This window comes from Methanococcoides vulcani (assembly GCF_900111645.1).
In the GTDB taxonomy this organism is placed as follows: Archaea; Halobacteriota; Methanosarcinia; order Methanosarcinales; family Methanosarcinaceae; genus Methanococcoides; species Methanococcoides vulcani.
In genome coordinates this window covers 1-57671 of record NZ_FOHQ01000005.1, presented here as the reverse complement: position 1 = coordinate 57671, position 57671 = coordinate 1, and the positions used below count along the sequence as shown (strand labels likewise).

Genomic DNA, 57671 nt, shown 5'->3' with positions numbered 1-57671 from the left:
TAAGATGGCCGATGAGCTTGGGGTGATGCCTGATAAAGTGACCTTCCGGAAAATGAGGACTAAATGGGGAAGTTGCAGTTCCGCAGGTCGGCTGAACTTCAACAGGCATTTGATGCACCTGCCTGAAGACCTTGTCGAGTATGTAGTCTTCCACGAAATGGCACATCTTATAGAATTAAGGCACAGCCCTCGGTTCTGGCAGATGATCGATTCCAGGTTCGAGGACCGGAGCCACTAGGATCGTGAGCTTTCCGCTTACTGGTACCTGATACAGGATTCTGTGCAGAAATGAGCCTATTTGGTCATTCGGGTTTTTGAAGTACAGTGATTTTCCGTGTCAGGCTCTTGTGCACCCGTTGTAAATACTGAGCTTTAGTGATGAAGCCTGCATCCTTTACGAATTCAGCTATATCTATCTCTGAGACGATTATGGTCGTACCACCTGGTTTCAGCACTCTGTACATCTCGGCAAAAGATGCCTCGTAGAGGTGGTAAAGTGATTCTGCCTCGATCCTTGCCGAACGTCCGTAGGGCGGGTCTGCGATGACAGCATCAACCGATGCGTCCACAAAAGGTACTCTGCAGGCATCTCCAAGCATCATGGTGTGGTCGGCATTGAAGTGCTGCAGGTTCATATGTGCACCGACAGCGATCTTATAGCGAACCTCCAGTCCGATAACTCTCGCACCGACAAGACCTGCTTCCACAAGTATCCCTGCGGTACCACAGAACGGGTCGAACACAATGTCCTTTTCCTTGACCATGGCCATGTTCACAAGTGCACGCGCCACACGGGGTCGGAGCACACCGGGATAGAAGAATGGCTTTTTGTGGGGAGCACGTGCTTCATAGGCACTGCGGTCCACAGATGCAATGACGGAACCAAAAACGCATTTTTCGGAAAGGATCAGCCTGAACTCGACATCAGGTTCTTTCAGGTTCGCATTGAAACCTTTCCTGTAGATGGCACCGCCAACACGCCTTTCCATGTCTGCACAGACAATGGTGGAATTATGCTTGATGCGTTTTGCACGCACAACATATTTCTGGTCCTTGTTGATGTGCTCCGATACATCGGCTTTCTCAGCGATCTCAAGAATAGTGTCCACATCTGCAGGACAGATCTCAATGACCTTCAGTATGTGATGTGCCATTGCAACACGTTCAGCGACGTAATTGAGCTTACGTTCCACTTCCTGGGGGTCGCCTTCAATGTCCACAACAAGGCACTGGTCAAAGTAATCCCTCTCTTCATATTCAAGTTCAACAAGGTCAAGGCAGGCAAGAACCTCTGCTCGGGGCAGGTCTTCATGCTCGCCTGACAGTTCAAATGCGTATAACATGGTAGAAACGAGATGTTCTCAGAACATCATTTCAAGTGCTTCATGTCCCTTCATGCCGGCCTTGATGCCAAGGGCCTTTGCGTGGTTTGTAACATCCAGCACTTCGGCGTGCAGCACGTCCTCGAAATTGTTCACGCCTCTGACCTTTGCTGCAACATCGCCTAACTTATTTGCCATCTCAGTGTCCATGTATCCGCACATAACAAAACCCTTGTCTGCTCTTATGACAAGAAGAGGGGCGTTCTGCATCTCGAGCTTCAGTCCAATAGCAGTTCCATTTTCAAGTGGTATCTGTTCTATTATCATGAACAAAAGGAATCTTTCACTTTATATTAATGTTTTCAGGACTTTCTCACTCTGGTACTTCATCGGCTTCAGTTTCAACTTCGGTTTGAGCTTCGTCCCTGGTAAAATCGATGGTGATCTTTCCTTCCTCTTCAAAGAAACCATTGATGGCTGTTCGGTTGTCCTTTGTATCAATTGTTTTGATCTTGATACCATCGTATGACAGCAGTTTTGCACCTGAAGGCATGGTAATGTTGACCTCTGTATCTGCCTGTCCTTCAAAGGTCATGCTGTTACCCATGTCAAAGAAGTTCCTGTCAAAACTGTAGGTCACAAAATACATGTTGGTGATGTTGGCTGTCTTGGAAGTGCTTCCCAGGACGTCCAGTGAGATCTCAGCATCCACATCTGTAACATGTACGTCCTCTGAGCTGCTATCAAATGCGACGTCCAGTTCTTCCATAAGCGTTGTCTTGAGCCGGTTCCTTGTAAAGTAATCCACTTTCATGAGTTCCCAGGCACTGACATGGTCATCGTCATTCCCTACCTCGGAATCGATAAAACCTCTGTATGATATGGCCACCTCTCCGTTGTAGCCTTCGGTATAATCCCATGTCATCCCATCCTCTTCCAGGACAATATTATTGGTCCATGTAAATGCGGATGAGATAGTTGCAACGGACATGATGAATACAATGGCTAATGTCAATATCAGTGCAGATCTCATTGTAACAGTCTTCATTTAGTGGTTATCTCACAGCCGTCATCGGTAACAATAACGGTGTGTTCTGCCTGGGAGACCAGCCCTCCTTCAACTTCCTTGAGCACAGGGTATGATGTGATGATGCCTGCCTTCTCAAGCTGCATAAGTGAATAGTCAAGTTTGTCTGAGGTGAGCCACCTTCTTGCGAAAGGAAGTGTCCTGTAAGGGGCGACTTCTTTCAGCACTTTCCTCGCTGCAGGTAAGCGTATTGGCTTGTTCCCGACTACTGAGAATATCTCCGTCAGTGCCCCGTCAGCGATCCTGCCTGCCCCGTCTGTGGCGAAAGGCTCAATGGCAATGATGTCCCCGGTTTCAAGTGTTGCACCGTGGTCGATATGCCTGTTAGGAATACTGGGGGGTGCATGTGCGAGGTATTGTCCGACCCCATGACCGGTGAGATTGACGATCGGTTTGAACCCATGTTCATGGATCGTGTCTTCAATGACCGCCCCAAGTTCTGCTGTGTTCACACCACTTCTGACTGTATCGATGGCTGCATATAATGCGGCCTCTGATGCCTTTACAAGATCTGCATTCTCATTTGTAAGATCTACTGTAAGGGCAGAATCTGCAATATAACCGTCAATATGAACTCCAAGGTCAAGTTTTACGACATCTTCGCCGAAGACCGTTTCATCTCCTGCAAGGGGTGTTGCATGTGCTGCTTCGTCATTCCTCGAAATGTTGCACGGGAATGCAGGGAAGCCCCCAAGCTCGATGGTCCTCTGCTCGACATGGTCTGCAACTTCCAGAAGGCTTGCTCCGACCTTTATCTTATCCTTTGCCTCGTTTCTCACTGTTGAGAGGATCTCTCCAGCTTTCCTGTACTTACCGATTATCTCCTCTATTTCCTGAAGTTTATCTTCCATATGTCTGCACCAGCTTTTGATATATAATTGGTTTTAGTAGACTTAAACTACAAATTCCTTTTCCATTTTTGTTAAATTCTCAAATCCGTCCTCTGTGATCACGACCATGTCCTCAAGACGTATCCCGCCAAGTTCCGGATAGTAAAGGCCCGGTTCGATGGTGACCACATGCCCTACCTCAACTTCCCCGTCCTGCATGGACACAGCAGGCTGCTCATGGATGTCCAGCCCCACACCATGCCCGGTGGAGTGTATGAATCCCACTTCAGAGCTGTTCCTGATGGTTGCATAACCTCGCTTTTCGAACTCATCACAGACCGCATTATGTACCTCACTATAGAGCGCTCCGGGTTTCAGTACAGCAAAAGCCGCCTCCTGTGCAGCATGGACTGCCTCGTACATGTCCTTCAGTTCCTTCGAAGCCTCCCCTTTGAGCACTGTCCTTGTCATGTCTGCAAAGTACCTGCTCCTCTTACTGCGCGGGAATATGTCGATGACTATCGGCTGGTTGACGGTTATTTCTCCTTCCCCCTCCCAGTGAGGATTCGATGACTTCAATCCGCATGCCACGATCGTGCTTTCAGCCTCGCATCCATGGTCAAGAAGGGTGTGCTCTATTGCAGCACGGATGGCTTCCGATGTAAGTGCTTCCTCTCCGGAGTATAGGATCCCGTTCTTTACACTGGCATCAGCGATCAGCCCGATGGCAGTTTCCATTGCCTTCTCACAGGCATACTGGGAAGCCTTTATCTTCTCGATATCTTCCGAAGCCTTCTTTTTCCTCATTTCCTTGAAAGGGCTTTTCGCAGGGATCACAGAGAATCCCAATTCTTTCAACTTCTGGGCAGTGAAAAGTGGGAAATCATGTGGTACCATTATGTGCCTGACTCCCTTCTGCTGGAAAAGTGCAGCAAGGCAGTCACAGTACGCAAGCTCCCCGTCCTTCCTTTCTTTCAGTTTTTCAAGATAGCCGTATTCCTGCATGGTATGTACATCGGCTACCCGGGATTCCATCCTGGCACGGTTCAGCTCCATGGTGGAAACAATAAGGATTTCCTGTCCTTGCTCTGTCTGGATATATGAGAAAGGATCTCCTGCAAGAAAATATGTTGAATAGTATATGTCTGCATTATTCGAGTTCCCTATCATCAGGAATGCATCACAGTTGTTGTCGGCAAGGGATGGAGTAATGTCAAGTGTATTCTTTTTTTGTTCCATGTAATTGGATTTGTTATTCTACTACATAAGCTTACATGGTAATTCTTTTTCGAGTGATGTTCATGTATATCGCTGCCAGCAGACGATGTGAGTCGACGTGTGTACATGGGATAAATTTATGTGGACATTTCATACATAACAATGTACACAGATACTACTATCTATGCAGCCGGAGTTTTCCACACAGAACTGGTATTCTCTCAGGGAGTTCAATAGCTTCCTTTACGATATCAGGTACATTCTGCTATTCTACGTACTCGGTGATTTCATCACAACAGTTCAGGCACTGAGCATTGGTGTTGAAGAGAACGGGTTCCTGGCCCTGGTCATAGCAGAGTTCGGAGTGTGGGCATTCTTTGTCCTGAAGCTTGCTTTTGTCTTGGTAGTATACTGGTTCTACAAGGATCTCATGTCCTCTTCCGATTCAAAGGTATCTGAGATGTGGCCGATGGTCAAGGGCGTCATCACTTTTGTGGGCGTGTTCCTTGTTGTTAACAATCTGATGGTCATCTGGGGGAACTTCGGTATTCTGCAGTTGTTGGGGATTGGGTCGTTGTAACAACGTTTGTTGTGAAATCCAGTCTTACTTTTCGATTTCTGGGATTCCTATTAATTCAGTTGTCTAAACTGTTTTTTCTTATTTTGGCCTGAATTCTTTTGTTCTCAACTGAGCATTAGCACAAAAGAACTTAATATGTGTTATTCTATTAATTAACACTAATATTTAGATATTTATTGTTATTTTAATTCAATCTATTCAATTACATATGGTTCAATTACGGAGTTGAGAACATAAGATCCATCATCTTCGCAGGCGGCTCTAGAGCACACCTCTGGTGCTTAAGCCAAAAAAAGTTTGATCAAATTAAAACAATAATATTCATTCAAGAGTATGTACCATTCAACTGGACAAATACTCTCTGAATTTAATTAAAAATCTAAATATAGTGCCCCTTTCCCAGTCAAATATGACTTATTAACTAGTTTACTTGGAGAATACTGATGAAAGTAATTATTCCCGCTGCAGGCACCGGAACGCGCCTGTTCCCACACACCCACACCAAACCAAAAGCTATGGTCTATATTGCAGGCAAACCGATCATAGGTCATATCCTTGATAGGATGATAAATCTTGAGCCAGAGGAGATAATACTTATTGTAGGGTATCGCAAGGAGCAGTTGATTTCATACGTGAACGAAAATTATCAAGGAATATTTAACATCAAATATGTGGAGCAGGCAAATAGGCTTGGCTTGGGGCATTCCATATATATGACACGCGAATATGTGAAAGATTCGGATGTCATGATAGCTCTTGGAGATATGATATTTAAAGCGGGATATCTTGATTTCTATAAGAAGCATGCTGGGAATGAAAAATGTTCAGGTTCAATAGGGGTAAGGGAAGTTGAAGATCCCAGAAAATACGGAATTGTTGAGCTTGAGAAGGTCTCATCATGCATAAAAAAACTCGAAGAAAAGCCTGAATCCCCGGCATCCAACCTTGGAATAGCAGGAGTATATTTCATAAAGGATACACAAATGCTGTTTGAAGTCCTGGAACAGATGATAAAGAACGATACAAGGTCCCGTGGGGAATACCAGCTGACAGATGCACTTCAGAAAATGATACAACTGGGAAGCAGGCTAAAGACGTTTGAGGTCTCAAGCTGGTATGACTGTGGTCATGCAGAATCGCTCCTTGAAACAAATCAAGTGTTGTTGAACGAAAAAGAGAACATAAGCTGTGATTATGAAAGTGTGGATTCTGTGATAATACACCCAGTAGCGATCGGGAAAAATGTGAAGATTACAAATTCCGTCATTGGGCCCCATGCATCGATAGCAGAAGGTACTTTTGTGGAGAGCTCAATAATATCAGACAGCGTGATTGGCTCACGCACAAATATATCAAATGTGAACCTTCAATCATCCATTGTTGGAGATGATGCAAACGTTGTGGGCAAGCACAACTCTTTAAATATAGGTGACTCTTCTTCAATAGAGTTTTAAAAAGTGATAACATGAAGTCAATAGTAACCGGTGGCGCAGGTTTTTTGGGATCGCATCTGTGTGATCTTCTGCTTGAGAAAGGACATGAGATTATTTGCATAGATAATCTTGTGACAGGTAATGCAAAGAATATCGATCACATCAATTCAGAGAGATTCACATATTTGAAACATGATATAACAAAACCCATCTATTTCGGTGACAAGATCGATTACATATTCCATCTTGCAAGTCCCGCATCACCTGTTGATTATCTTGAGTTACCGATACAGACCCTGAAGGTTGGAGCCCTTGGTACATACAACATGCTTGGGCTTGCAAAAGAACATGGAGCTCGGTTATTGATTGCATCCACATCTGAAGTATATGGTGACCCACTGGTGAATCCGCAACCTGAAAGTTACTGGGGTAACGTAAACCCCATAGGGCCCAGGGGAGTATATGACGAGGCAAAGCGCTACGCTGAAGCCATTACTATGGCATACCACAGGTATCATGGAATCGATACTCGTATCGTGCGAATATTCAATACATACGGACCACGTATGCGTGTGCATGATGGAAGGGTTGTTCCAAACTTCATAAACCAAGCTCTAAAAGGTGAGGACATAACCGTATATGGTGATGGTTCCCAGACACGCTCTTTCTGCTATGTTTCCGACCTGGTAGACGGGATATACAGGTTGATGATGTCTGATTTCACAGAGCCCGTGAACATAGGCAATCCGGCAGAGATGTCCGTGCTGAAGTTTGCAGAAGAAGTTCTTGAGATAATAGAAAGCGATTCAAAGATCGTGTTCGAAGATCTGCCAGTTGATGATCCAAAGGTCAGAAGGCCAGATATCAGCAGGGCAAGAGATGTACTGGGATGGGAGCCAAAAGTCAGCTTGAAAGAAGGATTAGAAGGAACAGTTGCCTATTTCAAAGAGAAATTAATCAAATAAAAGATCATATTTTTATCACTTTACTAAAATTATGTTTCAATTTTAAATGTGTGAAAATGAATATTTAACTAAGTTACACCAAAAAACCTCATCCCAATTGAAACAATACCACGAATTTGATACTACAAATCAATATTGATCACACTAAATATGTTTTTAAATCGAATATTCTCACGCATAATGAGCATAGGAGAGGTGCAACGGCAGAGTATAGCGTCTTTCGTAGGTCAGATCTCATTTACTTTTATTGGCTTTCTGAGCACGATGTACTTTGCACATACCGTAGGTGCAAGTATTCTTGGTGCTTATTTCCTCTTTACTGCATATTATGGCATTATCAATATGATAACCGATGGAGGGTTTGGAGGCGCTGCAATCAAGCGTATCAGCGAGGGAGAAGAGCAGGATGCATATTTCAGTGCGTTTTTTGTTCTACGCTCTTTGTTTGTAGTTGTGGTTGTATCCACCTTAATTGGTTTCCGGAACTATTTTATTGAATTTGACGATGCAGGAATATTCAGCTGGCTTTTACTGGCTTTGATAGCATCGCTTTTTCATGGTTCGGTGACCAGTGGTGTTGCAGGCACCGGAAAAATGGGTGTACATGCTGCAGGACACCTTGTAAATAACATTTCACGAATTGTTATTCAGGTTGCTGCAGTATTTTTGGGATTTGGTGTTGCAGGCTTGGCTGGAGGCTTTGTCGCAGGTTTGTTTATTGCTGCCATAATAGAGTTGCGTTTTTTTGATTTACATTTTGTACGTTTTGAGTGGTGGCATGTAAAAAGTCTATCATCATTTTCATTCTGGCTTTTTTTGACATCAGCTGGAGTGATTCTTTATTCTTATGTAGATACTATCATGATAGATTATTATCTCAGTAACTCTGATGTGGGTATCTATAGGGTAGTATTTCAATTTGCTTCTTTGGCAACTCTTGCGACAGTTGCAATCCGTACGACATTATGGCCAAAGGTTAGTAGATGGGGTAAACTCGAAGAGATAGAATTTATAGAAGAGTCACTTTCTAGGGCATTCACTTACTCACTAACTTTGGCCATACCAGTATTTGTTGGGGGAATTTTATTTGGAGACAAACTATTGTACTTTTTTTATGGTGCAGATTTTGAAAGAGGGTATCTAACACTGGTTATATTACTCTTTGTCCAAATTGTAAACATATTCCATTATTTTTTCACAATGTATCTTGGTGCATTAAATCACCAAAAAGATTCATTTAAAGTAACAGCAGTGTCAACTGCAGCAAACATTGCGTTGAATTTAATATTAATACCAATAATTGGTATTGAAGGGGCTGCCTGTGCAACTTTAGTAACTATGGGATTAAGTGCTATTTTAGCAAGAAATATTCTGTCACAAATCATAAATATCAAAATAGACAATGGCAGCATATTCAATATATTAAAAGCAGTTTTTTTTATGTCAATAATTGTGGGATGCTATCGGCTATTAATTCCCTTATCAAATGTTTTGCTGACATTAATTCCTGTTTTATTAGGAGCATTGATATATGGAATTTTGATATTGAAATTTGATGTAAAAATGCATGATCAATTTAAAGAAATAGCAACGAAAATGAAAATACCATGGTCGAGTTTATTGTAATTTACAATAATCATCAATACTATTAAAAAGACGGCATAAAAAAATCATATATATAGTAAAACTAACAAATGTATGCACCGTCAACAGAAATATAAATAAAACAATCAAAAAATAAACATACGATGGAACTTATGAAAATGATCCAGAAATACGTTAAACCTCACATATTACAATATATCAAAATAATCCGCCATAGAATAAAAAATCCACTGGTATGGAAAATGCTTTCAGGCTTGGAACAAATAGTTATGGGGGGCAGATATAGAATAATAGTTATAAAGAGGATAACTCAGATTATTGGTTTCTATCGCCTATCTCCATACCGTCCCAAAGGAATAATATCTTCTTTTGAAAGCTGGTTAGAAGATTCCATACCACCTCAGATGGAAGGAAGTTGTATTAAGAAGATTATTCCAGAGCATTCATCTTATCTAAAAAAACCAAATCACATAAATAATGAAGTTCATCCCAATTTCATTGACTGTATGAAATCCTCCCTGCTTACAAAATCCTATCTCTGCTTATTGAAAAACGCAAGTATTGTGGACGAAAAAGGGATAATAATTTCTTATGATGAAAAAGTATATACTGAATTTAATTTCGAAAATGATGATTTTGCAAAAAAAAGTGATGTTTTTAAGTCTTATATTAATAAGCCAGAATTCAAAAAAGAATGTTTAGCATCAATAGCTTCAAATGCATATTCTAATACTTTTCATTGGACTTTTGATGTCTTACCCCGTTTAAAGTTGTTTGAAAATATACTTGATGATATTGATTATTTAATTGTTCCTGATAAATTAAGTAAATTTCAACTGGATTCTCTGACCCATTTAGGACTTTCTGAGAGTAATTTACTCAAATTAAAAAACGGTACTCATTTACAGTGTGAAAAACTGTTTGCTGCATCTTTTCCTAGAAAAAAAGGACATGTCTCAAAATGGGCATGTGAGTTCTTGAGGGAATCATTTATTCCAAAAAATACAGAAAAACCGTATAGATTTATTTATATCTCCAGAAAAGATGCTTTTTTTCGAAGAATAACTAATGAAGAAAAAGTAGAAAATTATCTGATAAGCCTTGGATTTGAAATTATTCAAATGTCCAAACTATCTTTCATGGAACAGATTAGAATTTTTGCAGAAGCTCGAGTTGTTGTTGGTCCTCATGGAGCAGGCCTAACAAACATAGTATTTTGTCAGAATGCGAAGATCCTCGAAATTTTTTCTCCATCTTATGTCCCTACAATGTATTGGATGATTTCAAATAATGTTGGGAACGAATATTACTATCTATTAGGGGAAGATGAGCCTGGGAATACCCATCCTGAATGGAAAAACTTCACAATAGATATGAGTATGTTCAAACAGACAATGAAGATGATGCTAGAAGATATTTAAATTTGTACCTAAAATCATATAACTTTCATAATGGACAATAGGCTCTATAATCTTAAAAGAGAAAACGGTAACTATACTAACCATACGTATATTAGATATTTAATTTATAAAATTGATAACCAACCGTTAAACAGATTACCAAATTAAAAACAAGTGAATAAATAGTATTATGAGACTATCAAATTAGCTTTTCGCTTTAAAAGCGTAACTCTTTTTTCAAGACTACTGGCACCACTCTGAGCATAGCTTATGCATTACATTTATATGGCAGAAAATGGGCCAGTCCATGAAATATTATTACGATGTTTCGGGCGGAATCTGTACCAGAGATTCAATTGCTAACTATCTGAACACAGATAACGTATCAATATGCCAATTTTTGCATTTCCTGGATATTGATGACATTGCTTCTTATGTTGAAAGTAGCTATTATGCCGATAAGGACTGGCACTTTAGGTATAAGATTTCGTCAATGATAAAGCTCATCATTGTGAAATGTTTTAGGAATCTCTCCTTTGAGAAAACAATATCTACCTTAACAAAAGAAGAAGCGCAGCTTCTTTCTTTTGAAGACAATAACGGCATTATGAATATTCCATCCCCTGCAACACTTCATCATTTTGTAAAATACAGACTTGGAGAAGCTGGACTTGATGAAGTAATGTTCAAAATTGGAAAGAAAATCTCCAAAACTACAACGATAAGAGATGCAAAAACAGATTCTACTCCTCTTGAAGCATCAAGATATGACAAGTATGCGGATTATAATCCGCATTACAATTGTAAGATGGACAAAGCTCACATCACTATGATAGGAACGCTTCCAATCTACATGACACATACAAGAGGTACTGCACATGATTCACCTGAATTGAAGACACATATTGATGCATTGGTAGAAATGGGAGTTGATATTGATACTTATGCATTGGATGGAGGTTATGATTCGTTCAGGAATCATGCAGATATCTGGTATAAATTGAATGCAAAACCAGTGATTGCATACTCCTCTGATTCTAAAATTCAATATGAAGGGACGATGGGACGAATTGATCACTGGGTCAATAAGATGTGGAAACTTGGTGGATCTATTCACATGAAATATGAAGAGAAACTACGTTTCCTCTATGAAAATGGAAGGGAAAACAGGTAGGGATGCACTTGCGAAACAAGAACATCGAAGATGATGGATTCGATGAAGATTATTCGCATAGGGGTGAATGTGAACGAGTACACAATCATATTAAGTGGGCTGTAAATTTTGCCATCAGAGGAATGAAAAATAGCAGTAAGAAACTGTATTCAATCATGAATTTTGTAGCGTATCAATTACTTATAACCACAAATTTGCAAAATGGAGTTAAAGAAACTAACTCATTTGCAAATTATGTGTGAGGTAATGTCATCAAATTAGAATGGGAGAATTTATGAGCTAATTTGATATCCTCATTATATTCGACTGGCAATAGCCAAAAGTACAACATCTGGAACAAAAATATATGCCATGATGCTTTTCCCAATTCAGCAACATAGTAGCTATATTTTCCAATTTCAGAAGGTAAGATATACAGTCCACCTAAAAAAAGCAATGCGGTGTAGAAATATGCAGGGGCTTGATATGGAATGCAACAATCATGTCCAAATAGCATCAACAAACCTATAAAGAACAAATTTGTGTTAGTTACTATAAAGAATTTCTACAAATGCTTAATGGATATATATCAAACGAATGTAAAGTAAGTAGATAAATATGAAGCCTAAAACAATTGCAATAATTCCAGCAAGAGGTGGAAGTAAAGGTATACCAAGAAAAAACGTAAGGTTACTTGCAGAAAAACCTCTGATTGCTCACTCTATCGAAGCTGCACTCAATTCCAAATATGTGGAACAAGTACTTGTATCCACAGAAGATCAGGAAATTGTAGACGTCTCAAGAGAATACGGGGCAGATATAATAAAAAGACCAGAAGAACTGGCACAAGATAGTTCACCTACAATTGATACGATCTTTCATGTTATAAATTCCCTTGAAATCCAAAACAACAGTGTAGATGTCGTGGCACTCTTACAGCCAACATCCCCATTGCGCACTGCAGATGATATCGATGATGCCATCGAATTATTTCTAAAAAGCGAATGTGAATCTTTGATCAGTGTTTGTGAAGCAGGACACCCTCCTTTTTGGCATTCTAAAATCGAGGAAGGCTATCTAAAACCCATATTCGATGAAAAATATCTGAATATGAGACGTCAAGATCTACCCAAAACCTATCTTCCAAACGGAGCAATATACCTTTCAACACCTAAAAATCTGAAAAAATATAGAAGTTTCTATTGTCCAAAAACGATTCCATATATAATGCCAATACAAAGAAGCATTGACATTGATACTGAAATTGATTTCATCACCGCTGAAATCCTATTGAAAAGTAATGATTTGTACATAGATGAATAATTACAATCGATTCCAAATAAAATTTAGATATTTATTTATATATAAGGAATTATTCATGCATTATTAGATTGTCTTTGGGGAAACTTATGGAAAAAATAAAAATAGGGAATCGTATTATAGGCAATGGAACGCCTTGCTTTATCATTGCAGAAGCTGGTGTGAATCATAATGGCAGCCTCGAATTAGCAAAAAAATTAATTGATGTAGCAGTCGATGCTGGTGTCGATGCTGTAAAGTTTCAAACATTTAAAGCAGACAAACTAGTGGTTCCAGATGCTGAAAAAGCAGACTATCAGAAAAACACAGCAGTAGAAGAAGATTCTCAATACCAGATGCTCAAAAAACTTGAACTTACAGAACACGAGTTTATGGAGCTTTCAAGTTATGCTAGAGAGCATGATCTAATTTTTTTGTCAAGTCCATTTGATAAAGAGAGTGCCGATTTTCTTGATAGTGTAAGTGTCCCTATTTTCAAAATATCTTCTGGGGAGCTTACAAATATTCCTTTGCTTAAACATATAGCAAGAAAAAAGAAACCTATCATTCTTTCTACTGGTATGGCTACAGTTGGAGAAATAGATGAAGTATTATCTACATTGGCAAAAGAAGGCTCTGAGGGAATAATACTGCTCCATTGTGTTACTAACTATCCGGCAAAGATGGAAGAAGTTAATTTAAACGTAATTAAAACATTAAGGTGCTGTTATAAATTACCCGTGGGTTTTTCAGACCATACTCCTGGAATAGTTGCATCTTTAGCAGCTACTGCAATGGGAAGTTGTGTGGTAGAAAAACATTTTACAATCGATAAAAACTTACCCGGACCAGATCATTCTGCATCACTAAATCCAACTGAATTAAAGGATTTAGTACAAGGGATAAGAGATATAGAAAATGCAATGGGAGACGGTCGAAAAAAGCCAACATCTGCAGAGCAAAAAATAAAAAAATTTGTACGCAAAAGCATAGTCGCAAGTGCAGATGTCCAAACCGATACCGTTATCACAGAATATATGTTGGATATCAAAAGAACCGGGGAAGATAAAGGAATTGAGCCGAAACATTGGGATTATATTATAGGAAGTAAAACAAAAGTTGATCTAAATAAAGATCAACCCATTAAGTGGAACATGATAGAATGAGGAAAATTCTCTATATTTCAGGTACAAGGGCTGACTATGGCCTTATGAAATATACTTTTAATAAAATTCAAAACCACCCCGAACTTCAATTGGAAATAATAGCAACTGGCATGCACTTAATGGATGAATTCGGAAACACCATAAATGAAATAAAAAAAGATGGATTCAAATACCATATAATAGATTCAACCTATGACAAAGATGACAAAGAATCTATGTTAAACTTTATTGGGACTTTAATTCAAAAAATGCCAGATGTAATTGAAAAAATAGAACCAGATATCATTTTGCTTTTGGGAGACAGGGGGGAAATGCTAGCTGGGGCCATTGCAGGAGCATACCTAAGCATACCAGTGGCCCACCTACATGGAGGAGAAATAAGCTCAACCGTAGATGATCTAGCTCGCCATGCAATCACAAAACTTTCAAATATTCATTTACCCGCAAATTTAGAGAGTGCTAAAAGAATTATCAAAATGGGGGAAGATCCTGAATTGGTTTTTGTTGTTGGTGCTCCTGGGTTGGACTCAGTTTTATGTGAAAAATTAATAGAACCTGAAAAAATAGCAGAAATATATGATTTAGATTTGTCTCAACCAATCATTTTGGTATTACAGCACCCTGTAACCCTTGAAGTAGAGGACGCTCCTTTTCAGATTCGTGAAACCTTGGAAGCAGCTCTTGATCTAAAAATCCAAACAATTCTTGTATACCCCAATGCCGATGCGGGAGGGAGGAGTATGATAAATACAATTCAAAAATATGAGAATAATGCATACTTAAAAACGTTTAAAAGCCTTCCTCGAAGAGATTATCTCAGTTTGTTGAATATAGCGAGTGTTCTTGTAGGAAACTCCAGTAGTGGTATCATAGAAGCTGCTTCATTCAAGTTACCAGTAGTAAACATTGGCACCCGTCAAAATGGAAGGGATCGAGCAGAAAACGTTATAGATGCTACATACAAAAAAGAAAACATTAGGGCAAAAATACTTTATTGCCTTTCTGATGAAGAGTTCAAAAATAAAGTTAAATACTGTAAAAATCCGTATGGTGAAGGAACTGCGGGAACCAAAGTCGTAGATATTTTAAGCAAGATACCCATAGATCAAAATCTATTGCAAAAGAGGGCGAACTATTAACATGAGATTCAAAGATTGGAAAATGCCCGAAATCAAAGAGGGAGAATTAACAAAATATAACTGGCTTGTCCAGCATAAAGAAAACCTCAAATTAGGGTATAAAACTGATATTGGGGCATTCAGTTACATCAATGCTAAAACTGGCGTTATAATCGAAGACCATGTACAAATAGGATCCCATTGTTCCATCTATTCAATATCTACAATTGATAATAAAGAAGGGCGGGTTCATCTGAAATCAAATTCCAGGATTGGAAGCCACTCAGTTATTATGCCTGGAGTAACAATAGGTAAAAATTCTATAGTTGGAGCTTTCAGTTTTGTTAACAAGGATATACCTGACAATGTTATTGCTTTCGGAGTTCCTGCAATGATTGTGAAAAAGATAAATCTCCCTGAATCATCAGAGTCTAAAATTTAAACAGGAGTCTAATTAATTGAAATGGAAAATTCCTCTTTTCAAAATATACTGGGACGATTCCGATGTGGAAAACGTAACCGAATCTATTAAAGCCGGGATGTACTGGGCGGAAGGTCCAAGTATCCAGGAATTTGAATCATTAATAGCAGATTACATCGGAACAAAGCACTGCGTCACATTCAATTCCGGCACATCTGCCCAGCATGCAGCAATGCTGGCATATGGGATAAAGGAAGGGGATGAGGTAATTGTTCCTTCATTTACATTTATTTCAACAGCAAATACCCCTTTTTTTGTAGGCGCAAAGCCTGTTTTTGCAGACATTGAAGATAGAACGTTTGGTTTGGATCCGGATTCTGTTCTGGAAAATATTTCCAGCAAAACAAAAGCAATTATGCCGATACACTATGGCGGATGCCCTTGCAAGATAAAGGAACTTAGAGAAATTGCCGAGGATCATGGTTTGATTTTGATCGAAGATGCAGCAGAGGCTTTAGGTGCATCCATCGAAAACAAAAAGGTTGGAACATTTGGCGATACCGCAATGCTGAGTTTCTGCCAGAACAAGATTATAACAACAGGTGAAGGCGGTGCATTGGTAACGGATTCTGAGGAAATTTGCCAGAAATTAAAGTTGATTAGATCGCATGGAAGAGCGGATAATTCACAATATTTCTCGTCAACGGCTTCCATGGATTATGTAAGTCTGGGATACAACTTCAGGATGTCCAGTATTACTGCCTCACTTGGAATATCCCAGATTAACAAGATAGATATCATTATAGAGAAAAGAAAAAAGAATGCTGCCTACCTGACAGCAAGATTGAAACAAGAACTAAAAGATAAAGTAATTACTCCAAATGCTCCTGATTCCTATGAGCATGTCTACCAGTTGTATACAATACTTGCAGATAATAGGGATGAGCTGAAAGACTATTTAGCTGATAAGGGAATAATGACAAAAGTTTATTTTGAACCTGTACATCTTACACATTTTTATGGTCATGTGCTAGGGTACGACTGCAAACTTCCATTAACAGAAGAATTGGCGAAAAAGGTTTTGACGTTACCCATGCACCCCTATCTCACATCTGATGAAATTGACACTATTGTAAGGGAAATAACAAACTTTTATGAAGGAAGATAAAATGCAAGAAATTAATTTCTTCAAAAATAAATCAATTCTAGTAACAGGCGGTACTGGATCTATTGGTAGTGTGATTGTCAAAGAACTTCTGAAACATGACCCACATGTAGTCCGTGTTCTGGATAACAATGAAACAGCTTTATTTAATCTTTATCACGATCTTCGGTCAGAAAAAATAAGACCTCTGGTGGGTGATGTTAGAGATAAAGAGCGAATAAAAAGAGCTATGGAGGAGATTGATATTGTATTCCATGCCGCCGCACTCAAACATGTTCCTTTGTGTGAGTATAATCCATTTGATGCCGTGAAAACAAATATTATAGGAACCCAGAACATAATGGATGCTGCACTTGATCAAGGGGTAGAGAAAGTAATTCTAATAAGCACCGACAAAGCAGCAAATCCTACAAATGTCATGGGCGCTACAAAACTTTTGGCGGAGAGGCTTACAGTATCGATGAACAACTATAGGGGAAGTAGAAATACCGTATTCTCTTGTGTTAGATTTGGAAATGTAATGAATACACGTGGTTCCGTCATTCCATTGTTCAAAAATCAAATCATACAAGGCGGTCCTGTTACTGTTACAGATCCAAATATGACCCGCTTTATGATGACAATCCCAAAAGCCGTCAACCTTGTATTGAAAGCAACCGAGATTGCAGCAGCAGGAGAAATTTTCATCCTCAAAATGCCTGTTGTGAAAATTGGGGATTTGGCTGAGGTCATGGTTGAGGAACTGGCATTAAAATATGGACACAGGCCCGAAAATATTGAAATCAAAAATATCGGGAAAAGGCCTGGTGAGAAGTTATATGAAGAATTGGTGACAGAATATGAAGCCGAATATGCGTATGAAAATGAAGAAATGTTTGTAATCGTACCTGTAAAATTTAGTGAAATCTGCAATTTAGAAGTTCTATTGCCAAATAATTTTAAAAAAACAAATAGAAAACTTTATTCATCTAGTTACAAGGATTCATATTTGTTGAAAAAGGAAGAGATTAAGGAGTTATTGCATTTATTTTCAGAAGTATAATAACTAAATTTTTAATTACACCAATTTGCTCAATATTGCATATTGAAAAGTGATATATAAGAATCCAAAACAATATTTATCAATTATAAGCTTAAAATTGCAAGAATATATCAGGAAAACTTAGGAATTTAAGCTATAATTTCAACCCATGATGAAATATTGAATACAAAAAAGTTAAGCACTTATTATGTAGATATAGCTATTATAAAATAAATAGAGGCGAATATGAGAGTTTTAATATATATGCCTTTTAGCGATTGGGTCCCACATTTTTCAACCGATCTAGAGATTGCTGCCAAACATATTAATAATGGTGATGAAGTCCACGTAATTCAATGTTCAGGCGATTTGCCATCCTGTATTCTTAATGCACATCATTTTAAATTAAAATGTCTTCTATGCAAATCAACACGTAATAGAGGGTTGAATCTCATAAATTTACCAAAACAAAATCGACATGAACTTGCTTTAAACAGTTTCATGAGCGATATAAATTTGCCTGAATTTTCATCCATGAAAGAGCTGAAGAGCTTTAAAATAGATAATGCTGATATTGGAATGGCGGTTGCTTCCACATTGATCAGTATGGTTCGTGAGCCTAATCCGGATATTAATCAATATAAAAGTTTTATCAATAAAAATCTGTCAATGTCAATCGCTGTCTATGACGCAATAAAATCTCATCTTGAAGAACTCAATCCAGACATTTTTTACCTGTTTAATGGAAGATTCGCATCATTAAGACCCGCTCTACGGGCTGCCCAGGCTCTTGGTATCAAAACATTTGTTCATGAAAGAGCCGGTGTTTTGAATAAATACTCACTGACCGAAGACACCTATCCGCATGACATCGAATACCAAAAAAAGCAGATTGAAAACTATTGGAATAGCGAACAATGCATCAATGATAAATACAAAATTTCAAAGCAATGGTTTGAAGAACGGCGAGGTGGAATTGATCAAAGTTGGTTTTCTTTTACCAAATCTCAGATCAAAGGAGCCTTGCCAGAAGGGTTTGAACCATTGAAAAGAAACATTGCAATCTTTATTTCATCAGAAGATGAATTTGAAGCGATAGCAGGATGGAAAAACCCAATTTACAAAAACCAGACCGATGCAATTTATAACATAATAAATTCCGATATCGACGATGATATAGTATTCCATCTTAGAATTCACCCTAATCTGAGAGGTTTAAAAAACACTCAAACACAAGAGTTATCTCAATTAAATGCTCCAAATTTAAATGTCATTCCTGCAGATTCTAAAGTTGACTCGTATCAATTAATGGATGCATGTGAAAAAATAATTACATTTGGATCGACCATGGGAATTGAATGTGCTTTTTGGGACAAACCTTCCATTCTTGTTGGCAGAGCTCTCCATGAAGGTGTTGAAGGATGTTATATTCCAAAAAATCACAATGAATTTATTGATTTGATCAATGGGCATTTAAATCCTGCCAACAAAATAGGAGCTTTAAAGTATGCCTATTGGCAAGCAGTCCGTGGTCAACCATACATATATTATAGTCCAGAATCAGTCAGCTGCGGCAAATTTATGGGGAAATACCTCAAAAAACCCGTGCTGGAACAAATTGAAAGAAAAAGCTTAGCAGTAGCAAAAAAACCAACTGTCAAATCATTGCTACATTTTATGCAACACATTTAATAAAAAATGAAGCTGCAGAGAGAATGTTTTTATAAAGATTGATAATCAGATAACTACCAAAATCAATCGAAAATTTCAACGTGGAGAATAATGCTTTTGACATCACAACCTTCATAGGAAAATTAATAATCTGAGGTCGAAATGAAAATTCTAATCTACATGCCTTTTGCTGATTGGGTCCCACATCTTGCAACCGACCTAGAGATTGCTGCCAAGCATATGAACGATGATGATGAAGTCCACATCATTCAGTGTTCGGGAGATCTGCCATCCTGTGAACCAAATCCAAACCATCTCAAATTAAGATGTATTTTATGTAGATCAAGGCGAAATAAGGGATTGGATATTATAAATATGCCAAAACAAAATCGACATGAGCTTTCTTTAGACAGTTTCATGAGAGATATGAATTTGCCTGATTTTTCATCCATGCAAGAGTTGAAGGGCTTTAAAATAGATAATGTTGACATTGGAATGGCGGTTGCATCCACATTGATCAGTATGGTTCGTGAGCCTGATCCGGATATAGATCAATATAAAAGTTTTATCAATAAAAATCTGTTAATGTCAATCGCTGTCTACGATGCAATAAAATATAATCTTGAAGAAATCAAGCCCGACATTTTTTACCTGTTTAATGGAAGATTCGCACCGTTAAGGCCCGCTCTGCGAGCTGCTCAGGATCTTGGTATCAAAACATTTGTTCACGAAAGAGCCGGCGTTTTGGAGAAGTACTCCCTAACTGAAGATAGTTATCCTCATGATATCGAATATCAAAAAGGTCAGATTGAAGAATACTGGAATAACGAATTCTCTGATACCGAGAAAGATGAAATAGCAACACGGTGGTTTGAAGAGCGCAGAGGCGGAAAGGATCAAAGCTGGTTTTCATTTACCAAATCCCAGATAAAAGGAAACTTGCCAGAAGGATTTGATTTATCGAAGAGAAACATTGCAATCTTTATTTCATCACAGGATGAGTTTGAAGCAATATCAGGTTGGCAAAATCTAATTTACAAGAACCAGACGGATGCAATTGATGACATAATAAATGCTGCTCTCGATGATGATATTATTTTCCATCTTAGAATTCATCCAAATCTAAGAGGCTTAAAAAATACTCAAACGCAAGAATTATCTGAATTGAAAGCACCAAACTTGAATGTCATTCCTGCAGATTCCAAAATTGATTCTTATCAATTAATGGATGCATGTGAAAAAATCATAACTTTTGGCTCAACCATGGGGATTGAAAGTGTTTTTTGGGGTAAACCTTCAATTCTTGTTGGCAGAGCACTTTATGAAGGTGTTGAAGGATGCCATATTCCAAAAGACCGTAATGAACTAATTGATTTAATCAACCAACATTTAGATCCTGCCAATAAAACAGGAGCTTTAAAATATGCCCATTGGCAAGCTGTTAACGGCCACCCATACATATATTATAGTCCAGAAACAGTCAGAGGCGGCAAATTTATGGGTGAATATCTGAAAAATCCGATATCTGAAAAAATTAAGGCAAAAATCTTATCAGTAAATTGGCTTTCACAATTTATATTCAACTCTGCTTACTTAATAAGGAAAATGACATGGAAAGTCCGTCAACGATTCTGATTGTTTCGAATGAATGACTTCTCAAAGGCGAGAATATTTGTAAAAATAATCTTTTTCATATCTCGATAAATTATAAATGGTTATAAACAATGTTAATCGATATGATTAATCTGTTATCAATCTGGCAGTTCCTTCTTGTATTTGAAATCGTTCTTTTTTCCTCATATACTTTAATTATGTACATGTCTTCCAAGAAAAAAGAAGAACTGCCTGATATTGACAATTTACCAACAGTTACATTGATCATACCAATGTATAACGAAGAAAAAGTAATCAAAGAAAAAATAGAAAATACTGCTCAACTGGATTATCCTCATGAAAAATTACAGGTAGTATTGTTGGATGATTATTCCACAGATAAATCTGAAAAAGTGTCTTTGGATACAATAGGTCAAACTTCTTTGAATGCTACGGTTGTAAAGAACGAGGGTGGCAAAGGAAAAGCAAGAGGTTTAAACTGGATATTTTCCAGTATCAATAGTGGAATAACTGTAATATCTGATGCAGATGCATTATTGAAAGAAGATTCATTGTTGGAGATCACAAAAAATTATGTTGATCCTGAAATAGGCGGAGTTACAGGGAAAATTATCATCCTCTCTGATAAAACAAGGATGTCAAAATCACATGAAGATTCATATCGTTTTTACTTTGATATCTGGAGGCAGGGTGAAAGTAACATAGACTCCGTCTCAGTTTGCAATGGTCCTTTGATGAGCTTTAGGACATCTATTCTAAAGAAAATAAAGATCGATCCTAATGCATATGCAGATGATTCAGATATGTTGTTTAAAATAATTGGACTCGGCTATCGTGTCATCTACGAACAAAAAGCGATTGTATATGAGAGAGTACCCTTAAGTTTTAAAGGACGTACTATCCAGAAAATGAAACGTATAAACGGTTTAAGAAAAGTATACCTGAACAACTATCGGCTGATTGGAAAGGGTGGCTTTGGTAAAGTAATATATCCATATGCACTTCTAACTCACATCATTTCCCCGATTGCAGTTCTAGGATTGGTATTTCTTTATCCTGCTGTTGTTTTTAGTGAACCTCTATACGGGTTTTTCTTGTTATTCTTTATTCTACCAAAATTAGGGGGAATCTTAGTTTCCTTCATGGTAACTCAGTTCATCATGAATTTCTCATTCCTTGTTCCGACATCTGGATCATGGGAGGCAGTTGAAGATGCAAGGTACAGTCTGGATTCAAACGACAATGTTTAATTATAAAGTATGAAATTTGTAACACAAATAAAATATTTATTGATGCCGATTGTCATAGCTGACGACAGCAATAAATAATTATGAAAAATTAATTATAGAGAAGACTCTTTGGAAGATTAGAGGGTATGATATGAGCACAGAGGATAATAAGCGTTTTGATTTTATGAGCGTTCTCCCTTATTTTATAGGGATAACCATTTCTTTTTTAATAGCATTGTACCTGAGGACGATCCCCAAAGCAGGAGTATTCCTCTCGAATGGATTTGTCCGCTTTGGAGGCAATGATCCCTGGTATCATCTCCGAAATGTGGAATCAATTCTAAATAATTTCCCGCATATGATTTGGTTTGATGCATATACCCAGTATCCAAATGGAACTCATCAGGTATTTGCTCCTTTATTTGACATGGTTCTTGCTACAGTAATATGGATCATTGGTTTAGGTAGCCCAACTCTTGACCAGATCTATACAATATGTGCTTATTACCCTACCATATTGGGATCCCTCGTCGTAGTTCCAACCTATTTTACAGCAAAATGGTTATTTGATCGTAGGGTTGGGCTACTTTCAGCATTGCTTATAGCGATAGCTCCCGGCCAGTTTTTTTCAAGATCAATACTTGGTTTTAATGATCATCACATCGCAGAAGCGTTGCTTACAACTGTAATTGCAATGTTTTTAATAATGGCACTAAAAACCGCAGGAGAGCATGAAATAAAATTTGAATCTATTAAAAACAAAAAATTTGTATATTTAAAACCCGTACTTTTTTATTTCATACTTGCTGGAATAGCACTTGGTGCATATTCACTTTCTTGGATCGGTGCAGTTTTTTTCAGTTTTGTCATTGGAGTTTATATTACTGTCCAACACATAATAGACCACATGCATGGCAAGTCTACCGATTATCTTGCAATTGGTGGCATGGTTATGTTTTCCATTGCCTTAATTATGGTTTTACTGACTCCATACATTGGTAGCACAAAACCGCTTGCTATTAAAGGCCTGCTTGCAGGCATTGTTGCATTCCCTGCTCTCACATTTATTTCCATTGAATTGAAGAGAAGAAATCTTAAAGCATATTATTATCCTGCTACGATAGCAGTTTTATTTATCGGTGGGGTCACAATTGCAAAATTGGTGTCCCCATCACTTTATGCACTGGTAACCAGCGTCTTCAGCTTCTTCATGCGAACAGGCGGCGGTCTCACCATCGCAGAAGCATCTCCCCTCCTTTCCGTTGGTGGCCAGTTTTCCCTCGCTCCCTTCTGGGGAAATTTCACAACCCTTGGATACATATCACTTTTAGCAATAGTCTTCTTGGGTTATGAAGCATTCAAGAAAAACAACACTCCGGAAAGAACGTTCCTGTTAGTCTGGACCCTCATGATCATCTGGGCAATGCTCCAGCAGAACCGTTTTGCATACTATTATTCAGTGAACGCTGCGATCCTGTCTGCTTATGTCGGAATCAAAGTTCTGGAGCTTGCCGGCTGGAAAGACCTGCTCGAGGACATCAAATTTAAGGACAAATTCGACATTAAAAACATCAAGATATGGCATGTAGTCTCAGTTCTGGTCATCATACTGGCCTTCATGTATCCAAGTTACAACATGTCAATGCAGCAGTCCCAGTACACAGGCGGCCCCAATGGCTACTGGATCGAAGCTACCATGTGGTTGAACTCTAACACCCCCGATCCGGGACTGGATTACTACGAAAGCTATGAGGTTCCGGCAGAAGGCGAGAGCTACCAGTACCCTGATACTGCATATGGTGTGATGTCATGGTGGGATTATGGTCACTGGATAGAAGTCATAGGGCATCGTATTCCAAATGCCAATCCGTTCCAGCAGGGAATCGGAGGGCGCAGGAATAGCATCGAGGAAGAGAACAAACCTGGTGCGTCCACATTCTTCACTGCACAGTCCGAAGAAGAGGCCACAGAAGTTCTTGAGGCAGTACATCCTGATCCTGAGAAGGCCGGTGCACGATACATCGTCTCTGATGTGGAGATGGCAACCGGGAAGTTCTATGCCATGAGTGCATGGACCCTTGATACGGCTGACTATTACATTCCGGTACAGACAGACATGGGAACACAGACGGTGCCTGGACCAAGGTATTTCAATTCCATGGAATCCCGTCTCCACATATTCGATGCGAGGGGATTGAAACAGTATCGTATGGTGCACGAATCCCCTGTTGGTAATTCCGCCGAGACAGGCTACAAGAATATCTACAACGCGCTCTTTGAAGGAAATATCGCTCTGGAAAATACCGGATATGTCAAGATCTTCGAGTATGTCGAGGGTGCACAGATCGTTGGTGAAGCGCCGGAAGGTGAGGATGTAACCATTTCGGTAACCATACTGACCAACATTGGAAGGACCTTCGTATACTCCCAGTCAGCCGTTTCGGACGGAACTTACTCCTTTACGGTACCATATTCCACACAAGGTCCAATTGAAGGGGAGACACAGTTCGATACCATGCCTGTCGGACCTTACAAGATCATCTATGGTAATGTTGTGGAGGATATAGATGTCAGTGAAAGGGACGTACTGGATGGAAATGTAATAGAGGTCTGATGCACAAGCTTTGTGTATCCTCCCCATCAATGCATTTTCTAATGCTTTGGTGGGGCTGACCTCTTTTGGTTTGATAATGATGTGTGCTTAAGGAGCGATCGGGTTCTGCGACCATCTTTATAAATTTTGTAACGGGGTGTAAAAAGCTGTAATTTAAGCTCCAGTTCCTTTGACTTGGTTTATGATTCGTACTCGTTCTCAGATTCTGGTCACATATTCTTTTTTTCCGCTACTTACAAATATTATCATGTAAAACCTACATCACAGGTGACAACATTGGAAAGTAAGATCAAAGGAAAGGCATGGATTTTTGGCGATGATATTGACACGGATGTTATCATTCCGGGAAAATATCTCAGGACCACTGATATGCAGGTATTTGCTGATCATGCAATGGAAGGTATCGACCCTGATTTTTCCAGAAAGGTTGAGAAGGGGGACGTTGTGGTCGGCGGGAACAATTTCGGCTGTGGTTCCTCAAGGGAGCAGGCAGCTCTTGCCCTTAAGTATGCAGGGGTTTCCTGTGTCGTCGCAAAGTTTTTCGGGCGCATCTTTTTCCGCAATGCTATCAATGTCGGACTTCCTTTAATGGAAGCTGATATTGAATGCAAGGATGGTGACATCGTGGAAGTTGACCTGCTTGAAGGAACTGTCCGGGTGAACGGGAAAGATTTCAAGGGCAACAAACTTCCGGATTTCCTTCTTGAGATCCTCACAGACGGTGGCCTTGTGGAGCATCGTAAGGCTTTACAAGAACAGGACAAATAAAGCAACCATGATATTTCCAGATGAATACAAGTATGTCGGGGTAACCGGGATACATCCGGACGATGCAGAGGAGAACATCATCTATTTCCTTTCCGAATACATGGTCGTTGAAGATCGTGTTGGAGAGGAGGATGTTGAATATTCTCTTTATCATGTAACAAAGCAGGGCGATGACCTTTTGCGTGAGGTGGAAAAGCTTGACCTCGTTGCATCAAAGGAGCAGGTCATAAAGTATGACCAAAAACTGAACATAAAGGACCGTGCCCTTCTTATTGAAACAGCACTGGACCTCTGCAAAGATGGTGTCAATACTGTCATCTTCACAGGCGTGGACAATCACGTAACGTTCGTGCATGAACCATCATTGTCTGAGATTATAGAGATCGAGATCGTTGATGTAGTGCCTCCGGAACCGTCATGGCTTTCCCAGGTGATAAGAAGGCTTGAGGCAAGCGGCATATTCGGGGATTTCAGCGTGCGTTTCACTGAGAATGTTATCGATCTTTCCCAGTTCGAGGGACCCATAACGGTGTTCCCATGTTCCTGTTCCGGGCTTAAGGGCAAGTTCCTTGATTCTGATATCATAACAGAGGATGGTACTTTGCTTGTAGGATGTGAGATCTCGAAAAAGCTTTTTGAGACCAGATTCCCGGATGTTGAGTATTCACTTGTGAACATATGTCCTTTCAAGTCCGATATCTTCAAACCGACAAAGCCTTTCATCACCAGGTGCTGTCGCTCCGAGAAATCAGGGCGAGTTACCATTGACGGTATAGAAGGGGTTGTAGTTCACTGGGGCGCATCTGAGTTCTTTGTGGCAGAAGCTGTCAGGGACCTGGCATTGGACCTTGCAGGGAAAAGGAAGTGAGTTATGTCTGAAAAAATGAGAGTTGCAGTGGTCGAAGGTGATGGCATCGGCAGGGAGGTCATTCCTGCAGCTGTAGAGGTTCTTGATGCATTTGGTCTTCCAATTGAAAAGGTTCCGCTTGAGCTGGGATATGGCAAGTGGGAGAAATGCGGGGTAGCCATCGATGATAATGACCTTGATGTGTTGAAAAGCTGTGATTGTGTTCTTTTTGGCGCGATCACCACACCAGCGGATCCCAATTACAAGAGTGTGCTCCTGACAATACGCAAAGAGCTTGATATGTATGCGAATATACGTCCGATCAAACCTCTTCCCGGTGTTACAGGAGTGACCGGGAAAAGTGATTTCGATTTTGTGATCGTGAGGGAAAATACCGAAGGTATGTATTCATCCATCGAGGAGCTGCATGATGATGTGGCATATACGAAAAGGGTGGTCTCCCGGAAAGGTTCAGAGCGTATCGCAAAAAGTGCCTGTCGGCTGGCTAAAGAGCGTCGAAATGATCTTACGATCGTTCATAAGTCCAATGTACTGAAGTCAGATACTTTATTCCTGAATGTCTGCCGTGAGACCGCAAGGTCAGAAGGTGTGGAGTACAGTGATATGCTGGTGGATGCCATGGCATATAGCCTGATGACCTATCCTGAGAGGTATGATGTTGTGGTCACAACCAATCTTTTTGGTGACATACTGAGCGACATGTCAGCAGCACTTATAGGCAGCCTGGGGCTTGCTCCCAGTGCAAATATTGGTGACATGTATGCTTTCTTTGAGCCGGTACATGGAAGTGGTCCTGACATTGCAGGAAAAGGGATTGCAAACCCGATCGCAGCTATCCTGAGTATGAAGATGATGCTGGAATGGATGGGCTACCAGAGGGAAGCAGAGCTCGTTGAAGAGGCTGTAGGTAAGAGCATACTTGAAAAGATAACGACACCGGACCTTGGTGGGACTGCCAGTACCCTTGAGGTTGGCAGGGCAATAGCGGATTATGTTCGCAACATGCTGGATGGATGATGCCGTCCGGTTGACCTTATTTTTTGTTCGTTGACCGGTCTTATCCTATCATTTTGAAGCTACAGGCCTTCGGTTCCGGCTACATAATGATGCATTTATCTGATTTTTGCATATAACCTTTTATTTTTGTCATGTGGTTCCAAGGAGTGAGGCTACCCCAGATGTTGTGAACACTGCGCTGAAGGCTGATATCCATGACATTATCACAAAATCCGTCGTTGAACATAGGATATGCCCTCCGTCAACGAATCGTATGAGCAGGGCTGACATAAGCGAATGTGATATCATGATGAACAATACCATGGCAGACAGAAGTTCTAGATTCCCTATTTCTGTGCTCAGGATCATTCCCATACCCATTCCTTCAGGCATTGAGATTGTCGTGAACATGTCCTGCATCAGACCAACAACCCCGAGTGCTATATAAAGGGTAAAACCGATGCCAGCTGTAAGTCCGTATAGCACTCCTACAAGGCTGGAAGCGGACTGGTATCTCTTCTTTCTCAGGTTTACGATGCGGTGGAAGTTCGTGGCGATCATATCACCGATCACTTCCGGCTGTCCGCCGAGATTGGTGGCTTCAACGAACATGGCGCTAAAGCGCTGTATGAGATTGCTTCCGGTGTTGGCTGAAAAGAAGTCCCATGATCTGGTTTTGTCCACACGGGTGTTTATTCTCTTGAAAAGGGCATTGACATCTTTAGTAAGCGGGCCAAAGTCATGTATGCGCAATGATCTAAGTGCTTCATCAATAAGTCCGCCTCTTGCACCTGCAGAACTTCCAAGGGATCGGATAAATGAGGGATAGTTCTCATCCTTACGTTTGATATCCTTCTCAATTTTCTTTGCAACATGGCCGGTATAGACCAGTGGTGTCATTACTGCTGCAACAGCAATAGGTAACTCCAGTTTGCCGTATAACATGACAGCTATAGCGACAATAATACAACCTGCCAATGAGATCGGGATGGACTGGTATAATTTTATCTTGGCTTTTGTCGTTATTTTTGTCTGCTGCCAGATAGGGTCCTTCGGGACCTTTGATCTTGTAAAAGTGATCATTACTATATCAGTTACCACGAAAACAACAACAACGATGGACATCAGCAGGATCGCATCCATTCCGGTTAGGATAGGCATGATCACTGCAAAAGAAGCAAGGAAGATCAATGCCATAATAAGGGAAACGAACAGTTCCTTGATGACCTCTATTGCATAGAGTGCACCGTTGTACATTGATTCATATTCGTTCATCACGACATTCTGTTCTGCTGCAAGGAATGACTTGATGTCCTCTCCGGACTGGAGGCCGTGTGCAAACCTGTCCAGGAAATCCTCATAAAGGATAGAGGGTGTCCTCTTTGATACGAATCGGCATGCATCGGAAAGGCTCATGTTCCATACGGTGACAAGGTTGTATATCTTTTCACTTTCCTTTGCAAGGAACTTGTAGCTATCATTCTTGGAAACGATCTTTATGATATCCAGCCTTGGGGTCTCTGCTGTAGATATTGCACCCATCTGTGTGATGTAGTAGTGCATGTTGTTGTCGATCTGTGCAGCTTTGCTTCCAAGTGCCGTGAAAGGGTAGTAGAATGCAAAAAAGATACATATCACTGGTATGAGTGCAGGTATGATCTGTGTATTTCCGGTGAAGAGGTCCGGCAACAACACATAGACAAGGATCGAGAAGATAAATCCAAAAGACACAATTGGCAAAGCTATCTTTTTCGCATAGGCTTTTGGTTCCATTTCCAGTGCGTTGAATGCCTTTTGAAAGTCCATTTATCTCTCCTCATATTGCGAAAGGCAGCCCTTCAACACCATACTTGTAGAAGTTGATAATGATCTCAAGAACGTCATAGTAGTCCTTGATACCTCTTTCTTTCATCTCTTCCAGTATCCTTGCCCGCAACATCAGGTCCTTGTATATCTGTCTCTTGTCCTCATATCCGAGCTTGGTCGCTATCTTGTTCTCAAGGATGAAACTATTATTAAGACCCCTGAAATTATGGGTGTCGGTATCCGGGTCCCACTGGAAGACGGCTCTTGTAACGACACCGCCTGCATCTTCGTAGTATCCTTCTATCTCTTCAATAGCAATGCAACGCCTGAGGAACTTTCCTTTTCGATATACTGCCTGCAATATCATTGCAACATTGAGGTTATCAATGAAAGTGACCGGAACGTTGATCGGGTCACCAGTAAGACGCTGGATCATCTTTGTGACAGCAGATGCGTGGAAAGTTGCCATTACCGGGTGACCGGTCTGCATACCCTGAAAAGCTACAGCTCCTTCTGCACCACGTATTTCACCCACGATGATGTAGTTCGGCCTAGACCTTAGAGCTGCTTTCAGGAGTGCGAAAGTGTCGACCCTTGAGTCAGGTGGTCCGTCCTCACGGGTGATCAACTGCTGCCAGACCGGCTGGGGTGGCTGCACCTCTGCGGTATCTTCTGAGGTGAATATCTTGGACTTCGGGTTAACAAAAGCCAGGCATGCGTTAAGCATGGTGGTCTTTCCACTGGCAGTTTCGCCACTGAAGAATATGCTCATGCCATTTTCAAGGCACATCCACATGTATGCGGCCATCTCACAACTGATAGCTCCCCACATGATCAGTTCGATGATACTTACCGGAATCTCGCTGAACTTACGCATGGTAAAACTGCTTCCACGCTTACTGACATCAAGACTGTAAATGATATTGATACGTGACCCGTCAGGAAGTGCACCATCGGCGATAGGTCTGGCATCACTTACAGGTCTTCCGATCCTTTCACTCATGCTTCTGAGCCAGTGGTCAAGACCCTCCTCATTACCAAATGAAATATCTGTCCTCATCATGCCCAGTATCTTGTGAACGATAAAGACCCCGGCTACGCCGATACTGTGTATATCCTCAAGGTGTGGGTCCCTGATGATTGGTTCTATAGGTCCGGAACCAATGATATTTCTCTCAATGTGATACTGCAGATTGTTGAATTCCTGCTGGGTAACCGGAACTTTCTTCTGTTTCGGGATCAGTTTCTCGATTATACTTACCTTTTCATCAGCGGAGATCTGCCCGCCAGCACCAATATCCACTGCTTCGTTCAAAAGCTTTGCAATAAGTTCCTTTAATTTATCTTCGTTCTTCGGCACAGGTTCGTTTGCAGACCTTTCAAGGATCAGGTCCATTATGGCATCGTACTTCGCCTTTTCGAGATCATTAAGCAGAGGTTCTATTGTATAGTATCCGATCTCCCCCATTTCGTGTGTCCCGTACAGGTGAATGAAAACGGGATCTCCCACAGCGAGTATCAGGTTGATGTACTCATCGTCCTGTATATCTTTTGAGAGGCTGGTTACGAATTCAGGGTTATTTCCTGTTCTTTTTACAAAGTCCTGGATATATACTCCCAGATGGGGGTTTCTTTGTAATGCCTTTTGATACTCAGCTTCCACTTAATATACCTCAGCTTATCTTTTTACGCAACGGATGCAATTTCTACGACAAGTCCTACTTTTGGTTCGATCCTGAAGCCTATCATCTGTCCCACAGGACCTTTTGCTCCGGTGAACTTGTTCACTATAACTGTACGTTTCACTTCAGCACCCATTGCTTTTGAACGAAGTGTCATATAAATGTCACAGGATGAGCGGAACATCGATGCGAGCTCCTCTCCCAGTTCACTGGGTTCGATGGTCAGTATTATTACTTTTCCCATTCCGTTAAGTTTCTTGAAGAATGAGATCAGGTCCAGGCTCTTTTCAGCGTTTGCACTGTACTTTATGAGGGCCGATATGGTGTCTATTACTATGACATCCTTCTCGAACAATTCTTCTGCACCCATCAACCTTTCAATGAAATCGATCCTTGACTTTGCAGATTGCATGAGTGGTATTACCGGAATATAGAGCAGTCTTCCTTTCAGTAGATGTGGTGCGATCGGATAGTCCAGCGAGTACATCTGGTTGATATACCCCTTTGTTGTGAGTTGTGTGGAGATGAAGGTAACACTTGTGTCTCCCTCGATCATACCATAGGTGATTCGCTGGCATATGGTGCTTTTGCCTCCGCCGCTACCTCCTTCGATCACGATGAGGGAGCCCTTTGGGAATCCTCCTCCAAGTTTTCCATTGAACTCATCTCTGGGAATTTCAAAAGAACGGATCGATGACATATTTCCTCTTATATCCTGAAATCCATTGAGTCGGACTTCCCGTTTTCTGCAGCTATCAATATCCTGTGATCGCCTTCTGTCATCTCTGTTGTGACTTTCATATTGATCTCAAGGGTATCCCCGGGTCGCCAGAGCACATCCTGGTCAAAAAATTCCATTTCAAGGTTTCCCGGCTCGACATATAGCCCATCTATAAATACATCAAGGTATTCGGTATCCAGATCGGTCCTGCCGGTGTTCTTGGCATAGAATGTATATTCTTTTAAGGTGCTGTTGTATGGTATGATCTCCGGATCGCTGATGATGGTTATATCGGTCTTTATCTGTTCAGACAGAACCTTGCTGCTTGATGCAGTAGCACCTGTAAGTGACTGGACATTGGAAGTCATGACTACGATGACTGTCATAGCTATAAGGATGGCAGCTATGAAAAATATCATATGTGTAATTGCAGTCTCCGCGTTCCTGTCTTTGATAAAGCTGGAGTGATCTGATCTTTTTAGGAATGCCATCTGTACACCTTTTTATGATCCGGTAATTTAGAATCTCTTTTCAATTATTTATTCTTTATTTACCCTTAGTTATTTTTCCGGGATTCCGCTGAAAGATGCGGATATGCCGCTATCGGTAATGATCTCAACTTTCATATATGCAGATCCTGAAACACCCTCTATTGCAAAGGTCTTCGTTTCTCCCGAATACCAGGTTCTCGTGTCTGGTGAGTAACTATAGAGCTTGACTTTTCCGTCTACCAGTATGCTTAGTTCATCTGCATAGAGTACCTCATCTCCGTGATTAGTTGCCTCTACTATCAATATTGAGTTTGGTTTGTCGCTCTTCATTGAATCGATCGTAATGATCTCATCGGTATTTCCTTCAGGGGAATCGATTTCCCAATCGATCTCCGGAATGGTCCCATCTCCACTGCCCGGAACACCGCCTATATAGCCGGCTACACCACTGTCTGTAACGATCTTCACTCTTTTACTGGCTGATCCGGAAATATCTTCAACTGCAAATATTTTTGTTTCCCCGGGATACCATTTTGCAGTTTCTGGATAGTAGTCGTAATTAAGGAGATATCCATCCATCAGCATACTGATCTCATCAGAATCAAGGACAACACTTCCGCTGTTGGTCACCTCGATCATCAATATGGAACTTTCATTGTCCAACGTCATCGACCCAGGGGATACTGCACTGTTGAGCTTGTTATATTGCATTTCATACCTTATGTCTTCAGCATCGCTGATGACATCATTTGAACTGCTCATCACAGCGTAGGAGTTTGTGCCGAGGACAAGGACCGAGACAAAGAATATGGAAATGACAACAGTGGTCTCAAATCCCATAAAGCTCCTCCAGGCCATGCTTCACTTTCGCCATTTCCCTGTCGATCATGCTGAGCATGTTCCTGTCGATCTTGCGTCCGCAAAGCCTTTCGATGAAAAGGAGTGACTTTGTGTGATCTTCCGGTAAAAGCCTCCATGTGGGTTTTTCCACATAGTAGTCTATTCCTCTTGCATAGGCCATGATCTCTGATCTGACCTCTTCACTTATCCAGCCGATATCAACATAATAATCAAGAGCATCCATGAGGTTGTTTCTGCCGACGCGTTCCATCAGGAACTCTATCCAGTTCAGCAGGACCACGACACTCATAGGGTTCTTCTTAATGGACTCCAGGCGCACTATAGGTGATCTCTCACCTGCTTGCTTTCCTTCACTTATAGGTTCCCCGTATTCATCGGTCTGGTTTGAAAGCTCACCATTGGTTGCCTGTGATCTTTTAAGGATTGACTGTTCCACTTTTTCCTGTAGTTCGGAAAGGTCGATCTTCTCAAGTTCACCTATCCTGCCGGCAAAGGTGCTTGTTGTTTGTGCAATATCCACAATGTCCATGTCAAGTTGCTTTTGCCTTTCGTATGCATCCTTGACCTGATAGGAGATCTCCGTAACGCTTTCCTGAAGTGTAACGAGTGAATCTGCAAAAACGTCCATTTTTGTAGTTATATTCTCTATTTTTGATTCTGCTTCAGCAGGAAGCCCTGGCATCTGCATGCTCTGGTTAAGTCCTTCTACCTCGTTCTGGAGCATCATTACAAAATCGGCAACTTCAGCTATCCTTTTTTCAGCCTTGTCAAAACGCTCAATAGTGGCACGACCTCCAAGCTCATCTCCAACAAAAGGATTTACCTGGTTCGAAACCAATTCGTAAAGCGAAAGGAGTTCCAGTACGCTCTGGTCGATCTTATCGACTGTTGTTTTCACACTCTGGCTTTCCCTCTGCACTGTAGAAATGGCTGTATCGACTTTTGAGAGTTTGTTTTCAAGTGCTTTGATCTTTTCGGCATTTTCGTTGATCTGCTTATTGTCAACAGGTTCGGGTTGCAGAGTGTGATCTCCTCCCGGTCCTGGTGGTGAAGGATATGAGGATGCAGCTCCAAAAGGCAAACCTCCCGGTGGTCCCGAAGGTGTCCCTCCGGGAAAATTAGTGGCATCACCAAAATCAGGGGGGCCTGCTGCAAAAGGGGATTGCGGCGAATCAAATGGAGACGCTTGTGGATCGAAAGGTGAACCTTTCTGTCCGCTGCTCCCATTTTTTCGAAGAATTCCCTTTGTAAGATTCTTCAATTTATTACTGAATCCAGCCATATTTTCACGGACTGCTGTAATTAGACTGTAGATTTAACCTCAAACATATATGTATTAATATAGATGTATCATGCTATTATATAAAAATATTCCAAAAAAAGATGCTTCCCTGTGATGGATTTTATCCTTTCTCCATCACAAGTTCATTTTGAAATCAATAAAAGGTATCGATCATCAGATCAACATTTACTTTTTAGATCAGCCGATTATACGTGTGCCAAGGCGCACTCCGGTTATCTCGCCTACTTTTGAGCATTCCTGAAGTACGACCTGAAGTACATCCTCCGGATCAGTTCCATCCATTACTATAGTATCGATGTTGCAGCGCTCGATGATCTTGGAAGCAAGAGGGTCGACAGGTGATTTGGATCCGGCTTTCATTTCTGTTGAAATTACAACGCTGACAAGTTCTTTTGCTGTCATGACATCATACTTCTTAGCATCCGGGTCTTCTCTTGGATCACTTGAATATACGCCGTCAACGGATGTTGCGATAACCATCATGTCTGCATTGAGATATTCGGCAAGAACTGCGGAAACCGCATCTGTGGTCTGTCCCGGAATTACTCCTCCCATTACCACTATCTTCCCTGATGCAAGGGCAGATTCAGCTTCCTTGTAGCTGGTAGGGGGTTCAGGATACGCATCTTTTCCAAGTGCTGCAATCAGGAGCTGGGCGTTCAGTCTTGTTATGTCAATTCCGATAAAATCGCACACAACTTCGTTTGCTCCGACGGTCCTTGCAACGTCTATGTAATTCCTTGCTGCAACACCGCCACCGGTAACGATCACTAACTTGTGTTCACGTCCCAGTTCCCGGAGTGCGGAAGCATAGGCAACAAAATGCTCAGGATCCAGGTCCTTTGCGAGTATGGATCCACCTACTGATAATACAACTAACATGATGATCTTTACTCATAATGTTGTCAATGCTATATATCTATCACCACGATAGCCAACACACTCTGGCTTTCTTTTGAGGTTCGGGTCTAAATAAGTTAGTGTTCACTCAACCATTTCAGCTATTTAATGTGTGATCAGACGTGAAACGTAACTCGTCTGGTAATAAACAGTATGAAAAAACAATACAAAAGAAGCGATATGAAAAATAGAAAGATAAATGGAATAAGCAGGCTTATTCCATTGTGATTGCATCTGTTGGACAGGAGTCCACACATGCACCACAGTCAATACATTCGTCAGCATTTACTACAGCGATGTTGTCGCCGTCCATTGAAATTGCTTCGGATGGGCAGTCATCTACACATGTTCCGCATCCTACACATTCGTCTCTGTTAATTACTGCTACCATTATTATTTTCTCCTATTCAAGTTGGTTAAACTTGTATTAGTTGCAAATTTTGCAATATACCCATTAAATAAGTTAGATAAAAAGGTATCGATTCTCAAAACATGGTTTTCACTTCTAGGAAATTATTAAATTCGATAATGCTAATTTCCGGCTATACATAGTCATTTAATTATCTATTTTTCAATAATTATGTTCTCATATTTTCAAAAAATGAGTTAAATTCAAGTTCTTGTTTTATATATAGCAATTGTCTGACAAAATAATTTAATATCCCTCTGCTGTCTACCACTCGGTTGAAATTATGGTAGCGATCCTAAAAAACGATGGTGCGGTAGCACCGATAATCGGAGCGCTTCTGCTGGTCCTGCTGACCGTGCTTCTTGCAGGTGTGGTGGCAGCAGCAGTAATGGATAATGGTGTCTTTGGAAGCATTTCCTCTTCTACGCCCATGGCGATGATAGAGGTCAAAGATGCTGTTGGTGGCGTTCCGAATGCAGTGCAGTATAAAGAGAACTTCGTGATACTCGAACATAAAGGCGGAGATCCGCTGGACCTTGACTCCACTTTTGTGGTCCTCAGCGGAGATGGCAGCAGCTATGTCGGTAAAGTGGGACATGGCGGGTTCAAGGTGTACGGGCAGGTAACTGCTAAATATTACGATCTGACACCTTCCGGTACATGTGCAACCTACAAGAGCAACAACCCATGTATCGACGATGGTCTGTGGTCTGCCGGGGAGTTCCTGGTGCTTAATGGTGATGACAGTATCAATGGTACGGATGCTTCTACGGTTCGTGTCAGTGTCGGAGGTTACTCGGATACTTCTAATAATTACGGGTTCAGGGAAGGCAGTCAGATCACTGTTAAGGTGTTTGATAGTACTACAGATCGCGTTATTGCAGAGGATATTGTGTCGGTAAGACCTCTGGGGTGATGATCCATCACTACCATTAAAGTAGGGTGAATGCATAGGGTGTGCGATGAGTGACAATCCCGCGTATATGAAATATTTCCCAAAAAGTTCATGTTATAATAACCAGCAGGAGGCAATGGATAGAATACACTCTGCCCTTCTGCAGAAGCAGTTCGTGCTATTCGAGGGGGCATGCGGGACCGGCAAGACGCTGAGCGCTCTGTCACCATCACTCCATGTGGGAAAACAGCTTGACAAGACTGTCATTATAGCTACGAATGTACATCAGCAGATGGTCCAGTTCATCAATGAAGCTCGTGACATTAAGAAGACACACGATGTCAAGGTTGCAATCGTGAAAGGGAAGACAACAATGTGTCCCCTTGAAGCGGATTATGAGGAGTGTTCTGTCAAAAGGGAGAACACCTTTGAGCTTATGGAGACCGAGCGTGAGATGCATCTTAAAAGGCAGGAGCTCAGGTCTGCCAGGGAAAGCTACAAGAAATCCCGTGATCAGGCTTTTGTAGCGCTTCGTGATGAACTGTCAAAGGAGCTTGATGCTTTGGAAGAGAAGGCCAAAGGCCTGCGTGATCGATCCTGTAATAACCTCTATGAGGTGCTAAGGTCCGATAGTGAGAAGTTCCGGGACTGGCTCTTTAAAGAAGTACGCACTCCCGAAGAGGTCAATGACCATGCTCTCCAGAACGGCATGTGCGGATATGAGCTGCTAAAACGTGAGCTTAAGCATGCGGACCTTTTGATCTGTAATTATCACCATGTGCTGAATGCGGATATCTTCTCAACGGTATTAGGCTGGCTTGAAAAGGAGCCGCAGGATGTCATCGCTATCTTTGATGAAGCGCATAATATCGAATCTGCAGCACGTTCACATTCCTCTATTTCCCTGACCGAGCATTCGATAGAGAAAGCAAGAGCAGAACTTGAAGCCAACATCGACCTTCTGGCAGATGACAATATCCATAACTTGTTCAAGGTCTTTCAGGATGTTATTACGGAAACCTACAATTCCAGGTTCAAGTTCGGTGAGCGTGAGCGTGTCAGGAAGAACTGGTATGACATGCGTATCAGTGATCCCTATGACCGCAACGACATCGTACGCGCAAGGTTCCTTCGCAACGCAAAGGAGGATTTCGGCGACAAGGATGAGATACAGATACTTCTTTCAGAGGCAAGCGAGATCGGGGCGAAACTCGATGAGACCTATCGTGATCAGTACAAGAAAGGGTTAACTGGTGTGATGAAGCGCTCCCACATCCGCTATGTTGCAGATTTCCTGTCAGCTTATCTGGAGCTGTCCCATAATCCTAACTATTACCCGATACTGAATGTCCGCAGGGATATGAACGATGAGATATACGGGCGTGTGGAACTGTTCACATGTATTCCTAAGAACGTTACAGAGCCGCTCTTTAATTCCCTGTTCTCAGGTGTACTGATGTCAGCGACACTTCATCCGTTCGATATGGTGAAGAAAACGCTGGGGATCACACGGGACACCTGCGAGATATCCTACGGTACATCCTTCCCGGAAGAAAAACGCCTTTCAATTGCAGTATCCATTCCTCCTCTCTTTGCCAAGAACCGGGATGATCCGCATACGGTCGGGTTGCTGGAACAGGTCCTTCTGGATTCTATTGAGCATTCAAAGGGCAATGTGATCATCTTTTTCCAGAGCTCCTTTGAGGCAAAGAGGTTCTATTCAAAACTGGAACCCAGAATAGATGTGCCCATCTTCCTCGATGAGGTCGGTGTGTCTTCCCAGGAAGTGAGGACGGATTTCTTTGCTATAGGTGAGTCCGGTGGCAAAGCCGTGCTGATGTCCTATCTTTGGGGGACCTTAAGCGAGGGTATCGATTACCGTGATGGCAGGGGTCGCACTGTTGTGATCGTAGGTGTGGGCTATCCGGCTCTCAATGACCGGATGAATGCAGTAGAGTCTGCATATGATCATGTCTTTGGTTACGGTGCAGGATGGGAGTTTGCCATACAGGTGCCAACGATACGCAAGATCCGGCAGGCCATGGGCAGGGTTGTCCGCTCCCCTGAGGATTACGGTGCACGCATACTTCTTGATGGCAGGTTCCTGACCGATTCAAAGGAGAGATTTGGCAAGTTCGCGGTCTTCGATGTGTTCCCGCCTGCAGAAAGGAACGAGTTCGTGGATGTGGACCCTGAGAAGGTGAAGTATTCGCTGATGAACTTCTTTATGGACAATGAGGGGCAGTAAAGCCACTTTTGACTTTTGACAGGAGTTCCCATGGGAATACATTTATACTGTTGTCCCCCATAATTTCTTTAATAGATTAAATATCCGTGGGCTGTGGTCGTGCCTGTGGTTCGGCTTCAGGATAATGGGGAGGTTATCGATATGGGTGTGGAAGATGTCATAAAAGAAGTGAGCAGTGAGCTTGAGCGTCTGGTCAGTACAAAGACAGTAGTCGGAGATGCGGTAGTTGCCGGGGACAAGACCATTATCCCTGTTACCAAGGTTTCCTTTGGTTTTGGGAGTGGTGGCGGAGAAGGTACTAAAGAAGGAGCTGAAACCGGATTCGGTGGTGGAGGCGGTGGCGGTGCTAAGATCGAGCCAGTTGCCTTCATAGTGATCGAAGAAGAGGGTGTGCGTCTGCTGACCCTTTCCGGAAAGAGCGACATCGGGAAATTGATCGAAGCGGTTCCGGAAGTGTTCGAAAAGATAAAATCCGCAAAAGGGAAGATGAAAAAAAGTGAAGGCAAGGAACATGGCAGCAAAGTCGATGTTCCGGAAGATGTTGATAAAGAGTGATCCTGTCATCTCTCTTTTGACAAATGCCGTAAGCAGTTGAATATGTCACTTCTCATCTACTCGCTTAGCCTTTGCATTATTTTTTTACTGGGGCTTATCCTGTTCGCCCCGATAGACGTTGTTTTCAATGTAAAGGGAAACCTGAATGGTGTTCATAGTATCGTAGATGTGAAGTGGAGCTTTTTGTCGATGCGTTTCCCACGAAAGAAAGGTCCGGAAAAAGCATCTGTCCCAACAAGCAAGCCATTGGATGAGGTTAGTGAAGATGGTAGCAGGGAAGGTGATGAGGACGGAAACGAGGCTGGACCCAGCCTACGTGAGTCTTTCGATGATATTCGCTCAAAGGGCCGAATGGTCTACGGTATCAGCTATCACATCTTTCGTCTGCTGAAAAGCATTTTTTCCAGTATACATATCCGTGAGTTGTCCTGTGATCTGGCTTATGGACTGCCTGACCCTGCATATACAGGGATGCTTTGCGGATATCTTCACACTCTGGCCTCTGTCGTTCACAGTGGTTGCAGGCAGTTCCATTATTCTATTACTCCGCAGTTCTTCGACGAGCAGCTGGATGTGAGAATGACAGGCGATATCCGGTTCAGGATAGCTTCTTTTATTCCCCCTCTGCTGATGTTCATATTCAGCAGGGAAGTGCTGAGGACAGGCTGGTGGTTTGTGAAAAACAAACGCTCTTCCCGTTCGGGTGTTAGTGTTTAATATTATGAACACTGATAAACGAGCATGATAAAAATAAGATCACCATCCAGATTGCATCTGTCTTTGATAGACATGAATGCAGAGATCGGACGGGTGGATGGCGGTGTAGGGATCACCCTTGATTCGCCTAACATCACACTGAGCGCTGAAAAGCATGATGGGATCGAAATAACGGGTGGATCAAGTCTTTCAGACCGGGTGTATGCAGCTGTAGAAGCTTTGCTTCCCGAAGGTGAAGGAATAAAGGTCCATGTGAAAGAGGACATGCCTCCTCATGTCGGTCTGGGATCTGGTACCCAGATAGCCCTGAGCGCTGCAGCGGCAGTGAATGAACTTTACGGGCTTGGAATGAGCGTTAACGAGCTTGCGATCAGGGTCGGCAGGGGTGGAACTTCCGGTATAGGTGTTGCTTCCTTTGAGAAGGGTGGTTTCCTTGTTGATTGCGGGCATAAGTTCAGTGAGAAGGGATCATTTTCCCCTTCATCTGCCAGCAGGGCGGATCCTGCCCCGGTAATTTTCAGGCATGATCTTCCTGACTGGGATATTATACTGGCACTTCCGGATTCCAAAGGAGCACACGATGCCCAGGAAGTGGATATATTCAAAAAAGAGTGCCCTATTCCTCTTCAGGAAGTGCAGGAAGTCTGTCATGTTGTGCTGATGCAAATGATGCCTGCAATTATAGAGGGCGATATTGAGAACTTCGGGATGGCCCTGAACCATTTGCAAACGGTCGGTTTCAAGAAGCGAGAGGTTGCTTTGCAGTCACCGGCTGTGCGGGACCTTATCGAGTTCATGCAGGACCTTGGAGCAGCAGGTGCAGGTATGAGCTCTTTTGGACCTGTGGTGTTTGGTGTTGTGGATCACAGGCGTATAGGTGAGCAGATAAGAAAGGAAGCACAGCTTTTCCTGGATGAGACCGTTGGCGGTAACGTTGTCCTGACACGTGCGAACAACTCCGGTGCAAAAATATGGAAGGATTAATTTGAAGATCATTACATGGTATGGGATCCTGACCCTTGAGGAAAATGGTGTTGCTGATTGTGAACTTTTCAATAAGGATGTCGATGAGCTTGCAGAAGGCTTACTCCACCAGAATGCAGCAGGTGCACGGGCACCTGAAGCAGGGTTTGACATCCGTGCTCCGGCGATTTCCTTCGGTTTTGTGGAAAATGACCGGGAATACGATTCCCTGCTTCGGGATGTGAGCATACGTGCAGGAAAATTGCGTATTTCCCGCACCAACACACCGGACATGCGTATCATTCAGGCAGTTGAAGCACTGGATGACATCGATGATGCAGCAAATGCCCTGTCTGAGCGCCTGTCAGAGTGGTATGGATTGCATTTCCCGGAACTGGGATTCAGTTCAGAGCAGCTTGCAAGATTCGTAAAAGAGCATGGTGCACGTTCCAACATACCTGCTGACGATCCGATTTTCGAAAAGGCTTCATCATCCATGGGTGCCGAACTTCCTCCTGCTGATGAGGAACTTGTGAAGCAGTTTGCTTCGAACATATGCGACCTGTATGATAACCGGCACAGCATCGAGGAAAGCATCGTCCGGAATATGGGGGAGATCGCTCCCAACCTATCCAATATTGCAGGTCCCCTCATTGGTGCACGCCTGATCAGTATGACAGGCGGTCTTGAGAGGCTTGCACAACTGCCTTCCAGCACGGTCCAGGTAATGGGTGCCAGTCGGGCACTCTTCAAGCATCTAAGGTCCCGTGCTCCCTCACCGAAGCACGGTTTGATTTTCAATCATCCACTCATCAAGAACTCTCCCTGGTGGCAGAGGGGTAAGATCGCACGTGCACTGGCTGCAAAGATCAGTCTTGCCTGCCGCACAGATGTCTATTCAGGAGAACTGAGTCCTGCTATAAAGACCGGTCTTGAGAAGAAGGTAAATTCAATAAAAAGTTCCAACCCAAAGCCTCCTGCAAGGGAGAAACCTTCCGGGAAAGGCCGGGGCAAGGGGAATAAGAATTCAGGGGGTAGGCGTTAAATGGCTGTAAAAGAACTTTCAGATGGCATTTTCGAAGTACAGAAAAGTGGAAAGAGGTTCATCGGCACAAAGAACGCAGTACCCGGTTCAGCCGTCTATGGGGAAAGGCTCGTAGAGGCGGAAGGGGACGAGTATCGTATATGGGATGCCCGCAGGAGCAAGCTTGCTGCCATGGTTCTGAAGAAGATGAATATCCCGATCAAGAGTGATTCCAATGTCCTGTATCTGGGTGCAGCATCCGGTACTACTGTGAGCCATGTTTCAGATATTCTCACCGATGGCCTGGTATATGCTGTGGAATTTTCCCCGCGAACCATGAGGGAACTGATACAGTTATGTGATACAAGATTGAACATAATTCCTATTCTTGCAGATGCTAACCATCCTGCTTCCTATGCACACATCGTTGAACAGGTCGATGTGGTCTTCCAGGATGTGGCACAGCCCAACCAGGCACAGATCGCGGCAGTGAACTGCGAACAGTTCCTTAAAGGTGATGGTCACCTCCTTTTGTCTATCAAGGCAAGGAGCATTGATACTGTGGCAAATCCGGGAAAGGTGTTCAAGGAAGAGGTAAAGAAGCTGGAAAAGGAATTTGATACCAAGTTCCAGATCCTAAAAAAGCAGGACCTTGCACCGTTCCATGATGATCACCTCGGTTTGATCGCACAAAAGCTCCTCAGATAAAGCTAAAGGGAAGCGATTTCCTATATTTTATGGGGGATCAATAATGTCTGATAGTGGTGAGGAAAAGATCGGCGGGAAATATTTCGGGATATGCCCTTCCTTCCATCATTCCAAAGCCTGTAATTGCAAACATTGTCCATCATCCCCGGGAGAAGGGTATATGTTCTGTGCAAGGGGGAACAAGTTACCTGTCCCTGAAAAAGCGGGCTGTCTCTGTAAGGAATGCTATGTTTATAGCCAGTTCGCTCTTGAAGGTGATTATTTTTGCAGAGGGGAGGGGGCATGAATATGGTCTCTGAGAAAATTGTACTGGTTTTTGCAATATTGGTAGTGTCCTGTCTCATTTTAGGCTGTGCTAATCCTGGTATATCGGATCCTGTAGATGAGGATGATACTTCCACAGGATACACGGATGTGTCTGTACAGGAAGCAAAAAATATGATGGATTCCAGGGAAGTTTTCCTGCTGGATGTTCGTACGGTCAATGAGTTCGAAACTGAGCACATCGAAGGTGCTGTGAACATCAATGTGAACGAACTTAGCTCAAGGCTGGACGAGGTGGCCCGGGATGGAACTATATTAGTTTACTGCCGTTCAGGTGCAAGAAGTGTCACAGCAAGCAATATTCTTGTTGATGCTGGTTACAATGATGTGTATAACATGCTGGGTGGCATCAACCAATGGAAAGCAGAGGGTTACCCGTACGTGAGCGGACCCTGACCTTACCCCGATTAATCTTATTTCCTCTGGTTGTATCCATCTGCCAGCTCTACGTTTACTTCAACAACCTCTGCGTTGGTGTGCTTAAATGTGTATCCTTCGTATATCTCAGGCAGTTTGTCTGCATCTTCCTGGGATGTGATGGTAACTCCTGCAGGGACGTATCTGTTCTCGGGGACATTCGCACCGATCACGCAAGCTTTTGGTTCAAGTACTGAGTTCTTTCCGATCGTTGCCTTGTACACGAATGTCTGCATCCCTATGAAAACATCGTCGAAAACAACGGCAGGACCATGTACCTGTGCCTGATGGGCAAGAGATACACGCTTTCCTATGTAGATCGAATAGTTCTCCCCGTCAACTTCTACCTGATTCTCTTTTATTGGATTGCCATTCTGATCAATGGTCTGGCGCCCGTGAAGGACAACTGCGTCCTGTACATTGCTGTGGTCATCGATCCTGATATCCTGTCCCTCATCTCCCCTTACGGAGGCATAGGGTGCGACCATAACTCTTTCGCCGATGGAAACTGCACCGATGACCGTTGCCTGAGGGTGTATGTATGCGGTCTTAGAAATATTCGGATGCTTGCTTTCCGGATTCCATGAAGTTATAGGATTTGCTTCAACGTTTTCTGGCATAGTATCACAGAGAATTATAATGGTTTTCTATTAATAATTCATTTCCCTCCGGAGAAATAAAGCTTTATTTATAGACCCTTAGGTAACTTAATATTCAATCTCTGTGTTCTTTTCTTTGAGAAATAGTATGGGCAGGTCTGAATATGAGCTGAAGGGAGTTGGTGGTATCAATGCTCCTGTATCTGATAGGTTGCTGCGTATCCAGCGAGACATAGGCATTGCCTTGTGTTCCAGTAGCAATCTGCTCACAAGCCTTGAACGGTTGCTGGAAACGACCCTTAATATTGGGGTTGTTGATTGTGGTGGCATATATTTTGTAGATGAGAATACCGATGAGATCTATCTTGTAATGCAGAAGAACCTTTCAGATGAGTTCATTCGCAGAAATTCCCATTATAGTTCAGATTCTCTTCAACATGAGATCCTCGAAAAAGGCTTGCCATTTTATGGGGCGTGTTTTGATTTTACGGATAACATTCCTGTTGATCCTTTTACAAATGGTTTGCTTGGATGTGGCATTATTCCGATAACATATGGTGGTAAAGTTGTAGGCAGTTTGAACGTTGCTTCGCATAGCCATGATATCCTTCCCTCTGAAATTCAGGATTCTCTGGAAGCTATTGCTGTACAGATAGGCGGTTTCATTGCAAGGATCAGATCCGAACTGAATCTGGAAAAAAGGCAAAAAGACCTGCAGAACCTGTTCGATAGTATTGAAGATCTTTTTTTTGTGATAGATCTAACTGGTCATATTATCGATGCCACCAAAAAGACAAGTGAACGTCTTGGATACACTCTGGATGAGTTGCGCGCTATAGGTTTGTTAGGTTTGCATTCTGAGAATGATCGTGATGTGGTCATGAAAGCCATCAGGGAGGTCCGTGAGAAGAAGCATGCTTCATTTTCTCTTTCCTTTATCACAAAAGATGGGCTTTCTATTCCTGCTGAAGTGAAAGTGACCCCGGGAAAATGGGATGGAAAAGATGTCTATTTTGGCATATGCAGGGATATTTCTGATAGGGAACATGCCGAATACATGCTCAAAAAGGAAAAGGACAAGCTCCAGAACTATCTGGATATCATTGGCGTGATCATCTTTGTAGTTGATCGTGATCAGAATGTGATCAGCATCAACAGGAAAGGTTGCAGGATGTTCGGTCTTTCCGAATCCGATATTATTGGGAAAAAATGGTATGATCTTGGTTTTTCAGAAGAGTTCAGTTTCCAGGGTCGCAAAGCTTTCCCGAAACTAATGGGTGGCGACAAGAACATTCTGGAATATTCAGAGAGTAGCATAGTAACAGGTGTGGGTGATGCACGGATCATTGCATGGCATACTGTAGTTCTGAGGTCGGTTGAAGGCGTTATCACAGGGTTGCTATGTTCCGGGGAGGATGTGACCGAGTTTCGGAATGCAGAGGCAGCCCTTAAAAGCTCTGAGGAAAAATATCGTGTTGTTTTCAATGGTTCGCTTGATGGGATCACTATTCATGAAAGGGACAATTACAGATTGCTTGATATCAATGACAGGGGCTGTGATATGTCCGGTTATTCCAGGGAAGAAGTGCTGGGCAGGACTGCTGAGGATATTAAGGGGGGCAAGGCTCTCTACTCATTGGAAAATATCATGTGGCTGATCGATTCAGCGTCTGAAAATGGTTTTGTGAGTGCTGAATGGCAGGCCCGGAAAAAGAATGGCGAACTATTCTGGACCGAGGTCATGGCAAGATCGGCTATGATCGGAGGTAAGGAGCGCATAATTATCACAATACATGATCTCACTGAGCGCAAGAACGCAGAAAAGGCGTTGATGGAGGTCGAAGTGATGCGCAAAAAGGAGATCCATCATCGTATCAAGAACAACCTCCAGATAATCTGCAGTTTGCTCGACCTTTGTTCCATGGAGTTTGAGGATACGTCCGTGGTCCAGGCTTTTATGGAGAGCAGGACCCGCGTTATGTCGATGTCATTGATCCATGAGGAACTTTACCAGTCAACGGATATGGAAAGCATCAATTTTGCTGATTATATCCAGAAGCTCGCAGCTGAACTTATCAGTTCATATTCTCTCGATAAGGACATTGAACTGGAGCTTAACGTCGAGGATATTTTTTTGAGCATGGATACAGCGATCCCTCTTGGGATCATCATAAACGAGCTGGTCACCAATTCTTTGAAACATGCTTTTCAGGGAATGCCAGGTAAGATCTCTATTGATCTAAAGCATGGGGATGAAAATAGATTTATACTAATCGTGACTGATAATGGTATAGGTTTCCCGGAGGAAATTGACTATAGGAAAAGCACTTCATTGGGCTTACAGCTGTTGAAAACTCTGGTCGACCAGATCGGTGGTACCATTGTTATGGACCGTACTTCCGGAACAGCTTTTACAATAATATTCAATGAAAATAGCAGGATATGAAGGTCACAAGATGAAAGGGGCAAATATTTTAGTCGTAGAGGATGAGAATATCGTCGCTTTAAGCATAAAGAACAAGCTTGAAATGATGGGATATTCAGTAGTCGATACGGCTTCTTCAGGAGAGGACGCTGTTGTAAAAGCGGACCTGTTCTATCCTGATCTTGTGCTAATGGACGTCATGCTCAGAGGCGAGATGGATGGTATTGAGGCGGCTGAAAAGATCAGGGAAAAGTTCGATATCCCGGTGATCTTCCTTACAGCATATACCGATGATAATACCCTTGAGAGGGCAAAGATCGCCGAGCCATATGGTTATATCTCAAAGCCGTTCAAGGAACAGGACCTCAAATCCAATATAGAGATGGCTCTCCACAAGCATGAGAACGAGATCAGGTTAAAATAATCGAATGGATCATATATCTGCATGTGTTGCAGATTTTTGCATTCCTAATGTACATTTTTTGTTACCCATTACGGAAATAGCTTCTTTTAAGAAGCTATATCAATAACCTGTGGTATATGCTCCGTTCAGATTCTGGTTCAGACCCTGTATGTTGAGCTTTGGGATCTATTCATTTTAAAGGGTGTAATTTGTGCTAAAAGTTCTGATATTCGACATGGACGGTGTGCTGGTGGATTCGATGTCCTACCATACCGAGGCTATGCAGCATATCTTTGATGAACTGGGCATCAATATGGATAAACAGGACATCTACGACAAGGAAGGTTCGAAGACCGTAGAGATCGTCAGTTTCCTGCTTGAGAAGGAAGGGATCGACCCCCTTGATTTTGATGTAGATGGGCTGATAAAACGATACCGGACAGAGTTTGCAAGGATCCTTGTACTTAAGTCGTTCAGGGAAATTGATGAATGCCTTCCGATATTGAGGGAGCGTTTCATGCTTTCAGTGGTCTCGGGTGCTGACAGGAATATCGTGCATGATGTTATTGGCAGATTGTTCGACGATATTTTCGATATTGTTCTTAGTGGCGAGGATGTAGAAAAGGGGAAACCTGCACCCGATCCTTTCCTGAAGGTTGCTGAGATGCTCGACGTTGGCATAAGTGAGTGCCTTGTGGTGGAGAATGCACCAATGGGCGTGGAGGCTGCGAACAGGGCTGGTATGTTCTGTGTGGGTGTGCCTACTTATGTCAGTAAAGAGAGTATTATGAAAGCCGACAAACTGGTGGACGATCACCGGATGCTAAAGGAATTCCTGCTTGGACTTGAGCACCCGGAAAAGGAAGAGGTCGAATCCTTACGCTTGATCCATAAATGATTCTAAGGTCTGTTTTTTTCTGTATACCATTCCCTGGAAGATGGCAATGGTGTTGCTGTTGTCGTCGGTAACTTCGATGGTATAGGTTGCTATCTTTTGATTCCTTGAGGTTTCCCGTGCTTCGGCTATCAGGGTTCCTGATGTTGCTGCGGTCACAAAGGAGATCGTTGCATTTATGGCAACTGCAACTGTACCATGGGAGTTGGCAGCAGCTGCAAAAGTGAAGTCTGCAAGGGTAAATGTTGCTCCTCCCTGTACGATGCCTACGCCGTTGAGGTGGTGCTCATGGATGTCCATCTTTGCTTTCGCGTATCCTTCTGAGACTTCCAGAAGTTCAGCGTTGATATATTCTGCAAATCTGTCCCTTTTGAAGAACTCTTTTATCTGGTCCAATTTCCTCTCCTCTTTTTGCTTTAACAGGATGTAAGTTGCTTGTATGCTATATTTTGGTTTCTATCTTTACTTATAAGAGTTTCATATCTTAGTAAAAACGAATACACATTTAGGAAAGCACTATCCATTAATGAGAACACGAAGGTACGTCCGCATAAACCCCTCAATTTCCACTGGAGGTTGTAATTTGGAATAAGATATTTTGCACTTTTCGGATATATCTGTGTATTATTAGGCAAGTTCAGGGGTGTGAACCTGGCAAAACGGTAAATAGAAGGTATTTTAAAGGACGGAGTCTAAGATTATTTTAAGTAGTTAATTACATTTTATGATTGTGAAATTATTTTTCGTTTTGCAGGGAGCTATTAATATGGGAATCGATTATTCGGAGTTCTGGGATGCAGATGAATATGTCGTGGTAGATGATAAAACAAAACCTGCAATCAAGTGGGCAGCCAATGAGCTGAAAACGCGTGGTAAAACCGTCTATTATGTTGATCTTTCCAACAGGCCGAAACTGGATGCCATCAAGTCCGTAGGAGAAGTCCCTGATGGTGTTGAGAATGCAGTGATAGGGCTGACAACCATGGAACCTGCCGATGTCATGAAACAGCTTTTTGAAAAGGGTGTTGTCAATACCTGGATCCACTGGAGGACCGACACGCCTGCTGTACGGGATCTATGTGCTGACCATCGCTGTTTTACGGGCAGGTGCCCAATGATGTACTTAGGCAGTGATCTGAGCATTCATGGTGTACACAGGGGTATTGCCAAACTGATGGGGAATTACTGAGGTATATCCGGCAAGGTTCATTTGCCCGACCTTAGGGTCAGGACTCCTCCCATAATAAGCATGGCACCGATAGGTGCCCACATCACGCTAAGTAATGCAAATCCGGCGATGGCCGGTATGATCATCAATATGCCTGCAAGCTGATGATTCTTTTCGGCATATATTCCTCCTGCAATCCCCATCGCTCCGAAGACTATTATCAGGAAGCAAAAAACGGACATGACTAGTTCGGGATTGGAGATTCCAAATACAGAAGATACTCCGTAAAGCATAGCTCCTCCACCTATTCTGAGACCGCCTACAGTAACTGCATACATAGATGCGCCTGCGATGATCGCTAACAGACCACCTGTGATCCCTAATACTTTTCCTGCTTTTCTTTGCATGATCCGACCTCTCTGTTACTCTGAATTCTGAAATGAGGTCCCTCTCTATAACAATTTTCTCCCCCACTGCAAAACTTTTATTATGTCATACAACATTGTAAAAATCCAACATAAACCTTCCGGAAGAAAACTGGTCGTGAATTGAAGTGATGAGTAATATGACAAGGCTCATCGCTGATTTGTGTGGGTATCTTCGTAGTTTTATCAGTTTGCCGCCCTTCTAGTTTCAGAGATTCACTGAAATGATATCTATTTAGTTATTCATTAGTACGCTACGCGCTAAGCTGAAGCGTTCCGCTCCCGGACACCCGAAAGGGTGTCCTCCGCTCTACTGCCAGCGAAATAAAAGGATTGGTCAAGGAGGATTTGTTCCATTTTATATTGTTTACGGAATTGGCAGGCATGGAAATTAAGATCTCAAAAAGGGTCAGGCTGGGGGGAAATAAGCATTATTTGCCTGAGGTCGATACCCTTGAGAAAGTGAGTACAAGCATCAGGTCGACCTGATGTTTTTTTTATTTTCATCAAAAGGTGACGCTAACACAAAGTAAAATAAAAGCTCAACACTAACTTGGACATAACCAATTTTCCTCGTCTGATCCTGGCAGCCCCGGGTTCAGGAAAGACATTCACCATTACAGGGAAAGTGGGCGACCTCATCTAAAAAGGTCTGTTTCCTGAAAAATATTGACATTGACCTTCTCGGAAAAAGCAGCAAGAGGGATGCAGGAAAGGATAGGGAAGTAAATTGATGAATAAGCAATGTTTGAAGGGATGAAAAGGGTAATGCGTCTAATTAATAATAAAATAATGAGGTAGAAGCTTTAAGCGTTGATCACTTAAGATCAACGCTATTATATTGCTCTGTTTCATCAAGTTCTTTAATGCATTCTCCATAGTAGCTTTTCATCAACATGTGCCAATCGTCTGTTACTTTTCTAAATTGAATCCCTCTCTTTTTTCCATTGTATTCCCACACACCGGCCTGATGGAATATTGATCCAATGTGACTTGATAACTGAGCTTCTTTATTGATCCAATGGAGTTCATTATAAAGGAATTTCCCAATTCCTTCTTTTTCGGTCCCATTTCTTAATTTTTCTACGTTATTTGACAGACCTTTCCACTGGTCATCTGCCATATAATCATCCAATTTACTCAATTCGTCCTTCATGATGAGTTTATCAACCTTGAGATTACCATTTGACGAATTAAATTCTCTGCTTATGGAAAGGTTGAGATCACTATCAATTTTCCACCAAAATTGTTTTGTTCTTCCAAGTGTCGTCCCATGTATCCAAACATTTTCTTCATCCAAATTGTACGCTTCAACTGTCTCTTCTGCGATCTTATGCCAGTTGAATTTGGTCTCGATAAGTTCTTTACCGGCTTGTCTCAGGGTGTCATTGGAGAGGTCATCAAGCACGTAATTCAGACCCCATGAAATAGACTCCGGATCTTTGTAGACAAGGATACCATCAACGAAATTATCGATTATCTGGACCGCATCTGTTGCAACGATGGTCCTTTCAGCATCCCAGCCTTCAAGAACAACTATGCCAAAAGGTTCGTTCCTGCTTGGAATACAGAGAATATCGCATGCATTAAACCAGTCCCTTGCTGTTTCATCATCTGCATACCCCAGGAAATGGCAACGATCTGAAACATTTTGTGCATTTGCAAGATATTCACAGTGAGGGCGCATTTCACCTTCTCCAATGAAGACAAACTGAGTATCCCAGCGATGATCCAACACTTTAGGGATCGCTTCAACAAGCAGATCAGGTCCTTTCTGGTAGCTCATACGTCCTATGAACAGAACAACCGGTGCAAGAGGATGTATCCCTAATCTTTTTTTCACTTCTCCGGGATCTACGTCCTTTTTAATTTTCCCATGAAAGATACCGTTTGGAACGATGGATATCTTCTCATCGGGTATCTGGTACAGGAACTTGATCTCATCTGTAAGTTGTTGTGAAGTGGATATGACCTTTATAGATTCATAGCCAGCTTTCCATTCCCTGTGGGATATTTCCCTGGCTTCCCACCAGTCCCCATGTACGTTACCGTTCCTTCCCCATTCGGTACTGTGATATGTGACCATGAAGGGTATCCCAAATTCATGTTTTATCCTTGAGACCACATTGAAAGGATGCCAGTCATGGACATGCAACATATCGAACTTGCCATATTCCCTGGTAACATCAAGGAATCTCGAGTACATTGAATCACACATGCTATCCATTTGCTGGACAATGCCTCCGTCAAGAGAATGGTCCACCCGATGGTAATGAACTCCATTCACTTTCTCATATGGTTCAAGTTCATGATTTCTTGTAAATATATGAACTGAATGTCCTTTCTCAGCAAGAGCTTCTGCAAGTTCGGAAACATGCGGTGCTATACCGCCTACTTTTATCGAGTGTAAGCTCTCCCAGGAGAACATCCCGATCTTTAAATTTTTCCCCATTTTTTTCAAACCCAATTTTTTATGTGCTTAAATAAGTATTTCTACACGTATTTAAATTTATCATTTGGAGCTATCTGAATAATTACTCCGAGGATATTTTACAGCCGGGTCCGGAGACATTGTATTTATGAACAATTCGGTATTTTCGCAAAACCCGCTGTCTTAGTTGTAACCGGCTGGAACATTAGGCACAAGTAATCTCTAGGTTCAAATCTTGAAGATGGAAAAGTAATATAATAGTGCATTTTGAGAATAAATATGGTCGTGCACCTGCATGCAATGGTCAAAATCCAAATGTTGAATGATGGGATCTATTCATAGCAAAAGTTCGATCTCAAAAAAGTTAAAAAAGTCCTGTCAGATCAGGACTTTCCAAAGTGTTCTAACGGACCCGGTGGGAGTTGAACCCACGACCCCCGGGTTAGAAGCCCGGTGCTATATCCTGGCTAAGCCACGGGCCCAAAATGAATTTGGGCGGATGAGATACGACATGGGTGTTTATACATAAAAGTCTTTTGTACAGGAGAGTTTTTCAGGTAAATTGTGCGGCAAAAATTAGAGGTGTTATTTTTAGTACATCCGCAGTTGTAAAAATAAATTTATACAATGGAGTTAGTTTTGTTTAATGTATCTGTCCACATGGTCTCAGTACTTAAAATAACAAAGGTGTCGCCAATCATGTCAACAATCCTTATTCTAGGTCTTCTTTTCTTTGCAGTAATGACACTTTACAATCTGGCAAAAGCACTCAAAGAGAAGACCACTTACCTACCGGCAATCTTTGGTTTCCTCATGTTCATCTCAACTCTGCTTATCATGTTTGACCAGGTCCTGATCGGTGGGTTTGCACTGGTTATTGTTTTTCTTCTGTCTCTGTTTTACTCTAAAACGATCTCTGACATAAGGATGGGGCAATTCCTGAAAGGAATGGAGGGCATAGAGGACATTTCCTCTCCTGCTTTAAAGGATATCTTTAGCTTAAGGTTCTGGGGGGTCTATGCACTGAAAGAGGGCCCAAGAAAGGCGGCTATCGGCTATCTTATTCCAGACCGGTTTTATGGTCTTCTTTTTTGGAGTGATGGCGTTGTTCTCTGATTTTTCCCTGGGTATGACTTTTCTGGTGCCTTTCATAATTGTCATATTTGTAGTGGGATGGCGTGAGTATGAAGTGATATTCAGGAAATATTCTGAACAGCAGGATATGGAAAGTTCAACTGAGCAGGAAAACGCATGAATCAGCTTTTACGATAATTCTCATTTTCCGTTATCTGTTGCTTTAGTGTCATCTTTCACTGTTGCCGGATCTCAGCTGATACAAATATTCATATATAAGATAGATAACATCAAGGATACAATATTTACAAAACGTACCTTTAACCGGTATTATTAAAGAGGATTCATATGAGCGAATTACTGATCTATTACAACGGTGAGTTTGTCACAAAGGAAAATGCAACGGTTTCTATCTATGACCACGGTTTCCTGTACGGTGATGGTGTCTTTGAGGGGATCAGGGCATACAACGGTCGTGTCTTCAAGTTGCAGGAGCATGTTGACAGGCTGTATGATTCTGCAAAGGCTATTGCTCTTGAGGTCCCTATCTCAAAGGAAGAGATGAGCGAGGCTATCCTTGAGACACTGAGGAAGAACGATCTCAGAGATGCATACATCCGTCCTATTGTTTCACGTGGTGTTGGTGACCTCGGTCTTGACCCACGCAAGTGCCCAAAACCAAGCATCTACATCGTTTCACAGGAATGGGCTGCAATGTACGGCGATCTCTATGAGGTCGGTCTCAAAGCAATTACGGTCGGTATCAGGCGTAATGCACCGGATGCACTGTCCCCTAACATCAAGTCACTGAACTACCTGAACAACATCCTTGCCAAGATCGAGGCAAACGAGAAGGGCGGCGATGAGGCTATCTTCCTTGACCAGAACGGTTTCGTTTCTGAAGGTTCCGGAGACAACATCTTCGTCATCAAGAACGGTAAGATCTACACCCCGCCAACCATCAACAACCTCAAGGGTATCACAAGGGCTACTGCCATTGAGCTTCTCGAGGAGCGCGGCTATGAGGTCATTGTCGGGAACCTCGGCCTGTTCGACATGTACACCGCAGATGAGATATTCGTCACAGGTACCGCAGCAGAGGCTGCACCTATCACAAAGCTTGACGGACGTCCTATCGGCGATGGTTCTGTTGGTCCTATCACCAAGGCAGCAGTCGCTGCTTTTGAAGAGGTTACCGGCAGCACAGGTACTCCGATCTACGAATGATCCTCTTGTGATCATTCTTTTTTCTTTCTTAAGTTGAACTAACAATGCCACGGAAAATATTGCGGGACCTGCTCTCCATCGAGGATGCCAGACGCCTTTTTGGAGGACTCGATGTCCTATCCCATGTAAGGTCAATGCCCATTGAGACTGCAACAGGTCGTGTGCTTGCAGAGGACATTATTTCAGCCATAGCTGTCCCGGATTTTGATAAATCCCTGAAGGACGGGTATGCTGTGCGTTCAGAGGACTTGCTTTCAGCAAAGGAAGGACCTGTAGCCCTAAGGCTGGTGGGATTCTCCCCGGTGGGACAGCTTCCGCAGTATCGTGTGAATGAGATGGAGGCCGCGGAGATCGCAACAGGCGGTCCTATTCCTGAAGGTGCCGATGCCGTTGTAATGGTGGAGGACACTGAGCTTAAAGGCGACAATGTTCTCGTAAAAGTGACAGCGAGTGCAGACCAGAATCTGATTCATGCAGGCATGGACGTTGCAAAGGGCGAGCGTGTGCTTCGCAAAGGCACCCGGATCGGAGCGCGTGAGGTCGGTGTGTTTGCATCCATCGGGAAGAGGAATGTGGATGTCAGGTCCATGAAGGTGGGGATAATCTCCACCGGGAATGAGCTGACAGTTCCGGGAGGACCTCTTGATCCCGGTATGATCTACGACTGCAATTCCTATTCGCTCTATGCAAGTGTTACGGACTCCGGGGCAGATGCTGTTCCCTATGGCATTGTGAGGGATGACAGGGCAGCGGTCAGGGAGGCGGTGGACAGGGCAATTGCTGAATGTGACCTGGTACTGACATCCGGCAGTACGTCAGCCGGACCTGATGATTTCATGTACAATATCATTGAGGAAAAGGGCGAGCTACTGGCACACGGCCTTAACTTCAAGCCGGGAAAGCCTGTGATCATTGGGATCATAGATGAGATTCCGATCGTGGCCTTGCCGGGTCATCCGACGGCTTCGCTCACGGTGTTCTATGAGTTCCTGTTGCCGCTTGTCAGGAGATGCCTGGGCGCTTCGGAACCGGTGAAACAGAGGACTACGGCAGTCCTCGGGGAGGATGTCATTTCCGAGACCAGGCATGAGCTTCATGCTGTACGGCTGGAGGGGGACATGGTATATTCTGTCAATAAGTCTTCGGCTTCGATCACCACTCTTGCGGCTGCGGACGGGTTCATTGAGATCCCTGCGGGTGAGCTGATGGTAAGGGAAGGAACTGAGGTAGAGGTCATCCTTTTTGACGGGGTATGCAGGTAATTTCCGGGTCTCCTAAGGAAAATCTTTTTTATATTGAAGTTATGGTAGGGAGCAGATGAGTTTACACGAAGATATCCAGGCAGTCGAGGACGAGATCCGTAAGACTCCCTATAACAAGGCAACATCCCATCACATCGGTAAGTTGAAGGCGAAACTTGCACGCCTGAGGGAAGATGTGCAGAAGAGAGCTTCTGCTAAGTCCGGCGGCGAGGGCTATTCTGTAAGGAAGTCAGGAGATGCTACTGTTGCACTTGTGGGATTCCCTTCCGTGGGTAAGTCCACTCTCCTGAACAAGCTGACCGGTGCTAATTCAGAGGTGGGTGCGTATGAGTTCACGACCCTTGATGTGATCCCGGGTGTGCTGGATTATAAGGGCGCGACCATCCAGATCCTTGATGTGCCGGGTCTTGTAAGAGGTGCCGCCAGCGGCCGTGGCCGTGGAAGGGAGGTCATCTCCGTGGTGAGGAACTCTAATCTTGTGCTTTTCCTGCTGGACGTGTTCCAGACCGAGCACCATAAGGTGCTGATGCAGGAACTCTACGATGCAGGTATCAGGATCAATATGTCATCTCCTGATGTTACCATCAAAAGGATGGACAGGGGTGGCGTGATCATCAGTACGACCATGGAGCTTGAGATGTCCGACGACCTGATCAAGGCTATCCTGGGTGAGTACAAGATACACAATGCCCATGTCCTTCTCAGGGAAAACATCAACATGGACCAGCTTATCGACGGGGTGATGGCCAACAGGGTGTACATCCCTGCTGTGATCGTCATCAACAAGGTGGACATGGCCGACGAGGAGATCCTGGAATTCTGCAAGGCAAAGTTCCCGGATGCCACATTAATTTCCGCCAACGAGGAGAAGAACCTTGAAGCCGTCAAGGACCTGATCTACGATACCCTGGACTTCATCAGGATATACATGAAACCACAGGGCGGCCCCGCAGACATGGACGAGCCAATGATCGTGACCAACGGCGTGACAGTAGGCGATATCTGTGATCGCCTGCACCGCGATTTCCGTGATAAGTTCAGGTATTCCCAGATATGGGGCCCATCAGCCAAACACCCCGGCCAGCGAGCCGGTCTTGACCACATGCTGGAAGATGGCGATGTGCTGACCCTTATCATCCAGAAATGATCTGAATTTTTCCACAACAAATAAGTATTATTGTGCAATATGCAGGATGTGAAGTCCCGTAGGGTAGCGGTCAATCCTTCAGGCCTTTGGAGCCTGGGACCCCGGTTCAAATCCGGGCGGGACTATTAAATTTCTTTAGATAGTCCTATTTTGATATGGCTACTTTTTACTTTTTTGAAGTCGAACTTTTGTTATGGATATGTTTCATTAATCAACATTTAGTATTTGATGATTTATTATCAATGCTTCTGATTTTATAATCGCCCTGGCTCAGAAGCGGAATCTCACATCTTGTCGAGAGGATGAATCCTTTTTCTGGAGCTGCATCCATACAGTTTTTCACTTCGTTCTCAATATCAGCAAATGACCCGTCCCCAAATACGTTTGGATTGATGTTGCCCATCAAACAGACATCATTTCCTAAACACACAGGGTTCGAATTTTGTACTCCGCACAGTATTTCGGGGATATATGTAATAGCAAAAAACACTACGCTTTTGTAAAATTTTCACACAACCATTTTTTATAGTTTTGAAGATGGAAATAAAAAAGCTACGTTTTTTCTTTTTTGTCACTTACCATCAAGTCACCTACTAACAGCAAGTACGATTACGTATTTAATTTACCAAATGTAATATGTTTACTATACATTGTCAAATTATAATGCATAATTTGTGCGTATAAATGGGAGTACAAATTGGTTTAGGGGGTATCATTCTGGTCTCGATTTCCGAAATCACCGTCACAGAAATTCTGATAATCTTATCTCTGATCTTCTTCTTGTACGCTTTTGTCTATCCCCAGTCCCAGCTCAAGAAGATTAAGATGCAAAGGCTTTCCATGATCAAACGGATGGAGCGCATGTGGGGCACAAAGGTTCTTACCATGATACACAGGAAAGAAGCAGTTTCCATGTTAGGTGTTCCTGTCTACCAGTACATAGATGTTGAGGATGCTGAACAGGTACTTCGAGCCATCAGGGAGACCGGTGACCGGCCCATAGATATTATCATGCACACACCCGGAGGTCAAATGCATGCCAGCATAC

Annotated in this window: 58 protein-coding genes, 2 tRNA genes and 1 pseudogene (1 of these 61 running past the window's edge); 42 read left to right on the top strand and 19 right to left on the bottom strand. The window is 42.5% G+C overall.

The features are described 5' to 3' along the window. Positions 1-238: the 3' portion of a M48 family metallopeptidase gene (locus BMX02_RS08215; protein WP_091690208.1), read on the top strand. 278 nt of this gene lie to the left of the window's left edge; the window shows 238 of its 516 coding nt (coding positions 279-516); its start codon lies beyond the left edge, outside the window; it ends in the stop codon at positions 236-238. A gap of 64 nt (positions 239-302) precedes the next feature. Here BMX02_RS08215 and BMX02_RS08210 read toward each other — a convergent pair whose 3' ends face one another. From BMX02_RS08210 to BMX02_RS08190, 5 genes are read right to left on the bottom strand one after another with little or no spacing between them, the layout of a single operon-like run. After that, a complete protein-coding gene (locus BMX02_RS08210) occupies positions 303-1343 on the bottom strand; it encodes a TRM11 family SAM-dependent methyltransferase (RefSeq protein ID WP_091690207.1) in 1041 nt (346 codons plus the stop codon). A gap of 18 nt (positions 1344-1361) precedes the next feature. Beyond that, positions 1362-1649 carry a YunC family protein gene (locus BMX02_RS08205; RefSeq protein ID WP_091690206.1) on the bottom strand — a complete coding sequence of 96 codons (288 nt, stop codon included), beginning with the start codon at positions 1647-1649 and terminating at the stop codon, positions 1362-1364. 46 nt (positions 1650-1695) lie between these two features. Next, positions 1696-2370, bottom strand: a complete 675-nt coding sequence (locus BMX02_RS08200; RefSeq protein ID WP_091690205.1) for a hypothetical protein — start codon at positions 2368-2370, stop codon at positions 1696-1698. Then, the gene (gene map, locus BMX02_RS08195; protein WP_091690204.1) at positions 2367-3260 is read right to left on the bottom strand and encodes a type II methionyl aminopeptidase; all 894 of its coding nucleotides are present in this window, start codon (positions 3258-3260) and stop codon (positions 2367-2369) included. The genes BMX02_RS08200 and map overlap by 4 nt, the downstream gene beginning before the upstream one ends. Positions 3261-3302: 42 nt before the next feature. Continuing rightward, positions 3303-4478: a M24 family metallopeptidase gene (locus tag BMX02_RS08190; protein ID WP_091690203.1), complete on the bottom strand. Its 1176-nt coding sequence runs from the start codon at positions 4476-4478 to the stop codon at positions 3303-3305. 163 nt (positions 4479-4641) lie between these two features. On the opposite strand from BMX02_RS08190, the gene BMX02_RS08185 reads away from it, so the two are divergent. From BMX02_RS08185 to BMX02_RS08095, 19 genes and pseudogenes are all read left to right on the top strand, one after another. Continuing rightward, positions 4642-5037 (top strand): DUF5658 family protein, encoded by a 396-nt coding sequence (locus tag BMX02_RS08185; protein ID WP_091690202.1) that lies wholly within the window; start codon positions 4642-4644, stop codon positions 5035-5037. 443 nt (positions 5038-5480) lie between these two features. Next, a complete protein-coding gene (locus BMX02_RS08180) occupies positions 5481-6491 on the top strand; it encodes a sugar phosphate nucleotidyltransferase (protein ID WP_091690201.1) in 1011 nt (336 codons plus the stop codon). Positions 6492-6502: 11 nt separating this feature from the next. After that, positions 6503-7435 carry a UDP-glucuronic acid decarboxylase family protein gene (locus BMX02_RS08175; protein ID WP_091690200.1) on the top strand — a complete coding sequence of 311 codons (933 nt, stop codon included), beginning with the start codon at positions 6503-6505 and terminating at the stop codon, positions 7433-7435. A 180-nt stretch (positions 7436-7615) separates the two neighbouring features. Beyond that, entirely contained in the window at positions 7616-9061 is a 1446-nt protein-coding gene (locus tag BMX02_RS08170) for a flippase (protein WP_244625205.1), read from the top strand. 122 nt (positions 9062-9183) lie between these two features. Continuing rightward, positions 9184-10461: a glycosyltransferase family 61 protein gene (locus tag BMX02_RS08165; RefSeq protein ID WP_091690198.1), complete on the top strand. Its 1278-nt coding sequence runs from the start codon at positions 9184-9186 to the stop codon at positions 10459-10461. Positions 10462-10735: 274 nt separating this feature from the next. Continuing rightward, positions 10736-11856, top strand: a pseudogene (locus BMX02_RS08160) (transposase). A 355-nt stretch (positions 11857-12211) separates the two neighbouring features. Beyond that, on the top strand, positions 12212-12916 hold the full coding sequence (locus BMX02_RS08155) for an acylneuraminate cytidylyltransferase family protein (RefSeq protein ID WP_091690197.1): 705 nt from the start codon (positions 12212-12214) through the stop codon (positions 12914-12916). A gap of 86 nt (positions 12917-13002) precedes the next feature. Continuing rightward, positions 13003-14058 (top strand): N-acetylneuraminate synthase, encoded by a 1056-nt coding sequence (gene neuB / locus BMX02_RS08150; RefSeq protein WP_091690196.1) that lies wholly within the window; start codon positions 13003-13005, stop codon positions 14056-14058. Further along, positions 14040-15197, top strand: coding sequence for a UDP-N-acetylglucosamine 2-epimerase (neuC, locus tag BMX02_RS08145; RefSeq protein ID WP_244625203.1), 1158 nt, complete (start codon positions 14040-14042; stop codon positions 15195-15197). Before neuB ends, neuC begins: the two co-directional genes overlap by 19 nt. 1 nt (position 15198) lies before the next feature. Beyond that, entirely contained in the window at positions 15199-15618 is a 420-nt protein-coding gene (locus BMX02_RS08140; protein WP_091690194.1) for an acyltransferase, read from the top strand. A 16-nt stretch (positions 15619-15634) separates the two neighbouring features. Beyond that, positions 15635-16765 (top strand): DegT/DnrJ/EryC1/StrS family aminotransferase, encoded by a 1131-nt coding sequence (locus BMX02_RS08135; protein ID WP_091690193.1) that lies wholly within the window; start codon positions 15635-15637, stop codon positions 16763-16765. Next, positions 16752-17804: a UDP-N-acetylglucosamine 4,6-dehydratase family protein gene (locus tag BMX02_RS08130; protein WP_091690192.1), complete on the top strand. Its 1053-nt coding sequence runs from the start codon at positions 16752-16754 to the stop codon at positions 17802-17804. The genes BMX02_RS08135 and BMX02_RS08130 overlap by 14 nt, the downstream gene beginning before the upstream one ends. A gap of 225 nt (positions 17805-18029) precedes the next feature. Further along, on the top strand, positions 18030-19475 hold the full coding sequence (locus BMX02_RS08125) for a hypothetical protein (RefSeq protein ID WP_091690191.1): 1446 nt from the start codon (positions 18030-18032) through the stop codon (positions 19473-19475). A gap of 141 nt (positions 19476-19616) precedes the next feature. After that, the gene (locus BMX02_RS08120; protein ID WP_091690190.1) at positions 19617-21089 is read left to right on the top strand and encodes a capsular polysaccharide export protein, LipB/KpsS family; all 1473 of its coding nucleotides are present in this window, start codon (positions 19617-19619) and stop codon (positions 21087-21089) included. Between the two features lie 89 nt (positions 21090-21178). Further along, a complete protein-coding gene (locus tag BMX02_RS08115; protein ID WP_091690189.1) occupies positions 21179-22318 on the top strand; it encodes a glycosyltransferase in 1140 nt (379 codons plus the stop codon). 130 nt (positions 22319-22448) lie between these two features. Beyond that, positions 22449-24911 (top strand): oligosaccharyl transferase, archaeosortase A system-associated, encoded by a 2463-nt coding sequence (locus tag BMX02_RS08110; RefSeq protein ID WP_091690188.1) that lies wholly within the window; start codon positions 22449-22451, stop codon positions 24909-24911. Positions 24912-25187: 276 nt separating this feature from the next. Then, on the top strand, positions 25188-25679 hold the full coding sequence (locus BMX02_RS08105) for a LeuD/DmdB family oxidoreductase small subunit (RefSeq protein WP_091690187.1): 492 nt from the start codon (positions 25188-25190) through the stop codon (positions 25677-25679). A 7-nt stretch (positions 25680-25686) separates the two neighbouring features. Further along, a complete protein-coding gene (locus tag BMX02_RS08100; protein WP_091690316.1) occupies positions 25687-26547 on the top strand; it encodes a DUF7714 family protein in 861 nt (286 codons plus the stop codon). 15 nt (positions 26548-26562) lie between these two features. Then, positions 26563-27564 (top strand): isocitrate/isopropylmalate family dehydrogenase, encoded by a 1002-nt coding sequence (locus BMX02_RS08095; RefSeq protein WP_091690315.1) that lies wholly within the window; start codon positions 26563-26565, stop codon positions 27562-27564. A gap of 129 nt (positions 27565-27693) precedes the next feature. Here the strand turns inward: BMX02_RS08095 and flaJ are convergent, their stop codons facing one another. The 8 genes from flaJ to BMX02_RS08055 form a co-directional block, all read right to left on the bottom strand. Further along, positions 27694-29349: an archaellar assembly protein FlaJ gene (gene flaJ, locus BMX02_RS08090; RefSeq protein WP_091690186.1), complete on the bottom strand. Its 1656-nt coding sequence runs from the start codon at positions 29347-29349 to the stop codon at positions 27694-27696. Between the two features lie 10 nt (positions 29350-29359). Further along, on the bottom strand, positions 29360-31012 hold the full coding sequence (locus BMX02_RS08085) for a type II/IV secretion system ATPase subunit (RefSeq protein ID WP_091690185.1): 1653 nt from the start codon (positions 31010-31012) through the stop codon (positions 29360-29362). Positions 31013-31035: 23 nt separating this feature from the next. Further along, the gene (locus BMX02_RS08080) at positions 31036-31731 is read right to left on the bottom strand and encodes an archaellum protein ArlH (RefSeq protein WP_091690184.1); all 696 of its coding nucleotides are present in this window, start codon (positions 31729-31731) and stop codon (positions 31036-31038) included. 8 nt (positions 31732-31739) lie between these two features. Beyond that, positions 31740-32243, bottom strand: a complete 504-nt coding sequence (locus BMX02_RS08075; RefSeq protein WP_091690183.1) for an archaellum stator protein ArlG — start codon at positions 32241-32243, stop codon at positions 31740-31742. A gap of 69 nt (positions 32244-32312) precedes the next feature. Then, positions 32313-33083, bottom strand: a complete 771-nt coding sequence (locus BMX02_RS08070) for a hypothetical protein (RefSeq protein WP_091690182.1) — start codon at positions 33081-33083, stop codon at positions 32313-32315. Beyond that, complete coding sequence (locus tag BMX02_RS08065) at positions 33073-34386, bottom strand: FlaD/FlaE family flagellar protein (protein ID WP_091690181.1); 1314 nt, start codon at positions 34384-34386, stop codon at positions 33073-33075. Before BMX02_RS08065 ends, BMX02_RS08070 begins: the two co-directional genes overlap by 11 nt. A 198-nt stretch (positions 34387-34584) precedes the next feature. Beyond that, entirely contained in the window at positions 34585-35289 is a 705-nt protein-coding gene (gene pyrH, locus BMX02_RS08060) for a UMP kinase (protein WP_091690180.1), read from the bottom strand. A gap of 232 nt (positions 35290-35521) precedes the next feature. Next, positions 35522-35698 (bottom strand): 4Fe-4S binding protein, encoded by a 177-nt coding sequence (locus BMX02_RS08055; protein ID WP_091690179.1) that lies wholly within the window; start codon positions 35696-35698, stop codon positions 35522-35524. A gap of 301 nt (positions 35699-35999) precedes the next feature. On the opposite strand from BMX02_RS08055, the gene BMX02_RS08050 reads away from it, so the two are divergent. The 9 genes from BMX02_RS08050 to BMX02_RS08010 all read left to right on the top strand — a co-directional run bounded on the left by BMX02_RS08050 (position 36000) and on the right by BMX02_RS08010 (position 43546). Next, positions 36000-36632 carry a type IV pilin domain-containing protein gene (locus BMX02_RS08050; protein WP_091690178.1) on the top strand — a complete coding sequence of 211 codons (633 nt, stop codon included), beginning with the start codon at positions 36000-36002 and terminating at the stop codon, positions 36630-36632. A 46-nt stretch (positions 36633-36678) separates the two neighbouring features. Next, positions 36679-38859 (top strand): ATP-dependent DNA helicase, encoded by a 2181-nt coding sequence (locus tag BMX02_RS08045; protein WP_091690177.1) that lies wholly within the window; start codon positions 36679-36681, stop codon positions 38857-38859. A gap of 99 nt (positions 38860-38958) precedes the next feature. Further along, positions 38959-39414, top strand: coding sequence for a GerW family sporulation protein (locus tag BMX02_RS08040; RefSeq protein ID WP_244625199.1), 456 nt, complete (start codon positions 38959-38961; stop codon positions 39412-39414). A gap of 42 nt (positions 39415-39456) precedes the next feature. Beyond that, a complete protein-coding gene (locus BMX02_RS08035; RefSeq protein ID WP_091690175.1) occupies positions 39457-40131 on the top strand; it encodes a DUF2953 domain-containing protein in 675 nt (224 codons plus the stop codon). Between the two features lie 24 nt (positions 40132-40155). Further along, positions 40156-41115, top strand: a complete 960-nt coding sequence (locus tag BMX02_RS08030; RefSeq protein ID WP_091690174.1) for a beta-ribofuranosylaminobenzene 5'-phosphate synthase — start codon at positions 40156-40158, stop codon at positions 41113-41115. 1 nt (position 41116) lies between these two features. Further along, the gene (locus BMX02_RS08025) at positions 41117-42139 is read left to right on the top strand and encodes an NOP5/NOP56 family protein (RefSeq protein ID WP_091690173.1); all 1023 of its coding nucleotides are present in this window, start codon (positions 41117-41119) and stop codon (positions 42137-42139) included. Next, the gene (locus BMX02_RS08020; RefSeq protein WP_091690172.1) at positions 42140-42826 is read left to right on the top strand and encodes a fibrillarin-like rRNA/tRNA 2'-O-methyltransferase; all 687 of its coding nucleotides are present in this window, start codon (positions 42140-42142) and stop codon (positions 42824-42826) included. Positions 42827-42869: 43 nt separating this feature from the next. After that, the gene (locus BMX02_RS08015; RefSeq protein WP_091690171.1) at positions 42870-43112 is read left to right on the top strand and encodes a DUF2769 domain-containing protein; all 243 of its coding nucleotides are present in this window, start codon (positions 42870-42872) and stop codon (positions 43110-43112) included. A 2-nt stretch (positions 43113-43114) separates the two neighbouring features. Then, the gene (locus BMX02_RS08010; protein ID WP_091690170.1) at positions 43115-43546 is read left to right on the top strand and encodes a rhodanese-like domain-containing protein; all 432 of its coding nucleotides are present in this window, start codon (positions 43115-43117) and stop codon (positions 43544-43546) included. A 17-nt stretch (positions 43547-43563) separates the two neighbouring features. On the opposite strand, the gene BMX02_RS08005 is transcribed toward BMX02_RS08010, so the two are convergent. Continuing rightward, complete coding sequence (locus BMX02_RS08005) at positions 43564-44187, bottom strand: carbonic anhydrase (protein WP_091690169.1); 624 nt, start codon at positions 44185-44187, stop codon at positions 43564-43566. A gap of 127 nt (positions 44188-44314) precedes the next feature. Between BMX02_RS08005 and BMX02_RS08000 the strand changes: the two genes are divergently transcribed. From BMX02_RS08000 to BMX02_RS07990, 3 genes are all read left to right on the top strand, one after another. Then, positions 44315-46612 carry a PAS domain S-box protein gene (locus BMX02_RS08000; RefSeq protein WP_091690168.1) on the top strand — a complete coding sequence of 766 codons (2298 nt, stop codon included), beginning with the start codon at positions 44315-44317 and terminating at the stop codon, positions 46610-46612. A gap of 10 nt (positions 46613-46622) precedes the next feature. Next, positions 46623-47015, top strand: a complete 393-nt coding sequence (locus tag BMX02_RS07995) for a response regulator (RefSeq protein ID WP_091690314.1) — start codon at positions 46623-46625, stop codon at positions 47013-47015. Positions 47016-47205: 190 nt separating this feature from the next. Continuing rightward, complete coding sequence (locus BMX02_RS07990; protein ID WP_091690167.1) at positions 47206-47892, top strand: HAD family hydrolase; 687 nt, start codon at positions 47206-47208, stop codon at positions 47890-47892. Here BMX02_RS07990 and BMX02_RS07985 read toward each other — a convergent pair. Then, a complete protein-coding gene (locus BMX02_RS07985) occupies positions 47872-48285 on the bottom strand; it encodes a PaaI family thioesterase (RefSeq protein WP_091690166.1) in 414 nt (137 codons plus the stop codon). The genes BMX02_RS07990 and BMX02_RS07985 overlap by 21 nt on opposite strands. A 370-nt stretch (positions 48286-48655) precedes the next feature. Here BMX02_RS07985 and BMX02_RS07980 point away from each other — a divergent pair, with 370 nt between their 5' ends. After that, positions 48656-49078 carry a Rossmann-fold NAD(P)-binding domain-containing protein gene (locus tag BMX02_RS07980; protein ID WP_244625198.1) on the top strand — a complete coding sequence of 141 codons (423 nt, stop codon included), beginning with the start codon at positions 48656-48658 and terminating at the stop codon, positions 49076-49078. 17 nt (positions 49079-49095) lie between these two features. On the opposite strand, the gene BMX02_RS07975 is transcribed toward BMX02_RS07980, so the two are convergent. Next, on the bottom strand, positions 49096-49464 hold the full coding sequence (locus BMX02_RS07975; RefSeq protein ID WP_091690165.1) for a hypothetical protein: 369 nt from the start codon (positions 49462-49464) through the stop codon (positions 49096-49098). A 366-nt stretch (positions 49465-49830) separates the two neighbouring features. Between BMX02_RS07975 and BMX02_RS12005 the strand changes: the two genes are divergently transcribed. Both BMX02_RS12005 and BMX02_RS12395 read left to right on the top strand, forming a co-directional pair. Further along, positions 49831-49971: a hypothetical protein gene (locus tag BMX02_RS12005; protein WP_218138497.1), complete on the top strand. Its 141-nt coding sequence runs from the start codon at positions 49831-49833 to the stop codon at positions 49969-49971. 64 nt (positions 49972-50035) lie between these two features. Further along, positions 50036-50128 carry a UvrD-helicase domain-containing protein gene (locus tag BMX02_RS12395; RefSeq protein ID WP_394328887.1) on the top strand — a complete coding sequence of 31 codons (93 nt, stop codon included), beginning with the start codon at positions 50036-50038 and terminating at the stop codon, positions 50126-50128. 171 nt (positions 50129-50299) lie between these two features. Here BMX02_RS12395 and BMX02_RS07970 read toward each other — a convergent pair whose 3' ends face one another. Together BMX02_RS07970 and BMX02_RS07965 are read right to left on the bottom strand one after the other, a co-directional pair. Continuing rightward, positions 50300-51934, bottom strand: a complete 1635-nt coding sequence (locus tag BMX02_RS07970) for a glycosyltransferase family 4 protein (protein ID WP_091690164.1) — start codon at positions 51932-51934, stop codon at positions 50300-50302. Positions 51935-52320: 386 nt separating this feature from the next. Continuing rightward, a tRNA-Arg gene (locus tag BMX02_RS07965) sits at positions 52321-52395 on the bottom strand. Between the two features lie 217 nt (positions 52396-52612). Here BMX02_RS07965 and BMX02_RS07960 point away from each other — a divergent pair. The 6 genes from BMX02_RS07960 (at position 52613) to BMX02_RS07940 (ending at position 56748) form a co-directional block, all read left to right on the top strand. Further along, positions 52613-53029: a hypothetical protein gene (locus BMX02_RS07960; protein ID WP_091690163.1), complete on the top strand. Its 417-nt coding sequence runs from the start codon at positions 52613-52615 to the stop codon at positions 53027-53029. Beyond that, the gene (locus BMX02_RS11905; protein ID WP_167879315.1) at positions 53019-53168 is read left to right on the top strand and encodes a hypothetical protein; all 150 of its coding nucleotides are present in this window, start codon (positions 53019-53021) and stop codon (positions 53166-53168) included. The genes BMX02_RS07960 and BMX02_RS11905 overlap by 11 nt, the downstream gene beginning before the upstream one ends. Positions 53169-53335: 167 nt before the next feature. After that, complete coding sequence (ilvE, locus tag BMX02_RS07955) at positions 53336-54214, top strand: branched-chain-amino-acid transaminase (RefSeq protein WP_091690162.1); 879 nt, start codon at positions 53336-53338, stop codon at positions 54212-54214. Positions 54215-54258: 44 nt separating this feature from the next. Further along, on the top strand, positions 54259-55476 hold the full coding sequence (locus BMX02_RS07950) for a molybdopterin molybdotransferase MoeA (protein ID WP_091690161.1): 1218 nt from the start codon (positions 54259-54261) through the stop codon (positions 55474-55476). Positions 55477-55531: 55 nt separating this feature from the next. Next, complete coding sequence (locus BMX02_RS07945; protein WP_091690160.1) at positions 55532-56623, top strand: OBG GTPase family GTP-binding protein; 1092 nt, start codon at positions 55532-55534, stop codon at positions 56621-56623. 52 nt (positions 56624-56675) lie between these two features. Further along, positions 56676-56748: transfer RNA gene (locus BMX02_RS07940), tRNA-Gln, on the top strand. Between the two features lie 86 nt (positions 56749-56834). Here the strand turns inward: BMX02_RS07940 and BMX02_RS07935 are convergent. Beyond that, on the bottom strand, positions 56835-57053 hold the full coding sequence (locus tag BMX02_RS07935) for a uroporphyrinogen decarboxylase family protein (RefSeq protein WP_280176525.1): 219 nt from the start codon (positions 57051-57053) through the stop codon (positions 56835-56837). Positions 57054-57403: 350 nt separating this feature from the next. Here BMX02_RS07935 and BMX02_RS07930 point away from each other — a divergent pair. Beyond that, positions 57404-57671 (top strand): SDH family Clp fold serine proteinase (locus tag BMX02_RS07930; RefSeq protein ID WP_449288727.1); only part of this gene is annotated, 268 nt, incomplete at its 3' end.

What these genes read in the sequence shown, in the direction of transcription:
- BMX02_RS08155 (WP_091690197.1), top strand. Translation starts at nt 12,212, where the DNA reads ATGAAGCCTAAAACAATTGCAATAATTCCAGCAAGAGGTGGAAGTAAA.
- BMX02_RS08130 (WP_091690192.1), top strand. Translation starts at nt 16,752, where the DNA reads ATGAAGGAAGATAAAATGCAAGAAATTAATTTCTTCAAAAATAAATCA.
- BMX02_RS08065 (WP_091690181.1), bottom strand. Translation starts at nt 34,386, where the DNA reads ATGGCTGGATTCAGTAATAAATTGAAGAATCTTACAAAGGGAATTCTT.
- BMX02_RS08050 (WP_091690178.1), top strand. Translation starts at nt 36,000, where the DNA reads ATGGTAGCGATCCTAAAAAACGATGGTGCGGTAGCACCGATAATCGGA.
- BMX02_RS08095 (WP_091690315.1), top strand. Translation starts at nt 26,563, where the DNA reads ATGAGAGTTGCAGTGGTCGAAGGTGATGGCATCGGCAGGGAGGTCATT.
- BMX02_RS08110 (WP_091690188.1), top strand. Translation starts at nt 22,449, where the DNA reads ATGAGCACAGAGGATAATAAGCGTTTTGATTTTATGAGCGTTCTCCCT.
- BMX02_RS08045 (WP_091690177.1), top strand. Translation starts at nt 36,679, where the DNA reads ATGAGTGACAATCCCGCGTATATGAAATATTTCCCAAAAAGTTCATGT.
- ilvE (WP_091690162.1), top strand. Translation starts at nt 53,336, where the DNA reads ATGAGCGAATTACTGATCTATTACAACGGTGAGTTTGTCACAAAGGAA.
- BMX02_RS08030 (WP_091690174.1), top strand. Translation starts at nt 40,156, where the DNA reads ATGATAAAAATAAGATCACCATCCAGATTGCATCTGTCTTTGATAGAC.
- BMX02_RS08175 (WP_091690200.1), top strand. Translation starts at nt 6,503, where the DNA reads ATGAAGTCAATAGTAACCGGTGGCGCAGGTTTTTTGGGATCGCATCTG.
- BMX02_RS08115 (WP_091690189.1), top strand. Translation starts at nt 21,179, where the DNA reads ATGTTAATCGATATGATTAATCTGTTATCAATCTGGCAGTTCCTTCTT.
- BMX02_RS08200 (WP_091690205.1), bottom strand. Translation starts at nt 2,370, where the DNA reads ATGAAGACTGTTACAATGAGATCTGCACTGATATTGACATTAGCCATT.
- BMX02_RS08190 (WP_091690203.1), bottom strand. Translation starts at nt 4,478, where the DNA reads ATGGAACAAAAAAAGAATACACTTGACATTACTCCATCCCTTGCCGAC.
- BMX02_RS07980 (WP_244625198.1), top strand. Translation starts at nt 48,656, where the DNA reads ATGGGAATCGATTATTCGGAGTTCTGGGATGCAGATGAATATGTCGTG.
- BMX02_RS08140 (WP_091690194.1), top strand. Translation starts at nt 15,199, where the DNA reads ATGAGATTCAAAGATTGGAAAATGCCCGAAATCAAAGAGGGAGAATTA.
- BMX02_RS08000 (WP_091690168.1), top strand. Translation starts at nt 44,315, where the DNA reads ATGGGCAGGTCTGAATATGAGCTGAAGGGAGTTGGTGGTATCAATGCT.
- BMX02_RS08205 (WP_091690206.1), bottom strand. Translation starts at nt 1,649, where the DNA reads ATGATAATAGAACAGATACCACTTGAAAATGGAACTGCTATTGGACTG.
- BMX02_RS07950 (WP_091690161.1), top strand. Translation starts at nt 54,259, where the DNA reads ATGCCACGGAAAATATTGCGGGACCTGCTCTCCATCGAGGATGCCAGA.
- BMX02_RS08165 (WP_091690198.1), top strand. Translation starts at nt 9,184, where the DNA reads ATGGAACTTATGAAAATGATCCAGAAATACGTTAAACCTCACATATTA.
- BMX02_RS07970 (WP_091690164.1), bottom strand. Translation starts at nt 51,934, where the DNA reads ATGGGGAAAAATTTAAAGATCGGGATGTTCTCCTGGGAGAGCTTACAC.
- BMX02_RS08185 (WP_091690202.1), top strand. Translation starts at nt 4,642, where the DNA reads ATGCAGCCGGAGTTTTCCACACAGAACTGGTATTCTCTCAGGGAGTTC.
- BMX02_RS08080 (WP_091690184.1), bottom strand. Translation starts at nt 31,731, where the DNA reads ATGTCATCGATCCGTTCTTTTGAAATTCCCAGAGATGAGTTCAATGGA.
- BMX02_RS08070 (WP_091690182.1), bottom strand. Translation starts at nt 33,083, where the DNA reads ATGGGATTTGAGACCACTGTTGTCATTTCCATATTCTTTGTCTCGGTC.
- flaJ (WP_091690186.1), bottom strand. Translation starts at nt 29,349, where the DNA reads ATGGACTTTCAAAAGGCATTCAACGCACTGGAAATGGAACCAAAAGCC.
- BMX02_RS08125 (WP_091690191.1), top strand. Translation starts at nt 18,030, where the DNA reads ATGAGAGTTTTAATATATATGCCTTTTAGCGATTGGGTCCCACATTTT.
- BMX02_RS08100 (WP_091690316.1), top strand. Translation starts at nt 25,687, where the DNA reads ATGATATTTCCAGATGAATACAAGTATGTCGGGGTAACCGGGATACAT.
- BMX02_RS08170 (WP_244625205.1), top strand. Translation starts at nt 7,616, where the DNA reads ATGAGCATAGGAGAGGTGCAACGGCAGAGTATAGCGTCTTTCGTAGGT.
- BMX02_RS08010 (WP_091690170.1), top strand. Translation starts at nt 43,115, where the DNA reads ATGGTCTCTGAGAAAATTGTACTGGTTTTTGCAATATTGGTAGTGTCC.
- BMX02_RS08055 (WP_091690179.1), bottom strand. Translation starts at nt 35,698, where the DNA reads ATGGTAGCAGTAATTAACAGAGACGAATGTGTAGGATGCGGAACATGT.
- BMX02_RS08020 (WP_091690172.1), top strand. Translation starts at nt 42,140, where the DNA reads ATGGCTGTAAAAGAACTTTCAGATGGCATTTTCGAAGTACAGAAAAGT.
- BMX02_RS08180 (WP_091690201.1), top strand. Translation starts at nt 5,481, where the DNA reads ATGAAAGTAATTATTCCCGCTGCAGGCACCGGAACGCGCCTGTTCCCA.
- BMX02_RS07995 (WP_091690314.1), top strand. Translation starts at nt 46,623, where the DNA reads ATGAAAGGGGCAAATATTTTAGTCGTAGAGGATGAGAATATCGTCGCT.
- BMX02_RS07975 (WP_091690165.1), bottom strand. Translation starts at nt 49,464, where the DNA reads ATGCAAAGAAAAGCAGGAAAAGTATTAGGGATCACAGGTGGTCTGTTA.
- pyrH (WP_091690180.1), bottom strand. Translation starts at nt 35,289, where the DNA reads ATGTTAGTTGTATTATCAGTAGGTGGATCCATACTCGCAAAGGACCTG.
- BMX02_RS08015 (WP_091690171.1), top strand. Translation starts at nt 42,870, where the DNA reads ATGTCTGATAGTGGTGAGGAAAAGATCGGCGGGAAATATTTCGGGATA.
- BMX02_RS08120 (WP_091690190.1), top strand. Translation starts at nt 19,617, where the DNA reads ATGAAAATTCTAATCTACATGCCTTTTGCTGATTGGGTCCCACATCTT.
- BMX02_RS08075 (WP_091690183.1), bottom strand. Translation starts at nt 32,243, where the DNA reads ATGGCATTCCTAAAAAGATCAGATCACTCCAGCTTTATCAAAGACAGG.
- BMX02_RS07945 (WP_091690160.1), top strand. Translation starts at nt 55,532, where the DNA reads ATGAGTTTACACGAAGATATCCAGGCAGTCGAGGACGAGATCCGTAAG.
- map (WP_091690204.1), bottom strand. Translation starts at nt 3,260, where the DNA reads ATGGAAGATAAACTTCAGGAAATAGAGGAGATAATCGGTAAGTACAGG.
- BMX02_RS08005 (WP_091690169.1), bottom strand. Translation starts at nt 44,187, where the DNA reads ATGCCAGAAAACGTTGAAGCAAATCCTATAACTTCATGGAATCCGGAA.
- BMX02_RS08210 (WP_091690207.1), bottom strand. Translation starts at nt 1,343, where the DNA reads ATGTTATACGCATTTGAACTGTCAGGCGAGCATGAAGACCTGCCCCGA.
- neuB (WP_091690196.1), top strand. Translation starts at nt 13,003, where the DNA reads ATGGAAAAAATAAAAATAGGGAATCGTATTATAGGCAATGGAACGCCT.
- BMX02_RS08035 (WP_091690175.1), top strand. Translation starts at nt 39,457, where the DNA reads ATGTCACTTCTCATCTACTCGCTTAGCCTTTGCATTATTTTTTTACTG.
- BMX02_RS07960 (WP_091690163.1), top strand. Translation starts at nt 52,613, where the DNA reads ATGTCAACAATCCTTATTCTAGGTCTTCTTTTCTTTGCAGTAATGACA.